The organism is Rhodoferax sp. (assembly GCF_028688795.1).
Taxonomy (GTDB): Bacteria; Pseudomonadota; Gammaproteobacteria; order Burkholderiales; family Burkholderiaceae_C; genus Rhodoferax.
In genome coordinates, this window is the sequence record NZ_JAQTXM010000010.1 from 1 (window position 1) to 48,029 (window position 48,029).

Consider the following 48,029-nt stretch of genomic DNA (forward strand, 5'->3'; position numbering starts at 1 on the left):
GATACGTGAATTGCCAGCCGCAAAGACGGCCGAAGAAGTTGAAGCGCTTCTTCCATGGAACCTGCGCTTACCAGAAATATCGCCGATTCCCTTACCTTGACTACCTGAGGTTAATGGCGCGCTTACAGTTGACCAGCTACATCAATAGCTGAGCCACTCTGTTGTGTCTTGCCAGGGGCGACCACATCGGCTGCGCCTTCAAGCCTGTCTACTCAACAGTGGTGCTGTCTCATACACGCTGCCAATCAGAACTGAAAGCATGTTGCTTTTTTGCCGCTGGCGGTGCTTGTTGATAAACGGCACCGGTGATGTTGGCAACTTGAATGCCTGATGACCAATAGTCAACGGTTGTGATGGGGCCTTATTCCCAGGTTGCATCTATCACGCTCTTGGGCTATGTAAAACCGCACAAGTACTAATGCAGTATGTTTTAAAATCAAAGAAAATTTGAGGATTGAGAATGTCGTTAAGGTTAATCTCAGCGGTCAACCATCTGGCGCAGGCTGATGAACAGCTATCCAATGGTCGAATTTCTGCCGAACAACACGCAGCATTGCGGGAGGCCGCACTCATCAGGGCACTTAAGGAACTGGCAGCGCAATGTGGCATTGAGTTGGTTATGCCACTTCAAATCGACAGTATTGGGGAAATCAGTATCGTTGCAAAACCTGAAGTTGGGCAATCAGCACACCGCCTAGGCTTCTTTGGGCAGGCTTTTGTGGACCACCTCAATCAATTTTCACCACGGACAAATCTGAAACCTGGCACAAAGCTGCTGCCTAGCAATGGCAGATGTCACATGAGTCACATTGACGTACAAAAGATGGTCATGGCGTATTTCAAGACGCTGTCGTCAACTCGTACATAGACACGTCCGAGAAAGTGGGCAAGTACTTCACCTATCGGTGCATCAATATTCAGACCAATTGGGATTGATGATGAAAGTGCCTTTTGTACTAGCTTCGTCTGACAATTCGTCCCGAACACCCAGTTCCCGGGACGTGAGGTAACCTTTTCCAGTCAAACACGACAACTTGGCTAAATTTTCCGGCGTGACTGTTGCACTGCCCCATCCGAAGGCATCCAGCAAATCCGATAAGTTGACGGGAGAGAATGATTTCATGACTGATATTGATGTGGATATCACTTCTTTGAGCGCTTGATTTTCGGTTGACTCGCAACCAAAGCGGCCTCCAAGGCCAGGCGTGCCCATGGTGCAATTTCATTGGCAGACTCCATTGCCTCGTCCGGGGCGCTGTAGTAGCCCATGCTTTTCGGTTCACCTTTGGCAAGGTAAGTAAACCGTTCGCATCCTGCTGATTCAAACAGGGCTGTCGTCTCAGAGGAGGCTTTGAGCCACAATTTTTCACCCTGCCCCAAATCCGCCAGAATCGCAATCGTCAACCCATCGACGCTGATGCCATAGCCACCGAACATCTGTTTGGCCATGCATGGGCCAACTGTAGAGAGCAATTCACAACAGTATTGGGCAAACTCGCTGGGGCGTTTGGTCATGAGAAAAGTCTAGCACTCTGCACAGAGAAATTGCAAGCCTGCTGAGTTGGTTCCATCACGATCAGTCACAAATGGAAAAAGGGACAAAATGTCCCCTTTTTATCAAGCAAATGATGACTGGTTACTTGTTGATCAAATACTCTTCTTTGGCATGACCCTCAGAAATCAGCGCGGCCATCCATTTTGGAGCCAACCCACGGCCAGACCATGACTCACCATTCGGACCTTTGAACTTGGCTGGAGCAGGATTCGCCGATTTTGTGCCAGCCACTCTGGTTGCTTTTGCCGGTTTGCCTTGGAGGTCTTCAACAGTAATGCCATAGGATGCCATCGTCTCTTTGATCATGATGACTTTTTCATTGAACTCACGTTCTTTGATCTCAGCTTCCTGTGCTTGAAGTTCGGCAATCTGTTTTTGGATATCGATAAGTGATGACATGTGTAACGACCTTTAATTTAGTTATGTGAAGCGCACATTCTATCAATCTGATTAACTATTCTGCGAAAAAAAGGCTTAATTCAATATGAATCCATATTTTTTTACCGACTTTTGAGATTACATGGTCTGATCCAATTGCATGGGTCAAGCCGATTTCCCAGCTTGAAATCTTTTGTGAGAATTGGTGTTGCGCCCCGTCACCCACGACAAGGCGATTGAACAGCAACTCAACGACTTGCCATCGTGTCCATTTTTTGTCTTAGGTCCCGGTGCCACTTGGGGTTGTCAAAAGACATGATGAAAGATCACTTGTCTGCGCTCATGCAAGTAAAAATAGAACCGATGGATTCAGGCAACGTTAAAACACAGGCGTTCAAGTTTGCGTGGACTCAAGGTCAAAAGGTCATGGCTGAGCAATATGTCGCCGTACCGACCAATCAACTGAACGTATCCGCCCGGTAGTGCAACTATTCGAACCCCATATTCGGAAAGTAGATTGGCAATGTGTGCCCGCAGGTGTTCGTTTATCATCATTTTTTTAAATTAGGTTTTTTGATTGTCACGCCATCGTCGGTGTCTTTCATAACATCCGTATGATGCATACGTAGGCGATGTTGACACCATGTGCCTAATTCAAACTTGATAATTCGCAAGGACCACAGACCACAGACGTTACATCGGGTTCGTCCGTACCCCCTCGCCTTTCCTCTTTTCGAGCGAGTCCATCCATGGTGAATTCACCCGGTTTGGGATGCCCTGTTTTCGACGCTCAATATCCTGCCGGTATGGGCGACCTGAACATTGAGAATTCGGTATCAGTGCCGAGACCAAAATAACAGTAACTTCAGGCGATCGCCATAGGAAGGATTTTTCGCAAATGGTCACCAATATGGGAGGAAATCTGTTGACGATGGAAATCGACCCAGATTTTTTATTGCCAAAATAAACCAAAGTGTGCGAGAAAGTTACGATTTCGAATAAAAGTGTGGGAGCAGGAAGGTACTGCCAAAACTGACAAAACCCCGTATTCTTGGGCTTTCGCCAGTTTCGTCAGTGGCACCCACCTGTGTTTTTCAAATGTTGAATTGATTTTTGTGGCTCGGCCGAAAAATCGGGCGCTTTTACCGCTTGCACGCGGTTTTAGTCAAAAAAACTCATTCTTGACGCCGGCTTGTGCCTTTTCGATCAGCTCACTTAAGCTGAGTGACCAGTTGGCTGCACGCTTGGTTCCCGCATCAACCCAATTGAGATTGAGCACCTGCATCGCGGGCTGCCACAACGCTTCGTTGGCATTGTGGGTGCGCAATTGCATGCTTGGGTTGGGCAAGTAATGGCCATTTTTGATACGAAGCCACAGTTTGCGCGCAGGTTGGTACTGGCTGGCAACTTCTGCGCGCGCCAGTACAGCGTTGACATAACTGCGTTTGCGCCGCTTGTCTGGCCACAAATGCTCTGGCAGGCATTCAAGACTGGTTTGCAGGGCTTCAGCAAAAAACCCTGGCTCGTATTTATACGGGTGGTGCAAGCGCGCGACGCAGTGGGTTCTCAAGGTTTTCAGGCCCGCCAGCATCATGCCAAGCAACCAGTATTCGCCCTGATGGCGCTCCAGTCGCACCAGTCGGCCATCGGTTTGCACGTCGATCACGGCAGGGGCAATGCGCTCGAACAAAGCCCCTACCTTTTGTCGAGCAAAGTCGGGGGCGTCGATGGCGCGGTTCAAGGCGGCCATCCAGGCGGTGTGGCCGAACTCGTCGGTGACCTGCAAGTCAGCACCGCGCTGAAGCAAAGCATCAATGAGTGGCAGATTGCCCGCCACAGCGGCAAGCATCAAAGGCGTGCCACCCGTGATCGTGTGGTGGTCAACCCCGTATTGGTCACATTGGCGCAGTATGTCCTTGAAATTGTGCGCCAAGTAAGTTTGCAAATGGCGCTGCCGCAGCGACGTGGCCGCGCGGTAACCGAGTTGCTCAAGGCGCTCATACTCAAGGGAATAGTCATACCGTTGCTCGTCATCGAAGCTGGAAAACTCGGTTCGAGGCTTGAGTTTTCCGTAGGTTTCACCTGGAACGAGGGTTCGCGCAGGTTCAAACTTGGCCAGTACAGCCAACTTCTCAACCCACGCCTGTTGGCCATGCCAAAGCGCATAGTCCATTAAACTCTGGCGCGGCTTGTTGGATGGCTGGATGCGGTCAAGTGCACGTGGCACCAGTTCTTCCATCTGCGCCTGAGACCAGGGCGTCCAGGGGACCTTCTTCACCTGCAAGAAAGTGTCCCGAATAGCGCGCGCCTGTTCTTCCTTGCCTTGCAGTTCCAGCTTACGTGCCTCTTGCGCCCATTCTTCGCGGCTGGAGGTTTGTGCAGAGTCGCCGGGCACCGCTGTTTCGGTCGCTACCTTCAGACCCAAAAGATCAAGCAAGGGGTGTGCGGTGTCGGATTCCACCAGGGTCAGGCTCTCCACCGCCCGGGTCATGGCCACATACAGTGCGTTGACGTAAAACTTGTACAACTCCAGTGACTTGTCGCCTTTGTCGCGCGCACGGTTGTAGTTGAGTTCCTCCACCTGCAGGTCACTCAGGGCCACACCCTCGCAGACCTCGGCATAAGCGGCGCGCTGGTTTGAGATCATCGTGAACAAAATCACATGGGGGTACTCAAGCCCTTTGGCTTCATGCACCGAAAACACCAATGGTGTGTGCAGACGGGCACGTGCAGCAGCTTTGTCTTCGTCGCGCAGCACCACCACCGCATGGTGAACAGATGCACGCGTGCGGCCATCGAGTTCGCGTAGCATCGCATCCTTGGCAGGCAACAGGCGAACTGCGCCTTCGGTCTGTGAAGTGCTTTGCACCAGAAAATTGCTTTCCCGGTCAATTGAGCCAAAGCGGGCCTGCTTGATTTTGAGCAGGGTGTTGGCCAACTCGGTGACGTTGCGGGTGTTGCGGAAGTTGGCTTGCAAGACCGAAAGTGTTTGCCTCTGTGCGGCTTCACCGGCCAGTCCATGCCAGAACATGGTGCGCACCGCCGCCCATGAGAAGAAGTTCGGGTGCACGATCTGGTTGGAGTCGCCACACAGCAGGAACTGTCCGGGTGTCTTCAGGCAGGCCAACACCAGTGCCAGTTGCACATTGGTGAGGTCTTGCACTTCATCGATGACGACAAAGTCGTACACGGGCTGTGTCAGGGCGCGCCACTCAAAGGCCACCAGGTTCAGGTCATACAGCTTGGACTCAGCCAACCACTCTTGATAACGTTGAAACAGCCCATGAGCAGCTTCACGCGCCGGGGCATCGAGCAACGACTGGCGCGCACCGAGCGCCAGGTAGCTTGGCAAATCCAATGGGCCTTGCACACCTGCGGTGATGACCCCGCGAAATTCCTCAAACAGCGCGTGTGCATCCAGGTCAACCAACGCATTACGCGTGTTTTGGCGGTGGCGCTCAAACCAGGCTGAGAATGCAGTGAAAGTGACCTCGCGCCCAGTGGGCACGCGCAAAGTTTCCACAAATTCCCGGTAACTAAGGAATTCGGGCTCCTGGACTGGATTTTGAAAACCGTGCGCGTCATACAGCGTCCGTGCCGATTGCGCCAGGTAGCTCGACAGCGTGACATACAGCACACGCCCGGCAGCTTCACGCAACTTGGTCAGCGTGACAGCCGTCTTGCCAGAGCCTGCCGATCCAACTACCACCACCGGTGCGGGCAAACGCCGCACAGCTTCTTGCGCATCATCAAACATGATGGGCTTGTCCAGCATATCGAACTCATGGCGGCTGGCATGCAGCCAGCGCAGGGGTGCTGTATCGGGCTGACTGTGGGCAGTGGCCACATCCTTAAGTACCAGCTCCTTCTCAATTTTTTCCTCGTCAAACGCGGCGCCACGCAGGAAGCGTGATTTGTCGTACGCGTGGTTTTCGATGACTTCCAGGGCCAGGCAGACGGTTTCACTGCCGTATCGGGCAAACTGAAGCAGCAAGCGGTTGCTGTAATCGAGTTTTGCACGCCAATAAGGGGTGGGGCTCAGCTTTTTGACATCGGCACTGCGAAAGTCATCGGCCTCCAGAAAAGCGCGCACCTTGGTAAATGCAGCTTTGACGCGACGGGTGTTGAGGTCTTTGTAGAGCAGGACACGCATGGGAAAGGTTCATTAATTCCAAAACAGGGGGCCTGTTCAATCTTGCGCTGTGTCGCGGATAGTGGCGAAGATCAGGGCTGTAAGCCTATCAGACCGAAGACCGGTGGGCACTGACCTATCGGCTGCCAGTGTCAGCAATGTCGATGTAGATATGCACAAATGGCGTCTAGTGGGAGGTGAGCTTGGCAACATAAACGCAACCGCGACGTGTTCGACCTGCATGTCTCGAATGTGGTGCTAGAACCACAGACTCCAGTCTTCAGTTCAGATATCGATATCAGGGGTCTGCGAAAACTGTCAATGATGCAAACATCATCCTTTGTTTTACCCAATCGATCAAGCATCACACCGTGGCGTCATATTCTTTGGGTCGAAATAAACGAATTAGGCAGCAAAGCTGCCAGACTGCATTTTCAAAGGACCGACCCTTAGAAATTTTGAGTTTACCCCTTGGTTTACCCCTTGAGCAAACCAAAGAAAAAGGACTTAGCCCATTTCTAAGCTAAGTCCTTGATTTTATTGGTCGGTGTGAAAGGATTCGAACCTTCGACCCCTTGCACCCCATGCAAGTGCGCTACCAGGCTGCGCCACACACCGAAGCCTTAAATTATAACCACAGACACATCAACTTTTTAGCTGACGAGCGCAAGCAACTCACGAATGGCAAAGAGTTCATGACGAACTTGTTGCCATGGATCACCGTCTGCAGCCATCCCGTCAAGAAATTCGGAATTCGAAAAATCTGCCAACATCGAATCACTAACTTCAATGACCTCAACGCCATCCAGCATAACCTCACCGTGACTTTTTTTATCACGCTCGAGTTGCAGCAGCTCTTGCATCTTGTTGCGAGCGCCGCTGATGGTGAAGCCCTGGTCGTACAACAAATCGCGAATCCGGCGAATCATCAAGACTTCATGATGCTGGTAATAGCGCCGGTTACCACGCCGTTTCATGGGCCGTAGTTGCGTGAATTCCTGCTCCCAATATCGGAGCACATGCGGCTTGACGCCACACAAATCACCTACTTCACCGATGGTGAAGTAGCGTTTGGCAGGAATGGAAGGGAGAGGATTCTCCATGTAAATCAACGAAGTAGGCGATGAAGCTGTTGGGTCACGCTAAGAAGCGTCTGCAGTGTAAAGCCGACCGGACTGTTGCGACCAACATATTGCACGAATCAAACTCCGCTGGATTTGAGAAAATTCTGATCCTGAATCTGCTCTTTGAGTTTTTGGCTCGCGTGAAAAGTCACCACCCTGCGCGCTTCAATGGGTATCGCCTCGCCGGTTCTAGGGTTTCGACCAGGCCGCGGTGCTTTAGTGCGGATCTGAAAGTTGCCAAACCCGGTCACCTTGACGTCGTTGCCTTCTACAAGACTGCTGGCAATCAGGTCAAAAAAAGCATCAATCATGTCCTTGGACTCGCGCTTGTTCAAGCCGATTTGCTCGAACAATAACTCTGCCAACTGCGCCTTGGTAAGTGCAGGGGTTTCAAGAGATTCAACAGTGATGTCCATCGGGTGCTCTCTTGTAATTTTGCTGGGGTGAGCGACTTCAAACACGCTGGCTAGCTCCGACTTTTTCCACCAAAGTTGCCACAATGGCAGCCACTGCTGTTTCAATCTGTTGCTCAGACAGAGCCGCCTCATGAGAATTCAGTGTCAGGCGCACCGCCATACTCTTTTCAGGCAAACCCGTTGGCTCATCAGTCCGATCTGTTGTCTTGGGGCGATAGATATCGAACAACACAGCGTCACGCAACACCCCACCACTGGACGCCGCCCATATCGCCTGCATCAATGCATCATGCGTGACAGTCTCTTTGACGAGGACAGCAATGTCACGTTCGACTGCCTGGAAACGCGGCACCTGTTCAAAATGCGGCACCTGGCGACTCAACACTGCGTCCAGATCTAGCTCAAATACCACCGGCGCATGCACCAAGTCATACGATTGGCGCCACTTGGGGTGCAACTCTCCGACAAAGCCAACTGTCGCGCCATCACGCAGCACACGGGCACAACGCCCAGGGTGCATGGCGGGATGTTCGGCCGCCTCAAACGTGAGATGAATGGGCGCGAACAAAGCTTCCAGGTCGCCTTTGACATCATAAAAGTCAACCATTCGCTCTTTGCAGCCCCACTCAGGCGCATCGACCGAACCCGTCGCCAAGCCAGCCACGCGCATCGGTTGATCAAAGCCCTGCACGCTGGTGTCAGTATTGGTTACCGAAGCGTCGCGCAAAAAGACGCGGCCAAGCTCAAAGACCCGCACACGCTGCGCTTTGCGATCTTGATTAAACTTCAACACTTGTAGCAGAGAACCCAATAAGGACGAGCGCATAACACTCATTTGACTCGCAATTGGATTAAGCAGTTTGATGGGGTTTGCATTGCCTGCCAGCTCGTGCTCCCAGCGCTCTTCAACAAAGCTGAAGTTGATGGTTTCTTGGTATCCCAAGGCCGCCAGGGAACGGCGCACGGCAAACGGGCTGCGTTGGCTCTCAGGACGAAGCTTGGCGGTGATGGGGGCTTGTGGAGGCGTCTGCGGCAGATTGTGAAAACCGATCATGCGGGCCACTTCTTCGATCAGGTCTTCTTCAATTTGCAAATCAAAGCGGTAAGACGGGGATGTGACCTCGATCACGCCATCGCCCTCAGTTACAGGCAAACCCAAGCTGGTTAGCGCTTTAACGCATTGCGCCTGATTCAAGGGCATACCCAACACCTTGGCGGCTCGCGCGACGCGCATGGTTACAACGCATGGCTTGGGCATGGCAACCTGTTGATCGTCAATTGGGCCACACACGGTGTCTGGTGTGCCGCAAATCTCCAGAACCAACTGCGTGATGCGCTCGATGTGCTCGACCGTCAACTCGGGGTCGACGCCGCGCTCAAAGCGGTGGCCTGCATCCGTCGAAAAGTTAAAGCGGCGTGAACGTCCAGCGATGGCTTTGGGCCACCAGAATGCGGCTTCAACATAAATGTTGACGGTGTCGTCGGACACGGCCGTCGCATCACCCCCCATGATCCCTGCCAGAGACTCGACTTGCACGGCATCGGCAATCACGCCAACCTGCGTATCGACGGTGACGGTGGTGCCGTTGAGCAGCTTCAGTTGCTCACCTGGCTTACCCCAACGAACGTCAAGTGAACCGTGAATTTTGTCGAGGTCAAAAATATGCGAGGGCCGACCCAGCTCGAACATCACGTAATTGGAAATATCCACCAACGCCGTCACACTACGCTGGCCACAACGTGCCAGTTTGTCAACCATCCAGGCCGGTGTCGCCGCTTTGGCGTTGACCCCGCGAATCACGCGGCCAGAAAAACGACCGCATAAATCAGGGGCGCTGATTTTTACAGGCAAGATTTCGTCTATGGCACAACGGGTTCTCGGAAAAGTTGCTTGCATCAAAGGCGCACCCGTCAGAGCAGATACCTCACGAGCCACACCGAACACACTCAGGCAATGCGCCAGATTAGGCGTGAGTTTCAATGTAAAAAGTGTGTCATCCAGCAGCAAATGCTCCCGGATGTTCTGGCCCACTTTGGCATCTAGCGCCAGTTCGAGCAAACCGCCGTGGTCTTGCGCGAGCTTGAGTTCGTTGGCCGAGCACAGCATGCCGAAACTATCCACGCCACGCAGCTTGCCCACCTTAATCAAGAAGGGTTTGCCATCGTCCCCCGGTGGAAGCTCGGCTCCAACCACGGCGCACGGTACCTTGATACCGACACGGGCATTGGGCGCTCCACAGACAATGGTCAACAACTCGGCCTGCCCCACATCCACTTGGCACACGCGCAGGCGATCCGCATTGGGGTGTTGCAGGGCTTCTTTGATTTCACCCACCACAATGCGGCTGAATGGTGGGGCTACTGGCTTGAGTTCTTCAACTTCCAGACCCGCCATTGTCAAGGTTTCGGCCAGTTCTGTGGTGCTGAGGTGTGGGTTACAAAATTCGCGTAACCAGGATTCAGGAAATTGCATAAGGGATTCTTTTCAGGATTCTTGGAAACGATCAGCCCCAAAACAAGGAGCACGCCGCAAAGGTGGCCAACAACTCAGCGAAATTGCGCCAAAAAACGAATGTCACCATCAAAAAACAGGCGCAAATCGTTTACGCCATAACGCAGCATGGTCAGCCGGTCCGGCCCCATGCCAAAGGCAAACCCGATGTAGCGTTCCGGATCCAGGCCCATGTTGCGAATCACATTAGGATGGACTTGGCCGGAACCGGCGACTTCAAGCCAACGGCCAGCCAGGAGACCGCTTGGAAATTGAATGTCAACCTCGGCACTCGGCTCCGTGAATGGAAAGAAGCTGGGCCTGAAACGCAGCACCAGATCAGGGTTTTCAAAAAAAGTGCGGCAAAAATCTGTGAACACATACTTCAAGTCCTTGAAGCTGACGTTCTCACCAACCCAAAGGCCTTCGCACTGGTGGAACATCGGCGAGTGCGTGGCATCGCTGTCCACCCGATAGGTGCGCCCAGGTGCAATGACACGAATCTCAGGCATGGCGCCCGAAAAAAGAGTGCCCTGACTCGATGTGCCTTCAGGCGAAGTGCCTTCGACTGCAGCGCGGTGCTTCTTCACATGCTGAACCGCATGCCGAATCTGCATCGGACTGGTATGGGTGCGGAGCAAATTGGGGGCTTGTTCGCTACCGCCCTCGACATAAAAAGTGTCGTGCATGGAGCGCGCGGGGTGGTCTTCAGGCGTGTTGAGCGCCGTGAAGTTGAACCAATCAGATTCAATCTCGGGACCTTGAGCAACTTCAAACCCCATTGAGCCAAAGATGCTTTCAATGCGTTCAAGCGTGATCGACACCGGATGTAAACCACCTGTGCCCCGTTGACGGCCTGGCAAGGTGACATCAAGCGCCTCGGCCTGCAGTTGAGCCTGCAATTCCTGGTCTGCCAGTGCCTGACGACGCGCGTTCAGGGCCGACTCAATGCCCTGTTTGGCAAGGTTGATGGAGGCACCACGTGTTTTTTTTTCCTCTACCGGCAAGCTTGCCAGGCCCTTCATCATCTCGGTGATGCGACCAGATTTGCCAAGAAAAAGAGCTTTGCTGTTTTCCAGATCGGCGGGGGTCTGGGCCTGCTCGAACGCCGTGCGGGCGGCGTCAACAACGGTTGTCAAGTCGTTCATAGATACTTTTATAGACTCAAATCCAAGGAAAAAGGGCTAGTGCTTTTTCAAGCTCTAGCCCTTATCAATATTGCGTTAGATGCTACTTTTTAAATAGCATTCAACTCAACTCAAGCAGCCAGTTTGGCCTTGACTTGTTCCACAATACCAGCAAATGCGGCCATGTCATGGATCGCAATATCGCTCAAAACCTTGCGGTCAATCTCGATACAAGCTTTCTTCAGACCGTTGGCAAACTGGCTGTATGTCATGCCACACTGACGAGCAGCGGCATTGATACGGGCAATCCACAACTGACGGAACACACGTTTTTTGGTACGACGGTCACGGTAGGCATATTGCCCTGCTTTCATGACCGCTTCTTTAGCGACCCGAAAAACATTACCGCGGCGACCACGGAAGCCTTTTGCAAGGGCCAGAACTTTTTTGTGGCGGGCGTGAGCCGTTACACCACGTTTGACGCGAGGCATGTGAGTACTCCTTGTTCGTCGTTAATTAAATACCACGGCCTGGAAGCATCTGCGCCATGTGACCCATATTGGTCTCATGAACAGCAGTTGAACCACGCAGTTGGCGTTTATTTTTAGTGGTCTTCTTGGTCAAGATGTGACGTTTGAAGGCTTGGCCGCGTTTAACGGTGCCACCTGGACGGACGCGGAAGCGTTTCTTCGCCGCGCTTTTGGTCTTCATTTTGGGCATTTACTGCTCCTGTTACATTGTGCTCGTGAGGCGTCTGCAATCAATTTGCAGCCTTGATGGCCCCGAGCCACTTTTGGTGACGAGTTAAAAACTCACCACTTTCAGGTGTGATGCCAGTCAAGGCACCCCACCCAAGGAAGCTTGACGACTGGCCTAAACCATGCATCAAACCGCCTTGTTTCAAACCAGCAAAAACCGCTGGCCTAATTATTTATTTTCAAGCTGTTGCCGAGGTGTCAGCTACAACAGGTTTAGCGACAGCGATCTTCTTGCGACCTGGAGCAATCATCATGATCATCTGACGACCTTCGAGCTTGGGGAACTGCTCCACCAGAATCAAATCACCCAACTCGTCACGAATCCGGTTGAGCAAAGCCATACCCAAATCCTGGTGCGTGATTTCGCGACCGCGAAACCGCAGCGTGATCTTGCACTTGTCACCTTCAGCCAAAAAGCGCTTGATGTTGCGCATTTTGATGTTGTAGTCACCGTCATCGGTACCAGGGCGAAACTTGATCTCTTTGATTTCGATCACGGTCTGCTTGGCTTTCGCTTCAGCAGCTTTTTTCTGTTCCTGGTACTTGAATTTACCGTAATCCATCAAACGACAAACAGGTGGATTTGCCGTGGCGGCAATCTCAACCAAATCCACATCCAACTCACCCGCCATGCGCAGCGCTTCAGTCAGACTGACAACACCCAGGGGTTCGTTTTCCACACCAGATAGGCGAACCTCTGGCACCATGATTTCCCGATTTAATCGGTGTTTGCGTTCTTCGCGGTGACGGCGATCACGAAATTCGGTAGCGATGACTTAATCCTTCACAAAATTGCCACATCGAAAGTGGCTTAACCGCGCAGTGAATGCGTTGAACACAGTCAAAAATCAAACATTTGATTTCTGGGCAACGTCAGCTGAAATTTTTTGCAAAAACTCATCAACTGACATCACTCCAAGGTCTTGACCGCCCCGGGCGCGAACTGCAACAGCACCTGATGCCATTTCTTTGTCGCCAATGACGATCAAATAAGGCACTTTTTGCATTGAATGCTCGCGTATTTTATACGTGATTTTCTCATTACGTAGGTCAAGCTCTACCCTAAACCCTTGATTTTGCAGCGTTTTGGCGACACTTCTGGCATATTCGGCCTGCGCGTCGGTGATATTGAGCACCTTGACTTGCACCGGCGCCAACCATGTAGGCAGCGCACCGGCCGTTTCCTCGATCAAAATACCGATGAAACGCTCAAGGCTGCCGACGATGGCGCGGTGCAGCATGACCGGACGATGACGCGCACCATCTTCTCCCACATATTCCGCATCCAGACGCTCAGTCATGAAGAAATCAACTTGAATCGTGCCGCACTGCCATTGCCGGCCAATCGCATCTTTCAAGGTGTATTCAATTTTTGGTCCATAAAACGCACCTTCGCCTGGGGTGATCTCAAATTCACAACCGGAAGCACGCAGACTTTCCATCAAGGCATATTCAGCCTTATCCCAACTCTCATCCGAGCCAATGCGCTTGTCTGGACGAGTGGCGATTTTGTAAATGATATTTTTGAATCCAAAGTCGCTATAGACCTTTTGCAGCAGTGCGGTGTAGTCAACACACTCTTGCAGGATCTGGTCTTCGGTACAGAAAATGTGGCCATCATCTTGCGTAAATCCACGCACACGCATGATGCCGTGCAAGCCACCAGACGGCTCGTTGCGGTGGCACTGGCCGAATTCGCCATAACGCAAAGGCAGGTCACGGTAACTTTTCACGCCCTGTTTGAAGATCAGAATGTGGCCGGGGCAATTCATGGGCTTCAATGCGTATTCACGCTTTTCCGATTCGGTGACAAACATGTTTTCACGGTATTTGTCCCAATGGCCGGTCTTTTCCCAAAGTCCCTTGTCAAGAAGCTGTGGGCCCTTGACTTCTTTGTAGCCATTGTTGCGATAGACCTGGCGCATGTACTGCTCCACGTTTTGCCACAACTCCCAACCTTTCGGATGCCAAAACACCATGCCCGGGGCGTGGTCATCGATATGAAACAGATCAAGCTCACGACCCAGCTTGCGGTGGTCACGCTTTTCAGCTTCTTCGAGCATCGTCAAATGCTGCTGCAGTTCATCTTTGGTGGCCCAGGCCGTGCCGTAAATACGCTGCAGCATTTCGTTTTTATGGTCACCACGCCAATAGGCGCCGGCCAGCTTCATCAGCTTGAAGTGCTTGAGTTTGCCGGTGCTGGGCACGTGCGGACCGCGGCACAAGTCTTCAAACTTGCCTTCACGATAGAGTGACACATCCTGATCAGCTGGAATGCTTTCAATGATTTCTGCTTTGTAATGCTCGCCCATGCCCTTGAAATAGGCAACAGCCTCATCACGCGGCAGGACACGGCGCACCACGGGCTCATCAAGCGCTGCTAATGTCGCCATTTTTTTCTCAATAACCGTCAAGTCTTCAAGCGTGAAGGGGCGCTTGTACGAAAAGTCGTAGAAAAACCCGTTTTCAATCACCGGACCGATGGTGACTTGTGCATCAGGAAACAATTCTTTGACGGCATATGCCAGCAAGTGAGCGGTGGAGTGGCGAATCACCTCCAGGCCATCCGCGTCTTTGGCGGTAATGATGGCCAGTGTGCTGTTCTTGTCGATGACAAAACTGGTGTCTACCACCTTGCCGTCGACTTTGCCCGCCAACGCTGCTTTGGCCAAGCCAGCGCCAATCGAGGCCGCCACCTCTGCCACTGTGACAGAAGATGCGTAGTCGCGTTGAGAACCATCAGGAAGCGTGATTTGGAGCATGGGTGTGAGGGGTAAAGTTAGTAAAAAAAAACGCGGAAAGCTCCGCGTTTGTGTTCAATCTATAGGCATTTGGTGCACCAGGCACGCGGACAACGGCCTCAATGACTCTGTAGGGCTGCTGGTGTCGTTCGCGGTGTCATAACCAAAATGCCTTTCTTGCTCTTGTGAAAACTTGACACGGAATTTTAACCGCACTCATCAAAACCAAAAAAGGCTGGCCACCCTATCAGGGTGTGCCAGCCTTCAACTCCTCAGGCCCAGATTTAGTGGAACTGTTCTTCTTCGGTTGAACCGGTCAACGCAGTCACGCTGGACTTGCCGCCTTGGATCACGGTGGTCACTTCGTCGAAGTAACCGGTGCCGACTTCTTGTTGGTGCGACACGAAGGTGTAGCCACGGTCACGGGCTGCAAATTCAGGTTCTTGCACCTTCTCAACATAGGCCGTCATGCCGCGAGCGACGTAGTCTTGTGCCAAGTCGAACATGTTGTACCACATGGAGTGAATACCAGCCAAGGTGATGAACTGGTACTTGTAACCCATGGCGCCGAGTTCTTTTTGGAACTTGGCGATGGTGGCATCGTCCAAGTTTTTCTTCCAGTTGAACGACGGCGAGCAGTTGTAAGCCAACATCTTGCCTGGGTGCTTGGCGTGAACCGCGTCAGCAAACTTCTTGGCAAATTCGAGGTCAGGCGTACCGGTTTCGCACCACACCAAATCGGCGTAATCAGCGTAAGCGATGGCGCGCGAGATGGCTTGGTCCATGCCCTTGTTGGTCTTGTAGAAGCCTTCAGCGGTGCGTTCACCCGTCAGGAATGGCTTGTCATTTTCGTCGTAGTCGCTGGTCAACAGGTCAGCAGCTTCAGCATCGGTACGGGCAATCACCAGCGTAGGCACGCCGCAAACGTCGGCAGCCATACGGGCAGCGATCAGCTTTTGGCAGGCTTCAGCTGTAGGCACCAACACCTTGCCGCCCATGTGGCCGCATTTCTTGACCGAAGCCAATTGATCTTCCCAATGCACGCCAGCTGCGCCAGCGTTGATCATGGCCTTCATCAGCTCGAACGCGTTCAACACGCCACCGAAACCGGCTTCAGCATCGGCCACGATAGGCGCGAAGTTGTCGATGTAGCCTTTGTCGCCAGCGTCAATGCCACGCGAGTGTTGGATTTCATCAGCACGACGGAACGTGTTGTTGATGCGCTCAACCACGGTTGGCACCGAGTCCACTGGGTACAGCGACTGGTCTGGGTACATGGAAGCGTACGAATTGTTGTCAGCAGCGACTTGCCAGCCCGACAGGTAGATGGCTTTCACACCAGCCTTGACTTGTTGCATGGCTTGGCCGCCGGTCAATGCGCCCAGGCAGTTAACGTAAGGCTCGGTATTGACCAAATTCCACAACTTCTCGGCACCGCGACGGGCCAAGGTGTGCTCAATGGGGAATGAACCACGCAAACGCACGACGTCAGCAGCGGTGTAACCGCGCTTGATGCCCTTCCAACGGGGGTTGGTGGCCCAGTCTTTTTCCAGGGCGGCGATTTGTTCTTCGCGGCTCAACGTTTCTGTTGTGTATTTCGGCATGAGATCACTCCTAAGTTGATGAAAACGGGTTGCAGTGCAAGCGGTCTGCTTGTGCTGTCATGGGACTTATTCTAAGTCTTATAGAAGACTATTTTTTATTCTTATGTCTTATACAAGACTTTTTTTAATTGCAATTAAATCAACAACTTAAGGATCTAATCCCTCAATAAAAGCGAAAATTCTTGAACTTAGAACGACAATTAACAAAAAGCCAGCCGTCAAAATCTCACGATATAAAAAGTAAATTTTATATCGTGAAATCAAAATGCCTGCGCGTAACGATCAAATTCCCATTGACTGACAGACTGGCTGAAATGGCTCCATTCCTGCCGCTTGAGCGCCAGAAATTGCTGGCAGAACTCGGCACCAACGTCGGACATCAACACGGTGTCAGACGCCAAGGCATCAATCGCCGCACCCAAATCGCGTGGCAAACGCGCTGGCATGGCCTGTCCGGATGCGAATCGCTCATATAAATCTTCTACGCAAGGCGGTGCCACAGCCAAACCCTGCTCAATTCCATCCAGTCCTGCGGCAAGTGTGGCCGCAATGGCGGCGTAAACATTGCAGGACGGGTCTGGCAAGCGCCACTCCAGCCTGCCAGCCACACTGCGCACCAGACAGGTTCGGTTGTTGTCGCCATAGGCCTTCCAGACCGGCGCCCAGGTGGTACCCGAAGCGCTGTCGCTGCAGGCCAGCCGCTTGTAGCTGTTGACAGTGGGGGCGCACAGCGCACTTAACGCGTCGGCGTGGTGCAACAAACCGGCGGTAAAACGGTAAGCATCGGTACTGAGCAGAAGCGCGTCTTGCGCGTCGTGAAATACCGCCCGCCCCTGCGCATCGGTCAGGCTCATGTGAAAGTGCAAACCGCTGCCGGGTGCGTTGGCAAACGGCTTGGGCATGCAACTGAACACGCTGCCATGGCGTTGGGCCACGGCATGCGCCGTCATCTTGAACAGCATGTAGCGGTCTGCAGCAGCCAAGGCCTCGTCAAAGCGGTAGTTGATTTCATATTGACCGCAGGCATCTTCGTGGTCCATTTGCTGCAACTCGAACCCCAATTGGGTCAAAGTTTGCCGCATGTCGTCAAGAAACTCGCGGTTGCGGTAGATGGCTTTCAGGTCATAAGAGGGCTTGTCCAGTTGGTCCTGCGCGTCCGCACCACGCCACTGACCAGTGACATCTTGCTTCAGCAAGAAAAATTCGGGCTCAATCCCAACCCACAGCTTCCAGCCGCGCGCGGCCAGTCGATCGACCTGACGCTTGAGCAGTTGGCGCGAGCAGGTTGACAGAGGCTCGCCACCAGCATAGCCGTCACACACGGCATGTGCCACGCCAGACATGAAGGGCAAGGGCCGCAACGACGCGATTTGAACGCGCCCGTAATATTCACTGCGTCCGCCAAATCGCCCCAAACCGGTTCCCCAGATGCTTGGCCCGGCAAAACCAGCGCCCTGCTCCACCCATTCTTGCAAGTTGTCCAGCGGCACCAGTTTGCCTTTGGCCACACCATGCAAGTCACAGAACTGGGTCAGGATGGAGTGAATGCCCTGAGCTTTCAGGTTAGCCACGACCGCTTGATAATTATTCATGATGATTTAGCACGCTAGCCCTTACAAAATATGCGCAAGCAGCTATATAAACAATAGTATTCCAAATACCACAGCGTCGACACATGTCAGATTTAAACCCAGCTTCAAACCGGCGAATCGATCCGAATCCAGGTGGTTTTGGTCTCGGTGTATTTGTCAAACGCGTGCAGCGATTTGTCGCGCCCTACCCCGCTTTGTTTGTAGCCGCCAAAGGGCACGGTGATATCGTCTTCGTCGTATGAATTCACATGAACCGTGCCCGCACGCAGCGCACGCGCCACCCCCAAGGCTTTGTTGATGTCGCGCGTCCACACTGCCGCCTGCAAGCCATAGACACTTTGATTGGCCTGGCGCACCACATCGGTCGCATCGGTGAAGGACAACACGGACAGCACCGGGCCAAAAATCTCTTCGCGGGCGATGGTCATGTCAGGGGTCACTCCCGCAAAAATGGTCGGTTGAACATAACAGCCACCGGTGTCCACCCGCGCCTGCTCGCCACCCGCCAACAGAGCCGCGCCTTCTTTTTTGCCTAAATCGATGTAACGCAACACCGACGCCATTTGCGTCTGATCGACGATGGCACCCATCACCGTGGCCTGATCCAGCGGGTTGCCAGGCGCATACCCGGGCACCAGCGCGATGGCTTTTTCAAGGAACTGGTCCCGGATGCTGGCCTCAACAAACAATCTTGAGGGCGCGTTGCAGCTCTCGCCCTGGTTGAAGAAAATGCTGCCCACGGCAGCTTCCACCGCTTTGTCCAAGTCCGGGCAATCGGCAAACACAATGTTGGGTGACTTGCCGCCCAACTCGGTCCAGGCACGTTTGAGGTTGCTTTGCCCGGCCATGACATGAATCTGCTTGCCCACCCGGGTGGAGCCCGTGAAGGCAATGCAATCCACATCCATGTGCAGCGCCAGAGGTGAGCCGGCCTCTGGCCCAAAACCGGGCACCACGTTGAACACACCTGGCGGAATACCGGCTTCAAGCGCCAACTCGGCCAGACGCAATGCCGTCAGGGGCGATTTTTCGCTGGGCTTGAGCACCACCGAATTGCCCGCCGCCAAGGCTGGCGCTATCTTCCAGGCGGCCATGATCATGGGGTAATTCCACGGCACGATCACGCCAACCACGCCCATGGGCTCGCGCTGGATCAAGGCCAAAGCGGTGCTGGCGGTTGGTGCAATTTCGTCATAAATCTTATCGACTGCTTCGCCGTACCAGCGCAGGCAGTTGGCGGCGCTGTTGACGTCCACCGAGCGGGCGTATTTGATGGGTTTGCCCATGTCGAGCGTTTCCATCAGCGCCAATTCGTCGGCGTGCGCCAGCAATTGGTCAGCAAACTTGATCATGACGCGTTTGCGCGCCGCCGGCGGCATGCCACACCAGCGCCGGTCCTCGAACGCCGCCCGGCCAGCAGCCACAGCGGCATCCACATCGGCCTGGCCGCAGCGTGCCACAGAAGTCAATAGCCGCCCATCTACCGGAGAAATGCAGTCAAATGTTTGCCCATCAAGGGCGGCAACCCGCTGGCCATTGATCAGGGCGCGGCCGTCATAATATGCTTTTTGCATCATGCGTCTTTCAAAATAAATAGCGCCTCACGCAATGAGTACGGGGGCTAGAGGCCTAAAAAGCTTATAAAAGTCAGGGCGCAGCCAAAACGGCAAGTTCGGCCCGGGTAGCGGCCGCGATCTCGCGCTCACGCCGACGAGTCTGGCGCGCCACCCAGACGCTGTAACCGATCACCACCAGCGTCACCGAGACAATCAGCAACGTGGCCGCGGCGTAAATGGTGGGGTTGATACCGCGTCGCGCATAACCAAAAATCACCTGCGGCAAGGTGTTGACGCCCGGACCGGACAAAAACTCGGCAATCACCACATCGTCAAACGACAAGGTGAACGCGAGCAGATACGCGGCAAAAATGGCTGGCAAGATGTTGGGCATGGTGATCAGGAAGAACACTTGGAAAGGCTTGGCACCCAAATCCATCGCGGCTTCTTCGATGGAGCGGTCCATTTCCAGCAAACGCGACTGGATCACCACCATGCCGTAGGCCATGCCCAGCAAGGTGTGCCCCAGCACAATGGTCATCATGCCACGCTGTGGCCAGCCAAAGGCGTTTTGCACCCCCACCATGAGGAGCAAGAGTGACAAACCGATCACCACCTCCGGCATGACCAAAGGCGCATTCACCATGCCGGAAAACAGCGTACGGCCCGGAAAACGCCGATAGCGCACGAGTACAAAAGCGGCAAAGGTGGCGAGCACGGCAGACGCGATCCCGGCCGCCGTGGCGACCTTGATGGACAGCCAGAAGCCGTCAACAATTTTGGTATCACGCGTGAGCGCCTCGTACCAGCGCAGCGAAAAGCCAGTGAACTCGGCGTCTTGTCTGGTGCTGTTGAATGAAAACACCATCATGAAAAACAGCGGCAGGTACAGAAACAGGTAGGTCAGACCCATCCAGACCTTGCCAAAGTATTGATTCAGAAATTTTTTCATGGCCAGGCCCTCATTTCTTGGCGTCCGCAGGGTCACCGGTGTAGTGGTAATAAATGGCCAGCGGCACCACGATCAAGCCAATCATCACCACCGCCAGGGCCGTGGCACGGGGCCAGTTGTTGCTGGTGAACATTTCGTCCCACACGACGCGGCCAATCATGATGTTTTCAGGCCCGCCGAGCAACGACGGAATGACAAACTCACCCACACACGGGATGAACACCAGCATGAAGCCAGCAATGATGCCGGCCTTGGACAGCGGCACCGTCACCAGCCAGAACGCCTTGAAGGGAGAGGCACCCAGGTCATAAGCCGCCTCCAGCAACCTGAAATCCATTTTGACCAGATTAGCGTAGAGCGGTAGCACCATGAACGGCAAATACACGTAGGTCATGCCGACCAGCATCGACACGTCGGTGTAGAGCATTTGAATAGGTTCAGTGATCAGGCCCAAGCCCATCAAGACCTGGTTGACGATGCCTTGGTCCGCCAGAATGCCCTTCCAGGCGTACACACGCAGCAAAAATGAGGTCCAGAACGGTAGCATGACCATCATCAGCAGCGCCGGGCGCACGCTGGGTTTGGAGCGCGCGATGAAATACGAGAACGGGTAACCGATCACCAGGCACAGCACCGCCGTGCACAGGGCGTACCAAAGGGAGCGTAGGTAGGCTTCGATGTAAATCGTCTGAAACAAGGCGCCGCCGTCACCCGTGCGAAAAATCGACCAGTAGTTTTCATATTTGAGGTGAAGCAGACCGGTGCTCGAATCCCAAAGCGGCTTGAAGGGCGAGATGTCGTTGCCCATGTCGACAAAGCTGATGTAGAGCAGGATCAGAAACGGCAGCAGGAAGAACGCGACCAGCCAAACATAGGGCACGCTGATCACAAAGCGTTTGCCGGGCATGGGCAGGGTGAAATTTGCCATGGTGTGCGCCATCAATCCCGCAGCACCACGCCGGCGCCGTCGCTCCACCAGAAATACACCTCGTCTTCCCAGGTGATGTTGCTGAGCTCATGGCGAGAGGTGTTGGCCTCGGTGATCTTGACCCGGGTGCCGTCTGACGCCTTGACAATGAAGGTGTTGTACGACCCAAAGTACGCAATTTCCTTGACCCTGCCTGCAAACAGGTTGTGGTCCACAGAAGGTTTCTCTTTGCTGATCTCGATTTTTTCGGGGCGTACCGCAATCGCCACTGGCATGTTGAGCGCCCCACTGACCCCGTGGCCTACATGAATCTCACCAATGGCGGTCTTGACAGCGCACCGGTCCGGTTGGTCCAGGCTGAGCTTGCCGTCAAACAAATTCACATTGCCAATGAAATCAGCCACAAAACGATTGGCAGGGTGCTCATAAACCTCTTCAGGCGAGCCCACTTGAAGCACCCGCCCCTTGCTCATGACGGCAATGCGCCCGGCCATGGTCATGGCTTCTTCTTGATCATGGGTGACCATGACACAGGTCACACCGACTTTTTCGATGATGTTGACCAGCTCAAACTGGGTTTGCTCGCGCAGCTTTTTGTCCAGCGCGCCCAGCGGCTCATCCAGCAACAGCACCTTGGGTTTTTTGGCCAGACTGCGCGCCAGCGCCACACGCTGCTGTTGCCCGCCAGAGAGTTGGTGTGGTTTGCGCTTGGCGTAGGTGCCAAGTTGCACCAGGTCCAGCATTTCACCAACCCGCTGTGTGACCTCGCTTTTGGGCAAACCTTCGCGCTTGAGGCCAAAAGCAATGTTTTCCCAAATATCCAGATGCGGAAACAGCGCGTACGACTGAAACATCATATTGAAGGGGCGCTCATAAGGGGCTAACTTGGCCACGTCTTGCCCGGCCAGCAGAATGCGCCCCGATGTGGGTGTCTCAAACCCGGCCAGCATGCGCAGCAACGTGGACTTGCCGCAACCCGAGCTGCCCAGCAATGCAAAAATTTCACCTTTGTTGATGGACAAGTTGACCTCATCAACCGCCACGGCTTCGTCAAAGCGCTTGACCAACTTCTCGGTCACAAGATAGTTCTTTTTTGAATCAACATCAGCCATGGATAACCTTTAAAACACTGACACGCCAGAAAAAAGGGCTGTTCAACCACAAAGGTACGAACAGCCCTCAGGCATCAATCACTCGCCTGCTTACTTGCCTTTTTTGAAGCTGTTGTAGGCATTGGCCATGGCTTCGCGGGCTTCGTTGGTGAAGCTACTGGGCGGGATCATTTTGGCGAAATAGTCAGCGTCGACAAAGATCGTCTTGTTGCCGGAAATTTCGGGGCTGATCTTTTCCATGGCGGCATTGTTGGCCGTTGGATAGTTCATCTTGTTGGTCATCAAAGCCGCGTTTTCAGCGCGCAGGTAGAAGTCAATGAAGGCTTGCGCATTGTTGGGGTGCTTGGCATCTTTGGTCAGCGCCATGGTGTCAAAGAAGATGAGCGCACCGGTGCTTGGCAGCAGCGATTCGATCTCGTCCTTGGACTTGTTTTCTTTGGCACGGTTGGCGGCAATGTTGATGTCGCCAGACCAGCCAATGGCCACGCAGGCCTTGCCACCCGCGATGTCGTCAATCATGGTTGAGCTGAAGATACGCACGTCTTTGCGAACCTTGGCCAGCATGTCGGTGGCGGCCTTGTAGTCTGCCGGGTCGTTGGAGTAAGCGTCTTTGCCGATGTAATGCAGGGCTACCGGGATGATTTCGGTCGGCGAATCCAGGTAGGCAATGCCACAGGATTTCAATTTGCTGGTGTATTCAGGCTTGAAAACCAGGTCCCAGGCGTTTTCAGGCATTGGGGTTTTACCCAGGGCCTTGGCCACTTTGGTCTTGTTGATGCCGACCGTGGTAAAGCCCCAGGCCCAAGGCACCAGATATTTATTGTCAGGGTCGGTCTTGGTGGCCAGTGTGGCCATGATGGCCGGGTCAAGGTTGCTCAGATTTTTGATCTTGCTTTTGTCAAGGGGCTGCAACAAGCCGCCTTCAATTTGCGGCTTGGCGAACACACTGCCGGGCACCACGATGTCGTAACCGGTGTTGCCAGCCACCAGTTTGGCGTGCAGGGCCTCGTTGGTCTCGAAAGTATCGTAGTTGACCTTGATGCCGGTCTCGGCTTCAAACGCAGCAATCATGCCCTCGGGCACGTAGTCGGGCCAGTTGTAGATGTTGAGCACCTTTTCTTCGGTGTTCACGGCAACCGGCGCTGCAGCGGGTGCGCTGGCTACTGGTGCCGGCGCTGCCACAGGTGCCGGTGGCTCCTCTTTTTTGCCGCAACCGGCCAAAACCACTGCTGACAGCGTAAACGACCAAAGGTACTTTTTCATCATGAACACACTCCGTTTGAAAGACTAGTTAGAAAGAACGCATTAAAAAACGATTAATCAAGGTTAGCAAAAAATACACCAGACCGGTAGGGGTGAAAACGATCAAATCAGCCCTTTTTGGTGCAATTCTTGCTGAGTCAGGTCAAGTGCCAGGCGAATCAGACGCATCATTTCGTCAATATCGGCATGCGTCATGATCAAGGGCGGTGCAATGATCATGCGGTCACCCACGGCGCGCATGATCAATCCGTTTTGAAAACAATGCTTTCGGCAAAGCATGCCCACTGACAAGTCCTCGGCAAATCGCTCTTTGGTGACCTTGTTTTTGACCAGCACCAAGCCCGCCGTGAAGCCGCAGGTCTCGGCAACGCCCACCAGGGGGTGCTGCGAAATCTCATCAAAACATTTGGCTAGATAAGGGCCAATATCATCTTTGACACGCTTAGGCAGTTGTTCAGCCTCCATGATGTCCAGGTTGGCCAATGCCACGGCACAGGCCACCGGGTGACCGCTGTAGGTGTAGCCGTGGTTAAACTCGCCACCCTGCTCAATCAGCACCTTGGCCACGCGGTTTCCCACCATGACGCCGCCGAGCGGGATGTAGCCGCTGGTGACGGCTTTGGCAAAGGTCACCAGGTCGGGTTTGTAGCCAAATTTCTCGTAAGCAAACCAGTGGCCGAGGCGGCCAAAGGCACAAATCACCTCGTCGCTGATGAGCAAAATACCGTATTTGTCCACAATGCGCTGGATTTCAGGCCAATAGGTGGCTGGCGGGATGATCACGCCGCCCGCACCTTGGATGGGTTCGGCAATGAAGGCTGCCACCCGGTCTGGTCCTACCGCCAAAATCTTGTCTTCCAGCCATCGCGCCGCACGCAGACCGAATTCATCTGAGGTTTCACCGGGTTTGCCGTTCTCAAAGAAATAAGGCTGCTCGATGTGGGTGATGTTGGGAATGGGCAAATCACCTTGTGCGTGCATGCCGCTCATGCCGCCCAGCGAAGCGCCGGCCATGGTGCTGCCGTGGTACGCGTTGTGGCGACTGATGATGACTTTGCGCTGCGGCTGGCCGAGCAAGTCCCAGTAACGGCGCACCATACGCACGTTGGAATCGTTGCTCTCAGAGCCGCTCGATGAGTAAAACACATGTTCAAAACTGCGGTCACCCACCTTGGGTGCCAGCGCAGCCAATCGCGTGGCCAGCTTGACGGCGGGCACATTGGTGGTCTGGAAGAAGCTGTTGTAAAAGGGCAGCGTCAGCATCTGGTCATACGCCGCCTGCGCCAGCTCCTTGCGGCCATAACCCACGTTGACACACCACAGACCACTCATGGCGTCGAGCAATTTTTCGCCCTCAGAGTCCCAGATGTAGATGCCTTCGGACTTGACGATGACGCGCGCACCACGTGTGGCCAAATCACTGTGGTCGGTGAACGGGTGGATGAAGTGAGCGCTGTCAAGCGCCTGTAGTTCTTGCGTGGACAACTGGTTTGGTGCAGCAACGGCATTCATGCGTGACATCCTTTTTATATAAGAAATAGGCCTCTAGCCCTTATTAATAAAGCGTAAGCAGCTATACATGCAATAGCAAATGCTCACGTTCCCAAGGCGAAATCACTTTCATGAATTCATCGAACTCAAGCTCCTTGATTTCGGAGTACACGGTGATGAACTCTTTGCCCAGCACCTCATGCAGATCAGACTCTTTGCGCAACCAATCCAGCGCCTCACCCAAGCTGCGTGGCAGCGCGTAGGGTGACAGGTAAGCATCGCCCCTCATTTCAGCTTTGGGCTTGATCTTGTTCTTCATGCCCAGGTAACCGCAGGCCAGCGTCATGGCGAGTGCCACGTAAGGGTTGGCGTCGGCACCAATCACGCGGTTTTCAACGCGGCGCGCAGCCGGGCTTGAAATCGGTGAACGAATGCCCACGGTGCGGTTGTCGTAGCCCCACTCGATGTTGATCGGTGCCGCGGTGTTGCGGCTCAGGCGACGGTAGCTGTTGACATAAGGCGCTACCAGCACCATGGCTGCGGGGATATAGCGCTGTAAGCCGCCGATGTAATACATGAACGCCTCGGACGGGGTGCCGTCTTCGTTGCTAAAAATGTTCTTACCGGTGGCTTTGTTCAAAATGCTCTGGTGCACATGCATGGCGCTACCGGGCTCGCCGGCAATCGGCTTGGCCATGAAGGTGGCATACATGTCGTGGCGCAAGGCGGATTCCCGCACCGTGCGCTTGAAAAAGAACACTTCGTCAGCCAGCCCCAACGGCTCGGCATGAAAGAAATTGATTTCCATTTGGCCTGCGCCAATTTCGTGAATCAGCGTGTCCACGTTGAGTTCCATCTTGTCTGAATAGTCGTAAATTTCTTCAAACAGTGGGTCAAATTCGTTCACTGCATCAATGCTGTAGGCCTGGCGCGACGTTTCGGCGCGGCCGCTGCGGCCAATCGGCGGGCGAAGCAGCGTGTTGGGGTCGGTGTTGCGGGCGGTCAGGTAAAACTCAAGCTCGGGCGCCACAATGGGCTGCAGCCCTTCGGCGGCAAACAAGTCACACACCTTGCGCAGCACGCTGCGAGGCGCAAAAGGCACCAAGTTGCCCTTGTGGTCAAAACAGTCGTGAATTACCTGCGCCGTGGGGTCGGTGGCCCAGGGCACGATGCGCACCGTGGAGGGGTCGGGGCGCAACTGCATGTCCTTGTCGGTGGGGTCGATCACATCGTAGTAAGGGCCGCTCTCTGGGAACTCGCCGGTGACGCCCATCGCCACCACTGATTGCGGCAGACGCATGCCACGGTCTTCGGTGAACTTGCCGCGCGGCAGAATTTTGCCGCGCGCCACACCGGTCAAGTCAGGCACCAGGCATTCCACTTCGGTCACGCGCCGTTCATTGAGCCACTGCTCAAGATCGTTGAAATTCATTGATTTTTTGTCGTTCATGGTGTTTCTCCGGGATCAAACAAAGCGCTAGCCCAAATGCCTTTCCCTGCTTGTCCACGGCCGATTGTGGTGGGTAAATTGGCCAACAATCTGCGCCGCTCATCACAAAGGCGCGGTATCACTTGGGCACTTGCTCACGCCATGCTATCCGAACTCCTGCACACCGAAACCAAGCGGCCTAATCAAAGCAACAAACTTCGAGTGCATTGGCAGCTTTACGAAGCGCTGCGAGCTTAAGATCACGCCCGTTAGGTACGAGGCGTGAGCTCATTTGTTGCCAAACTAGGGCAACTGTGGAAAAGTTGACGCAACATGTTTTTTTGCTATTTTTTATATAGCTTTATGCGCTTGATTTAAAAGGTCTAGATGGCAAAATGCTTTATAAAATAAACGGGCACTGACTTCGCCATGCCCACTTGGCTTGAATCACAAACCACTTCAGAAGAACCCACCTCATGACAATATTGGTTACCGGCGGCGCGGGCTACATCGGCTCACACACCTGCGTTGAACTGCTCAACGCAGGGCACCAGGTTACGGTGTTTGACAACTTCAGCAACAGCCAGCCAGAGGCCCTAGCGCGGGTGAAGCGCATTACCGGCAAAAAGCTGCAATTCATCCAGGGCGACATCCGTGACCGTGACGCCCTGACTGCCGCCTTGCGCCAAAGCGCAGCCACGGCCGTGATCCACTTTGCCGGGCTGAAAGCTGTGGGCGAATCGGTGACGCAGCCGTTAAGTTATTACGACAACAACGTGGTGGGCACCGTGCGCTTGCTCGAAGCCATGGCGGAATGCGACGTCAAAACGCTGGTGTTCAGCTCGTCTGCCACGGTTTATGGCGACCCGCAATACCTGCCGCTGACCGAAGACCACCCACTCTCAAGCACCAACCCCTACGGGCAGACCAAGCTGGTGATCGAAAACATGCTGCGTGACCTGTACACCAGCGACGACAGCTGGCGCATCGGCATCCTGCGCTATTTCAACCCTGTAGGCGCCCATGCCAGCGGCCTGATTGGCGAAGACCCGCAAGGTTTGCCCAACAACCTGATGCCTTTTGTTGCGCAAGTGGCCGTGGGTCGGCGTGAATTCCTGAACGTGTGGGGCAACGACTACCCCACGCCTGATGGCACTGGCGTGCGGGACTACATCCACGTGGTTGACCTGGCATTGGGCCACTTGGCAGCACTCAAACGCCTGCAAACCCAAACCCAATGTGTGGCGGTGAACCTGGGCACGGGTGTGGGCTACAGCGTGCTGGACATGGTGGGTGCCTTTGAACAAGCCAGCGGTAAACCAGTTGCCTTCAAAATTTCACCCCGACGCCCCGGCGACATTGCCGCCTGTTATGCAGACCCAGCCCATGCCAAGGCCCTGCTGGGCTGGCAAGCCGAGCGCAACCTGCAAACCATGTGCCAGGACGCTTGGCGCTGGCAGAGCAACAACCCCAACGGCTACGGTCACTGATTTGACCCAAAAACCATGACCAAAAAAATTGCACTCATCACCGGCATCACAGGCCAGGACGGCTCTTACCTGGCCGATCTGTTGCTCAAAAAAGGTTACGAAGTACACGGCATCAAACGCCGCGCGAGCAGCTTCAACACCGACCGCATCGACCACCTGTACCAAGACCCCCATGTGTCGGCGCGCAACTTCGTGCTGCACTACGGTGACCTGACCGACAGCAGCAACCTGATCCGCATCATCCAATTGGTGCAGCCCGACGAAATCTACAACCTGGGTGCCATGAGCCACGTGGCCGTGAGCTTTGAGAGCCCCGAATACACCGCCGATGCCGACGGCATGGGCGCGTTGCGCCTGCTGGAAGCCATTCGCATCCTGGGTCTGGAGAAGAAAACCCGCTTTTATCAAGCCAGCACCAGTGAGTTGTATGGCCTGGTGCAAGAAACCCCCCAGCGTGAAACCACCCCGTTTTACCCGCGCAGCCCGTATGCCGTGGCCAAGATGTATGCCTACTGGATCACGGTGAACTACCGCGAGGCCTACGGCATGTATGCCTGCAACGGCATCTTGTTCAACCACGAAAGCCCGCTGCGTGGTGAAACCTTTGTCACCCGCAAGATCACCCGCGCGGTGTCGCGCATTGCTCTTGGCCTGCAAGACTGCCTGTACCTGGGCAACATGAGCGCCCTGCGCGACTGGGGTCATGCGCGTGACTATGTCGAAATGCAATGGCTGATGCTGCAGCAAGACAAGCCTGATGACTTTGTCATTGCCACCGGCGTTCAATACAGCGTGCGCCAGTTTGTCGAGTTTGCCGCTGAAGAACTTGGTATTGCCCTGACCTGGACCGGTGAAGGCGCGCAAGAAATCGGCACCGTGAGCGCCGTGACCGGCAAAGAGGCCAAATGCAAGGTGGGCGATGTGATCGTCAAGGTCGATCCCCGGTACTACCGTCCCACCGAGGTGGAAACTCTGCTGGGTGACCCCACCAAGGCCAAAGAGAAGCTGGGCTGGGTACCTACAACCACCCTGAAAGAACTGGTGGCCGAGATGGTGCAAGCCGACTACGCAACAGCCAAGCGTGATGCCTTGGTCAAGCTGGCCGGGTTTCAGACCTTTGACCACCACGAATAACCGGCATTGCCAGCGCAGCGAGGTCATCCATCTCATCTATGCACATGAACAAAAACGCAAAAATCTACATTGCCGGCCACCGCGGGCTGGTGGGCAGCGCCATTGTGCGCAACCTCACCTCTGCGGGGTTCACCAACCTGCTGGTTCGCACGCATGCCGAGCTAGACCTGACCAGCCAGGCCGCCACCGCGACCTTCTTTGAGGCTGAAAAGCCAGACTACGTCTTTCTGGCCGCCGCCAAGGTCGGTGGCATTCTGGCCAACAACATCTACCCCGCTGAATTCATTCGTGACAACCTGGTGATTCAGGCAAACATCATCCATGCGGCTTTTCTGAACCAGGTTAAACGCCTGATGTTTTTGGGGTCGAGCTGCATTTATCCCAAATTGGCGCCGCAGCCGATGAAGGAAGAGTACCTGTTGACTGGCCCGCTGGAGCCGACCAACCGCCCTTACGCCTTGGCCAAGATTGCTGGCATTGAGATGTGCTGGAGCTACAACCGCCAGTACGGCACCCAGTATTTGGCGGCGATGCCGACCAACCTGTATGGCCCGGGTGACAACTACCACCCTGAGAACAGCCATGTGATTCCGGCGCTGATCCGCAAGTTTCATGAGGCCAAGGTGGCCAACGCACCCACCGTCGCGGTCTGGGGCACCGGCACACCCAAGCGCGAATTCATGTACAGCGAGGACATGGCCGACGCCTGTGTGTACCTGATGAACCTGGCAGACGATCAATACACCAGCTTGCTAGGCAGTGATGAGTCCAAGACCGGACGCTTCGAGCCACCACTGATCAACATTGGCGTGGGCCATGATGTGACGATCAAGACACTGGCAGAAACCGTGCAGCAGGTGGTGGGCTACGCCGGTAGCATTGTGTTTGATCCGACCAAGCCAGATGGCACGCCGCGAAAGTTGATGGATGTAGCGTTGTTAAGCCGTACCGGATGGACAGCCAGAACCGGGTTTGTGGATGGCTTGGGCGTGGCTTATGCAGAATTTTTGGCCAGCGCCGAAAAGGTACAGTGATGCGCAACGCGATTCGTTCCGGCTTGGTCAAGCGGCTGCTGCTGACAGCCACCCTGTCATTGACCTCGTGGTCAGCCATGGCGCTGACGGTAGGCGTATTGCATTGGAAAACCAACCCCGGCCAGCCACCCGTGGCCGAGATTGGCCTCAGCGACAAAAACCCGATTGACCCAGGATCGATTCGCGTCAGCATTGCCACTCCAGCAGCTTACAGCGTAGCAGGCCTGAGCTATTTCGCAGGGCTTGCAGACGCGCTGATCACCGCACAAGCGACGGCCAGCGGCGCAGCGGGGGCCATGGGGGCACCAGGCCATCCGGTGTTGCGTCTGGAGCGCCTGCCACCCAACACCCCGCCTTTCGACCTGCTGATTGTGGTGAGCGACCGTGCCGCCTTGACCTTGACTGAATTTCGCATCGACCGGCCCGATCTCACACACGACGTGCCGCCTTCACGCGTGGGCACGCGTGCGGCCATACTGGCCAAACAAGCCAAACCGCAGCCCACGCTGCCCCCGGGCGTTAAAGCCTCTCAGGAGGTTGAAGGACCGGCCCATGCGGCTCTGCTGGCCTGGTCGCAGGCCTGGAGTCAGCGTGATGTGACGGCCTATCTGGCGGCCTACACCCCCGACTATGCGGGCAACCCTGCCCAGGCCTCACACCAAGTGTGGGCAGATCAGCGGCGCGAGCGCATTGAGGCACGCACCCACATTTCAGTCGAACTGAAAAAAATTGAGCTGGTGCGCCAAGGTAACACCGTCATCGCCAACTTTGTGCAACGCTACACCAGTGACGGCCCGTCCGACCGACTGCATAAACGCGTGGTGCTGGTACATAAAGACGGCCGCTGGCTGATCCAGAACGAACTTGTTGTGAAGTAAAGCACCATGACCACCGCAAACATTACCAACCCTGTTTTTCCCAGCTGGAAACTGGAATACGCCGAAGGCTGGAACAAGCGGCCCATGCACTTGCAGCATACCCTGCATCAGCACCCGCTGTTCAGTCTGGCGGCACTGGCCAGCCTGATCAAAGACTACCCGCGCGAGAACTACGCACTGATCCACACCAGCCGCGGCGGCGATGGGGAGCGCCGTTGGCGTGAAGGTGACATGGCGGGCGCGTCGGGCCAGCAAGTGATGGACACCATTGCCAACGGCAGCATGTGGCTGAACCTGCGTGACATCGGGCGCTACCACTCGCGCTACGGTGACCTTCTCAACGCGGCGTATACCGAACTCACCGGGCATATTCCAGGCTTTGACCCAACCTCGATGAAGATGGGCATTCTGATATCGTCACCCAATGCACAGGTGCACTACCACTGTGATTTACCGGGGCAATTGCTGTGGCAGATCAGCGGACGCAAGCGGGTCTATGTGTATGCGCCGCAGCCTCCCTTTCTGGAAGCACAGGCGCTGGAGGACATTGCGCTGTCGGGGTTTGAATTCAAGCTGAACTACCGCCCGGAGTTTGACGCGCAGGCCCAGATCCTTGAGCTAGAACCTGGCGACATGCTGACCTGGCCACTGAATTCACCGCACCGCATCGACAACCACGACTGCCTGAACATTTCCGTAACCACCGAACATTGGACCGACGCGAACCGGCGCTCACAAAAAATGAACCTGGCCAACGCTGTGCTACGCCAACGCCTGGGCTGGACCCCGCACAGCCGTGCCATCAGTGGGCCTGGCTACCTGGCCAAAAGCGCCTTGCAAGCGGCCTGGCGACGCAGCCCCTGGGCAGCAAGCACGCAGCGCGCCCACCGGCCGATTGAATTCCGTTTGGCATCCAATGAACCCGGCGGCATGGTGGATGTCATGCCACCAGCGAAATGACCCAAACCCATCAATCAATCAACTATGTTGTTGATATCGACACCTCGCTTGAGCCCTTTTTGGAACGGTGGGTGGCTTTAGCGACTGACGATGTCTCTCCTTTTCATGCCCAGCCCTGGCTTCGCGCCTGGTACGCCACACTGGGCAACAGCGCTGGTTTTCAGCCTTTGCTGGTCGGGGTGCGCAGCGCCGATACGGGCGCAGATGTCATGCTGCTGCCTTTGTCCACATGGCATCGTGCCGGTTTGTCGTTTGTCGGGTTTGCAGATGCCAGCGTGGTGGACTACACCTCTCCCCTGGTGTCGGTAGCCTGGGCGGGCGACATTGACCAAACCAACAGCGCTGCGGTGAAACACTGTGCTCAACGCTTGTGGCAAGCGGTTCGCCAGGCACTCCATGGTTATGACGTTTTTCGAATCGACAAAATGCTCGAAAAACCATTGGATGAAAGTCTGGTGCGTGTCAACCCGCTCATGCTGGCATTGGGTTCACGGCTACAGGATTGCGAGATGTTTGGCAACCAGTTTCACACCGGCGACGATTGGGATGTTTGGCGCTTTTCACTTGATAAACGGGTGCGTAAAGAGTTTGAACGCTCGTGGCGCGTGTTCACGCGCAGTGACCAGGCACGTTTTGAATGCATCACAGAACCACAGGCAGCGCTGCAGCTTTTTGAGCAACTGGAACACCAGCAATCCCAGCGCATGGACCAGCTTGACCACGCCTATGTATTGGACCAGCCAGCGTTTCGTGCCTTTTATCACCAAGCGCTAGCGGGTGGCCTAGCCGATGGCAGCGTGGTACTGACCGCCTTGCGTGATGGCGAGGACGTGGTTGCTGCCCAGTTTGGCATCGCCAACCGCCACCGCTACATTGCCTTGCGCTTGAGCACCGGCGGCGACCCATGGAAAGCCTGTTCACCCGGACGGCTGCTGTGCGAACGCACAGCCGAGCACTTGCATGCACAGGCCCTGCGCTGGTTTGATTTTGGTATTGGTGACTATCGACACAAGCAATCGTTTGGGGTTAGTCACATCGCGCTCTTTGATGGCTGTGAAGCACTGTCCTGGCGCGGCTTGCCCGTAGCTTGGGGCTGGCGACTTCGTCGAATGCTAAAACGGCAGCGCTGGATTGTGAAGCTTTGGCGCTATCTGAAAAAAGAATCCCATCGGCAGGCTGACGCATGACAACTTCACGCCTTGAAACCAAGGCCCTGCGTTCACGCGGCTACGAATTGGAACCCCTGCTGCCTGAACGCTGGCCCATCGCGCTGGAGATGTTGCAGCGCAGCTATCCGCTTACCCCCACCGCGTGGTGGAACGCGGGCTATACCCGCCTGATGGCCGTGCCGCCCAATGATGATCACAGCCCCATTGGCGTGCTCATGCATGGACCACGCGGAATCGCTGGCGTGAGCTTGCTGTTTGGCAGCAGACGAGGTCTGGGCAACACAGTACAAAACCATGTCAATGCATCCAGTTGGGCCATCGAGCCCACTGACCGCATGCAGGCCTTGTGGATGGCCAAGCAAACCCTGAGTGACCCTAAGACGGTCTATACCGCACTGACACCCATCCCGCAAGCGCTGCGCATTTTGCAGCGCTTGGGTTTTCGAGCCGTGAGCAGTCAGCGGGTGCTGGTCATTACACCTTTACAGGTGCGCCATAAAGCGCCAATGGTTCGCATACTGGATACCAACGAGACCTTGCAGGCTTTCAAGGATTCACTGTTATTACGCGCCCTGCATGACCACGCCCGCCTGGGTTGCTTGGTATGCGCCATAGCGCTACCTGACCGCCTGGTACCACTGGTAATGCGCACCCGTCGGCAATCCCGGTTGATTCCACTGGCCGAGGTCGTTTATTCGCCTTCGGTGGCCGATATCACGGCTGCGATCGGGCCGCTTTCACGCTTTCTGTTACGTCAAGGCGTGGCCTTACTGCAGTTTGAAGCTCATGAGGATGCTCAGATCGAGGTCTCCTGCACGCGGCTGTTTAGTCGCCGCTTTGCCAGCGGACCCTACCGGCCTGAGGGAATTGACCACCTCTACTCTGAGCTGGTGTACTTACAGAACTGAGGCAGAGCCTCTGACTCAAGTTTGTCGTGAGGCACGAAGCTGGAGCAGCTGGGGCGCAAACAACACCGTTGATGCTAGCGCATAGGCAAACATCCCCACCGCGGTGCCCATCAACAATCCAACCAGGCTAACCTGCACGCCCCACCATGCGATAACCACTGCCATGACCACCGTGGCCAATAGCACTTTGCCTGTTTCCAGCCAAGGCCAGCGAAAACCCTGCCTAGTATGGGCCCAATACATGCTCAGCCCCAGCGTCAAAAACGAGCCCAAAGCCTGCCCAATAACCGCCCCGTGCAAACCATAAAAGAACAAACCAAACAGTGACGCCAGGACACACGCCACAATTTCAACCACATCAATGATGGCCACCATTTTGAGCCGCCGTTCCAGCACCATGAACTGGTCGGTGACGTGCATGTGCAGGTTGCGCAACGTGCCAGCCAATACCGACAACCCAAGCAATTCAATGGTGGTTTGACGGTATTCAGCAGCCACGGCCAACGACACCAAGGCCGGACCAAGCAATTGCAACGCCGCCGTAACGGGCACCAGCACGGCCAGCATCAGCACGGCATTGACCCGCAATTGAGCAACGGCTTCGTCACGTCGGCCTTCGTTGAGCAAGCGTGCCGCCAGCGGAAAAGCGGCAGTGGCCACCAGCATGCTGGCGACAGCCGCACAGCGTCGGCCCAACGACCATCCCACAATCATCAAGCCCAGCGCTGCCGCACCCGACTGCCATTGCACCAAGTAGCGAATGTAGTTCTCAGCCACCCAGCCCAACACCCCCAAGCCCAAGACTGGCCCACCAAAACTGAGTGCCGCTCGCAGCAATTGAGAATCAGGCCTGGCAAACCGCCAATGCATGCCAAGCATCGGCAAAGCCAGCAAAGTGCCAAGGGCCTGAGCAGCGGCATAAGAAGCCAAAAGCACCAACGCCGAAGCCTCCACATATTGAAATGCCAGCCAGCCCAAGCCCAGCCCCCCCAAGGGGCCAGCCACTTGCAACAAGCTGTAGGCAAGAAAAGCCGACTGGGCGCGGGCGCGCTCGCCATAGTGGGTATTGACTGCCCGGGTAGCAAAAAACAGACCAATAACCAGGCTTGAGAGCCACAGCGACCGACCGTCGTGCAGACTCCAGGCGGTGAACACGGCAATCGCCATGGCACCGATCAAACTCACGGCAACCACGGCGTTTTCTGCGCCAAGGTAACGCTGGCGGGCGACCACATCCGAATCAGGCGGCAAGTAGCGCAGTGCGTAGACCGAAAACCACCCCAGGCAGACGGTGAAGGCAATTTCTTGCGTGACACTCACCAAGGTAAACAGACCCATTTCGGACGGTACCAGCCAATGCGTCCACAGGATCATGGACACCAGTTGCGCGGCCGGTGACAGCAGTTGAGCCGGCAGGTATTTGAGGGTGTGACTGATCAGCATGCTGCAGTTCCTGACTGGCGGCGTTTGAACACGTCAATGTAGCGTGCACAAGCGGCCGTCTGGGTATAACCAACTGCTGCCGCGCGCGCCCCAGGTGTTGGCACAGGGTTTGCCAGCACGTCGGCAATGGCAATCGCCATCGCTGCGACATCGCCAACAGGCACCAGCGTTCCCAGTCGACCACCCTCAAGGATTTCACGCGGCCCCACCGGGCAGTCGGTGCTGACCACAGGCGTACCACAAGCCATGGCCTCAACCAGCACATTGCCAAAACCTTCGTATTGCGAAGCCAACACAAACACCGCCGCATGGCGCATCCAGGCCAATGGCGTTGCAGTGCGTCCAGGCAGGCGCACAACGTCACTGAGTTCAAGTTCCGCCACCAATGATTCGAGCCGCTGGCGATCAGGCCCCTCACCAGCCAACAATAACCTTGCTGAAGGGTGATAACGATGAATCTTCGCAAACGCGTGCACCAAAGTCACCAAGCCTTTTTCAGGGCTCAAGCGCCCCACGCTCAACACCACTTGCAGGGATTCATCTCTGAGCCAATGATCGGTAGGCGGCAGCGCCATCTCGGCTTCATAGTTCGCTGACAGCACCGGGTTACTGATGACCTGCGGGGCCACGCTCGGCCCCAACAGGTGCTGCAAATCATCACGCACGCCGCCTGACACCGCAACCACCGCATGCGCCCGCCGATAGGCCCACCTCACCAAGGGCGGAAGTAAGCGGTAGCGCAAAGTGCCCTGCTGTTCAATCTGCAATGACAAAGGTGCATGCTCGGTGACCACACAGGCGCAGTCCTCCCGCGACAAGACCCTGGAGGCAACTGCCGCCACGTTGGTGTGCGGAAATGCACTCAATAAAAAATCAGGCCGGCGTTGGCGCAACAACTTCGCCAATTGCCATACGGCCGCCACAGTGCCTCCACAGCTCAAGTCAAACAGGGTGACGTTTTTGGATACTTCCAACTCGGAACCAGCTAATGAATTTACCACCAGGTCGACCTGCAAGCCCGCGGCGGCAAAGCCTTCAGCCAGGCGCAACATGGAAATTTCACCTCCACCTGTGCGCAGGTTGGGCACATAGACGAGCACATGACATGTCGCAGTCTGATCACCGGCCCCACCAAAGTGAGGTGACATGCCCGTCACTCGCTTGGGTGCCAGGCGATGGCACAGGTTGCGCCACAACGCAATCAGGTTGATGCCGTGACGCTTGCCGTCCACCAGCGTGCGTTCACCCCAGGCGTTCAGCGTGTGCAAGCCATGCGGGCATGGGCCCTGCAGATCTGGCATCAAGGTGCGCACAAAAACCTCACTGAATGTGAGTGGCGTGAGTTCGGTGATCCGGTGGATCACCACGGCCGCCCCATAGGTCTGCAAGCAGTCTTGTGCTGGGCGATAAAGGTTACCGTTGTGCTGAAAGACACCCCCAGCCATGCGGGCACCGGCAATATCGACCTTGACCGGGTTATTGGCATGGGGCAACCATGGACCCTCAAGCTGATCAGCGTAGGCCAAACAAAGGTTGTCAAAATTGCCCATGTCAACATTGGTGTAAGCCAGCCAAAAGCGCCCCTCCCAGACAAACAAGGCCGGGTCTGCGGCAGCCACATCCTGCAAAAGTACGAACAACGGGTGCCAAAGACCAGCAGCGTCCACCTCATACAGCAGACATTCACGAGAAGCGATCGTTTCGGCAACACCCAACCGTCTGCCACTGATCTCGAAAACGTTTGGAAACGAGACGTGCTCACCGCAGTGGACGGGCAGGCGAACGCGCTGACAAACATGGTCCATCGCATCAAGGCGCAACACCTCAAGCGTGCCTACGCCGGTGTGCTCATCAAAAAACTCGCAAACGAAACGGTCAGGCTCACCAGGTAGTCCAAAGGGGTCGGCCCAGTAGCCTTTTGCAGCTTCCTGGGTCAACCAACGCACGGGTGGCATTGGCGAATTGTTAAGCAAGGTATGAATCGGTGCGTTGATCACACCAACGCGCCAATATTCACTAAACAGACGCGCCTTCTGTCGGTTCAAAAATGCACTTGCACGGCCTTTCAGACCGGCCCACAAGGGGTATGGCACGGGCAGAGTCGGCGTCGTACCATCCTTGAGCAGACCCTTAGGGCAAGCTACACGCCGCCCGGACTGTTGCGCCGCCCCAACCGTCAAATCCTGCGCCGCTTGCTGAACCAACCGCAGCACGGCATGCGGCAAGGCTTCCAGTGCACGCCCATAGTCTGCAGTGGTGCCCAGACGCAGACTGCACTGCGAAATACATTGGCCATCCAGCGATGACACTTGGTTAAGCATCAAATGCAAACCCCTGCCACCGCAGATCGCCGCCAGCAAGGGGAATTGCGGACAAAGCGGCAGGCCAAGCCCGTCTGTGAGGGTCCACTGAAGAGCTACCGAATTTTGCGTTTTTGGCGCCCACAGACCGACATCCAGTGCCAGAGTGGCATCACACCCCCCGCTAGCCCGAGCCTGCCAAACCGCCAAGCGTTGGTTTGCAGCACGATCAGGGGTCCAGGGCGCCAGCGCCCGAATGCGGGCTCGCCAAAGTCTGGAAAACCAGGACATGTCAGGCGGGGCTATTTGGGCTGGTAGCCGTGCCACTTGCAGCACCACACCGTCCAAATCGTCCAGATCAAGCAGCAGCTTGCCAATCCATTGCGGTATGTCACCCGGCCGCAAAAGAACACAAAGGCGCAGAACGCCAGACGCAAAAGGAAGCGGCATCAAAGCCAACGGTAGACCCGCTTTGGCAAGTAAAACCGTCGCCGGTTTAGCACGGTGCCGAGCACCGTTGCTTTCACCGCATGCAAACTGGCAATCAAATTTTCTGCCACGGGAGCACGGGTCTTTTCAGCCTCAATCACCACCACCACGCCGTCGCAATGCGGGGCGGTCATCAAACCCAAGCGGGACACCGACGCTGCGGGTAAGTCCAGCACCACTTCATCAAAGCGACTGCGAAGGTCTTGCCAGAGACTGTCAACAGCCAACAACTCCCACAACACATCACCTGCTTTCGGTCCGCCAAGAGAGCCAAAAAAGCCACTGCCGGCCAGTGGCTGCAAACAAGGCTCAAGGGCCTGACCCGCCACCAATGCGGGCAGTACGCCAGGAGTTGAAGGTCCTTGTTCCGAGGCACTTAGCAGCAACACACGCCTGCGCAGGTGTGAAATCACCGTGGTGGCGTAAGCCCGCGCGAGCGTGCTCGTACCCTCCCCGCTGCCACTGGCAATGAAACCAATGATTCGACCGCCTGGTTGATTCAACTGGGCATCGACGCGAGTTACCAAATCTTCAATCTGACGTAGTTCAAGGCTTGTAGTCATGGTCTTTTTGAATATCAGGAGTAGGAATGATCTGCAGGCGACGAGCCACATGGCACAAGGCCTCCCAAGCACTCATCATCAGAAAAATGGAGTTGGAAAACAGGTAGCGACGCCATAGGCGCCGCGGATTTGACATCAGGCGGTGCAGCCACTCCAGACCGTAGTCACTCATCCAGTTCGGAGCCCGAGCAGAAATACCTGCATGAAAATCAAAAGCCGCCCCCACACCCAACATCACGGCGGGTACGCGGCCACGGTGTGTCGCCAGCCAATACTCTTGTTTGGGACAGCCCAGGCCGACAAACAGCAGGCCAACTCCGGCACGGGAGATGTCACCACAAACGGCAACGTCTTCAGCCGCAGTCAAATCCCGAAACGGCGGAGAATGCGCATAGGCAATCTCCAGTTTTGGAAAAGCGGCATGCAGCTTAGTGCTCAGCGTGGCCAGCGTTTGCTCACTGGAGCCGTACAGCCCAATCTTGACGCCATGTGCCTGAGCCTCGCCACACAGTCGCCACATCGTCCCCGGGCCATCTACCCGCTGCTGCGTGGGATTGCTTTTTTTTCGCAGCGTCCAGGCAACCGGTGCACCGTCCGGCGCTGCCAAGTCAGCGCTAAGCAGAGCCATCCGGTGGCGTTCATCAAACCGCGCAGCAACGACCGAGTGCACATTACAAAAACACACGGTTCGCGACTCTTGCGCGCTTGCCCAGGACATCAAACGCGCACTGACCGCGGCCGGGTCAAGCACGTCGATTGGCACACCAACCACCAAACTGCGCTGACGTGCTGGCAAATCAACAGCAGGCCTTGCCTGCACACCCATTCGTACGTGTGCGTATGCCTCGCCCAAGGCACGGTAATTGGCATAGGCTTGAATTAAAACTTTGCCAGGCTGGTAGGCCTCGACTGCTGCTTGGGTTGGCGCGCCGCGCCACTGATTGGCATGATCGAGCACATCGGCAAGGGCAACTGCCAATGCATCTTCGCTGCGTGAATTCGCAATTGCGCCATTCACACCCGGCAGCACAACGCGGCGCACCTCGCCGACATCAGTGACAGCAGCCGGCAGGCCACACCCCAGAGCTTCCAGCAGGGCCATGGGCATGCCTTCATAAGCCGACGAAAGAGCATAGACATCAGCGGCCCTTAGCAAATCAGCGATTTCTGCTGGCGGGCGCAAGCCAACAAAATGCACAAAAGCAGTCAAACCCACTGTGGCAACATCGCGCATCAAATCTGCCCGCAACACGCCGTCGCCCACAACCAACCAAGCGACAGGACGTCCTTGCGCACGAAGCCGGGCAAAGGCGGCCAGCATCAACATCGGGTCTTTTTGGATGTCCAGCCGACCCACCGTAACAATCCATTGCGACTGCTCATCCAACTGGTAAGCCTGTGAGGCGCGCTGCCGAAGCACCTGACGCGCATCGTCATCGACACAATTAAACACATCGGCATCCACCCAGGTCGGGATGAAACGAATGTTTTTGGCCTGCAAAGGAAAGCGTTCGCGAAGGGTTTGCACACCTGATTCACGAACACACCATGCGCTTGCAAAACTCTCAAACGCAAGCCGTTCGATGGTTTTGTAAACAGCTGGCAAGCGTTTCCACAAATTGTCAGAATGGGTCGACTCAATGGTACTCGGATCGTTATGGAAATAAGCGTTTTTGGGCCGCTGGTCGGACATGAACAACAAACTGGGTTCAGGCCGATGAAAGTCAAACACATCAAAACCGCTGTACAACGCAGCACGATGCCACCAGGTGCCTAAGGAAAACCGTACCGACAGAGGGACTCTGCTGCGCCCGCCAGCGTTACCAACCGTCACGACGGGAAAAAATTTGAAATTGCGTTCACCCAAGCGGCACTGGGTCCAGCGTCCCGCTGGGCGGGCTTGCGGGTCAGTGGTCATGCCAACCAGGCTAAATTCAAGGTCAGGCGGTGCCCATTTGATCAGCCCACGCAGGAAGGTGTCTATCCCGCCCGGAACAACCCCCATCGGGTCTGCTGGATAAAAAATACGCACGTGCACCGTGGTCATCGCACACTCCAAATTTGTCTGTTGGAGGTGACTGGGCGAAACGCCACCCCACCCAAAATAACCAGCACCAGTAACATCAATGACACCGTCTTGGAAGCCAAGGTATTGGCAGTGGACGCCACCAGCAAATAAAGCAATACTGCAATGCGCATAGGCGGCGTGGCGGCTCTAAGCAAGACAAGCATCAAACAGGTGAGTCCAATCAGGAAGGGAACAAAGCCAATCACGCCGAATTGCATGAACAGGTAAATCCAGAAGTTCTCGATCGCTTCGTAGTTTGGGTCAAGCCCCATCCGCAGCGAGATGTGGTCAATCTGGGCTGGGGCGACGCCCATCCACAGGTCAATATCAGACAAATAGCCAAAGGCATCCCAGACGCGCATTCGCACGCTGGCACTGGAGTCGATCTTCAAATTGTTGAAAATTCGGCTGCCCAGGCCGGTCGCGGCAACAACCCCGATCATGCTGGTGAGCGCCAGCATCAAAGCTAGGCTTCCGCCCGTAAGTTGCAGGTAACTGACGCGACCACGCACCACACTGACCAAGACACGCCAGGCGGCGTAAGCGCCATACAGCAACACCGCAAGGACAACGCTGGTTCGCCCACCAAAAGCCAGCAGCGAGAGCATCAAAGTGCCGACAAAGACCAGCTTCCAGAATCTTGACCATGGCAGCAAAGTCACCGCAGGCAACAGCGCTGCGGTGATCAAGGCGTTGTGCAAAGGGTGACCGAGAAATGCTGACGCACGAAAGTACTCCTCGGCAACGATGTCACTGCGCCCCACATGCAAGGGGGTAAGCCGCTGGGGCGTCAGCGCCTCGCCAACGGCAAGCAGCGCATTGCAAGCCAGCAACACCAGCACCATCTGAACGATTTGGCGCTGTCGGCGGGCATCCAGCAAATCCAGCGTGAACGCCACGATTGCAGGTGTCCAAAGTGACTCGATGATGAATGCCGCACCCGATGTGCCGTGACGAAAGACCGCCCACACAAACACACCCAACATGCAGGCCAGGTAGGCCGTCAGGAGCGGCTGACGCGAAAATTGATTGCCAAGTACCCGGAGCGGATTCCCATGACTGGACAGTGCCGTGAACCAGGCCAAAAAAAGGCAATAGGTCCCAGGATGCAGTTTTGCAATCGCTGGCCCATAAGGCGCGTCGTAGGGAATACCCAGCCGCAGCAACATCGATGCAGACAAAAGCATGTACGCCGACACCGCTGTCACCAGCAGCACCCAGGCCATCGTTCGAGAGGGGGATTCGGCTCGCACGTTCCTGCCTTCAGCGACCAGCGCTCTTCAAACCAAGTGCACGTGCAGCTTCTGGCTCCAGCGTGCGCATGCCGGTCTTGTTGAGCTGTGTTGACTCTACTGCAATGCCAAAAATATCGGTGTAGTCCCAAAGGGTCCAGCCTATGCCATTGGCTTCGAGGGCACTGCGAACGTCATTGATCCAACGGTAGCGCGATGGCACATCGACATTGGCGCGAATGGCGCCAAACTCGTTACAAAACACCCGAACGCCATGGCTTTTTGCATATTGCCCGGCTGCATCGATGTCAGTAAGGATACGTTGCGGACCCCAATCCTCATTGATGTACTGCGCCATCTCCTTGGCGGCCCTGGGGTGCGGCTGGTTCAGTCGGGCCGGCGCTGCAGCCTGAAACTGCGACGGATACCGCACGCCACGGTACAGGCCAGCGGTGGTGTAGCGGGTGTCGAGCCAATGGGCCCCTTGGTGGGTAAACAGAAAAGGATCGTAGTAATGAAAGACATATCCTACCGCTGGGTCTTGGACCAAAGGCTGGCGAACCAGCCCTTTCAAGCTCCCCCCTTCATTGCCACTGAGGAGCACCAAGTGTCGCGGTGCATGGGCGCGCAGAGCCTGCAACAAACGCCGTCGCAGTCCAGGCCAGCGCGACGCATGCCAACCGTAATATTGCGGCTCGTTGAAGAGCTCAAATGCAACGCGCGCCGCTGGCAGGTCAGCAAACGCGCGCGCCAATTGAGACCAAAGGTTTACCAAAGCTTCTTCAGCTGCCGTGTTGTTTTCGATGTGCTGCTTGGTAGCAGGCTCCAGGTGCAAGTCGACCACGACGTCTAAGCCAGCAACCAGTGCTTGCTCAATGGCCAGCCGCAAAGCGGGCAAGAAGCGCAGCATTGAACCGGGCTCAGCACGCCAACCGCCTACGACGGGGTCGACCGGGATGCGCACATGATCCAGACCCAATTGCTGAAGCATGCGCAGTTCATTCAAAGCAACAGCTTGCCCCTGCTCGTATTCAAACCAGTGCGTAAGGTTGATACCGCGTTGCAACTTCGGCACAGCAGGAGCCGTTTCGGCCAATGTCGCAACCCCCGAAAGTGCACCCACCAGTGCAGTGCTTGCGCCGGCAAGACAACGCAAGGCAGCTCGGCGGTCAACACTTTGTTTGACGCGCCAGAACGGGTGGGTAGAAATCACGGCTTGGCCTCAGGTATGGCAGCCAGCATGGGCAAGCCCAACCGACGCTCTACCTGGGCAGGGGTTAAAAAGGTGTCGCGCAGCAAAGCGCTGAGGAAAGCCGTCAACAGCGCCGCGCACAAACTTAAAAAGAGGCCCACCATCAAAATTACCGGCTGCATCGACTTGCCCTCCAGCGGCACCACCGGCGCCTGAACGATGCTCACGTTTGAGCGACGTTTGCGATCAAGCTCTTCAAGAGCTTGTTCATCCCGTAGGCGCTTGGCCGCCGCATCGTAGTTAACCTCGGCAAAACGGCGCTCGCGCTCAAGCGCAGGGAGCTCAATTTCGGTGGCCGCAAAAGCAGCAAGACGTTTGTCAATGGCGGTTTGTTGGTTGACCAAGGTCGATTTACCTGCGCGCGCCTGCTCGACATCAGCCAAAGTACGCAGCAAGTCAGACTCGACGACATCACGTGCTGGGCTGCGCCCAGTCCGCACCGTTTTGGTTGGTTTTGCCTCCAGATCATGAATGAACGCGTTGGCCTGTGCAATGTCCGCCCGAACGTCTTGCACAGTCAAATTATTGTCTTGAAATTTGTCACTCAAGTCGCGCTCTTTCAACTTCAAATCCAGCAACAATTTGCGCGCGCTCTCCAAGGCATCGCTACGCTGCGTCTCGCTTGTCAGCGTCACATCGCCCAGCAAGCCGGTAAGGCTGTCTCTGAGTGATGACGAACGGGCATTTGCCTGCGCCAGCGCCAGCGCCGTGTCAGCCTGACGCAACTCAAGGGCGTTTCGCTGTGCCAGCAGCAGGCTTTGTTCTTCACCAAACGCCCGAATATTACGTTGACTCTTCAGCGCCGCCAGTTTGGCCTCGGCCGCATTGAGTTGCAGGGTGCGGGTCACAAAATCGGCCTCGGCCGTGCCGTAGGCAGCCGACGCAAAAATGAGGCTGCGCCGCTGCAAATAAGCGTCAATCACCTGGTTCAACACTTTGGCCGCGAGCTCGGGGTTGCCATGGGTGAAGCTGACTTGCATCAGGTTGGAGCCCTTCAGTAACTCGGCGTCTAGCGCGCGCTCAAACGCAAGCAGCGCTGTATTGCGCTGCTTGCCCGGGTCTGTGGCATCAATGCCTGGGTAAACCTGAGCAACCCCCAACTTGTCCAGCACACTCATCTTGATTTCGCGGCTGGTCAGTATCTTGGCCTCGGCCAACAAGGTCTGCTCCCGGTCATAGGCAATGGGCGTGCCCGTGTTGGTGTCGCCAACTTCAGGCGTGTAGACATACTCGCGGCCCAGTCTGAGCAGCAAGGCAGCATCAGAGGTGTATTTTTTTGATGGCACAAAAGACACCACCACTGTTAACGCAAAACACAACAGAAAGGCACTGCCAATACGCCTGCTGTCCTTGAAAAATACCGTTAATACCTCCAACAACGCTGTACCTTGGTGCTCATAGGCTGGTGCATTCACAAAGCCCACTGGATCAAGACGAGTTGTCATTGAATCGCCCCGTTCTTGTTGATCGTGTAACTGAACCCCAGGCTGAACGGCAAGACGCGCTTGATGTATTGGTCGACCCACAGGCCAAGATCGGCAATGCCACTGCGCGGCACGACTACCACGTCGTAGGCTTGCAACAACACATCCTGCGACAAATCGGTCCCATTCATGGCCGCAGCAAGGTCAACCCGCAAGACAACGCGGGCACCAGCTTCCCCGCGGCGCAGCACAATCACATCACGGGGCTGAGCACTGTCCTTCAGGCCTTCTGCCACTGTCACGGCCTGCAACGCTGTGAGTGGCCCGCGCAAAGGCTGGACCCCTGGGCGAATCACCTCGCCGCCAACAAAAACCCGTTGTGCAGAGCCACTTTGAACATTAACGATCACCTGGGGACGGCGCACATGAACCGCCATCAGCCGCTCAACTCGCTCGGTCAACCCAGACATCGTCAGGCCATCGACCTCCAGTTCGCCGACCAGTGGCAATGACACCCGTCCGTCGGCACGCACGGTGACTACGGTATTGAGCTCTGGCAGATAGAAAAACCGAAAGCTCAATTCGTCGTTGATGCTGACACGATAGACCGGCTCCGTGGGCGATGGCAACGCCTCAGAGGCCCACACACTCGACACCACAGCCAATATGAACGCCAGAGGAAACCAAAGAAAATGTCGCAAAAAATACATGCTGGGTGGGTGCTGGAGTATTGAATTTCAGTCGGGCAAATTTATAGAAATTGGCTTAGATGTATCTAAATGTTAACTTATGGGCATGGCGCAATCAAAACCCCAACCTCCAAGAAAATGCCACATCGCGTGATGTAACTAACGAATCATCCAGCTACTTATCTTGATGCGGCAAGCGGCCGTGTCGAAGCGCCGTGTCTGTCAGTTCTTCCGGGACGGGCAACAAGATCAGCGCATTGAAATCGTGCCGGTGTCAAATTAAGTTGTGTGTGCACATATGCCAATAGAAGCAGCCAATATAAATATTATTTAAATAGCATATTACGCTTACTTTATAAGGGCTACAGCCTAATTAGCCATATATTTCCGTGACTAACACCCGGCCTCAAAATGCATCGCGCAGCCGGTGGTACAGCATGCCAAGCACCAAACTTGGCGTGCGCAGCCAAGGTCCACCCGGAAAACTTCGGTGCTGCAATTTGGCAAACAGATCAAATCGTTCTGCCTGACCCGCCACCGCTTGTGCCACGAGTTGCCCGGCCAGGCCGGTGAGCGCCACACCGTGGCCGCTGAAACCCTGCAGGTAATACACATTGCTGCCAAGCCGCCCAAAATCAGGCGCGCGGTTCATGCTGATGTCGACAAAACCGCCCCAGACGTGGTCCACCGGAACATTTTTCAGCTGCGGAAAAATCGCCCCCATGCGTTGTGCCATCACGGCCTTGAGGTTTGGCGGCGTGCGCGTGGAGTAGCTCACTCGTCCACCAAACAACATGCGGTGATCGGCACTAAAGCGGAAGTAATCCAGGATGAAATTGTTGTCACACACAGCCGCGTTGCTAGGGATCAGTTGCCGGCACAACGCCTCAGACAAGGGTGCCGTGCTGATCATGTAAGTACCCACCGGCATGATGCGCGGTGTCAGTTCAGGCGCTACTTTCGGGCCGTATTCCGGCAAGGTGCAGTTGCCCGCCAACACGGCAAACCTGGCGCTGACGCTGCCCTGTGTGGTGCGTGCCCTCACCAGGGTGCCCCGCTCCAGCGCGGTCACGGCAGATTTCTCGTAAATTTTCACCCCCAACGACTGCGCCGCCCGCACCAGCCCCAGACCATATTTAAGTGGATGCAAATGCCCTGAGACGGGCTCGAACGCCGCTGCGCAGTAACGCGGGCTCTGAATATAGCGCTGCACCTCAGCACCATTGACAAAGTCATGGGCGAAGCCATGGTCGCGCTGCATGGCCTCGCAATCTTGTGCCAATGCACGGGCCTTGCGCGGTGAATCAGCCACATACAGGTAACCTTTGACGTGGTCGCAGGCTATGTCAAACTCACGAATGCGCTCAGCAATCAGGTCGATCGACTGCATCGACATGTCCCACGCCAAACGCGCTGCAGCTTTACCCAGTTGTTGCTCAAACGGTGCCTGCCCGCTGGCAAACCCGGCAATCGCCTGGCCACCGTTGCGCCCGGATGCGCCACTGCAGACCCGGTCAGCCTCTAGTACCACCACCTCGTAGCCGCGCCGCGCGAGTTCAATCGCGGCCGACAAACCGGCATAACCTGCGCCAACCACCAGCACATCAGCTTGAACGTCACCCTGCAAAGGGGCTCCGAGTTCCGGGCGCTGCACGCTGGCCTCGTAGTAACTTGTTTGATTAAGTTGGGTGTCTGAGTCAAGAAGCATGGACGGCTCCAGTGGATTCATTTATTCATTGGGCAACGATGCAGGTGCGCACTGGACATAGGCAAATCGTCAGAGCGTCATCGTGGTTCCCAATTTGATTTGTTGCTGCCATGGTAACCCTGTGCCAGTGCGCCAGTTTGACGGCGCAAAGGGTGTCATTGCGCGCTAGCCGTAGGCAAGCTGCAGGCCTGTTTCAGGCATGATGCAAGCCGTGAAAAACTCAAACGCCACACCTTGAACCAAGCCGCTGCGCCCGACACACCTGCCCCGCCACGCTGGCTGGCTTATTTTCTATTGGGCTTAAGCATGGCGCTGGTTGGCAGCTATGTGGCCTTGAGCAAGCCGCTGGTGGCAGCGCTGCCAGTGTTTTTGCTGGCGTGGCTGCGTTTTGGCATGGGGGCTTTAGCCATGCCGCACTGGTTACGCAAACCCATCAGCGAGCCGCCCATGAGCAGTGGCACCAAGCGACTGATCTTTTTGGAGTCTTTTTTAGGCAATTTCTTGTTCACCGTGTGCATGCTGTTTGGCGTGAGCCTGACCACGGCGGTGTCGGCGGGTGTCATCATGGCGGCGATTCCAACCATGGTGGCGCTTTTGAGTTGGGTGTTTTTGCGCGAGCGCATTGGCCTTCGGGTGTGG

Annotated in this window: 40 protein-coding genes and 1 tRNA gene; 10 read left to right on the forward strand and 31 right to left on the reverse strand. The window is 55.6% G+C overall.

Annotated elements, in window-relative coordinates; all coding sequences use genetic code 11:
• The first annotated feature begins 460 nt into the window (after positions 1 to 460).
• The gene (locus PHQ58_RS09090) at positions 461 to 868 is read left to right on the forward strand and encodes a hypothetical protein (RefSeq protein ID WP_300110111.1); all 408 of its coding nucleotides are present in this window, start codon (positions 461 to 463) and stop codon (positions 866 to 868) included.
• Positions 869 to 910: 42 nt separating this feature from the next.
• Here the strand turns inward: PHQ58_RS09090 and PHQ58_RS09095 are convergent, their stop codons facing one another.
• From PHQ58_RS09095 to PHQ58_RS09105, 3 genes are all read right to left on the reverse strand, one after another.
• Positions 911 to 1,123 carry a hypothetical protein gene (locus PHQ58_RS09095; RefSeq protein ID WP_300110113.1) on the reverse strand — a complete coding sequence of 71 codons (213 nt, stop codon included), beginning with the start codon at positions 1,121 to 1,123 and terminating at the stop codon, positions 911 to 913.
• A 20-nt stretch (positions 1,124 to 1,143) separates the two neighbouring features.
• On the reverse strand, positions 1,144 to 1,515 hold the full coding sequence (locus PHQ58_RS09100) for a TfoX/Sxy family protein (protein WP_300110116.1): 372 nt from the start codon (positions 1,513 to 1,515) through the stop codon (positions 1,144 to 1,146).
• Positions 1,516 to 1,636: 121 nt separating this feature from the next.
• Positions 1,637 to 1,954 carry an H-NS histone family protein gene (locus tag PHQ58_RS09105; RefSeq protein WP_300110119.1) on the reverse strand — a complete coding sequence of 106 codons (318 nt, stop codon included), beginning with the start codon at positions 1,952 to 1,954 and terminating at the stop codon, positions 1,637 to 1,639.
• Between the two features lie 297 nt (positions 1,955 to 2,251).
• Between PHQ58_RS09105 and PHQ58_RS09110 the strand changes: the two genes are divergently transcribed.
• On the forward strand, positions 2,252 to 2,416 hold the full coding sequence (locus PHQ58_RS09110) for a hypothetical protein (RefSeq protein WP_300110122.1): 165 nt from the start codon (positions 2,252 to 2,254) through the stop codon (positions 2,414 to 2,416).
• 682 nt (positions 2,417 to 3,098) lie between these two features.
• Here the strand turns inward: PHQ58_RS09110 and PHQ58_RS09115 are convergent.
• The 19 genes from PHQ58_RS09115 to PHQ58_RS09205 form a co-directional block, all read right to left on the reverse strand.
• The gene (locus PHQ58_RS09115; RefSeq protein ID WP_300110125.1) at positions 3,099 to 6,086 is read right to left on the reverse strand and encodes an AAA family ATPase; all 2,988 of its coding nucleotides are present in this window, start codon (positions 6,084 to 6,086) and stop codon (positions 3,099 to 3,101) included.
• Between the two features lie 520 nt (positions 6,087 to 6,606).
• Positions 6,607 to 6,683 (reverse strand) — tRNA-Pro (locus PHQ58_RS09120).
• A gap of 35 nt (positions 6,684 to 6,718) precedes the next feature.
• The gene (locus tag PHQ58_RS09125; RefSeq protein WP_300110137.1) at positions 6,719 to 7,168 is read right to left on the reverse strand and encodes a MerR family transcriptional regulator; all 450 of its coding nucleotides are present in this window, start codon (positions 7,166 to 7,168) and stop codon (positions 6,719 to 6,721) included.
• 98 nt (positions 7,169 to 7,266) lie between these two features.
• A complete protein-coding gene (locus PHQ58_RS09130) occupies positions 7,267 to 7,605 on the reverse strand; it encodes an integration host factor subunit alpha (protein WP_300110140.1) in 339 nt (112 codons plus the stop codon).
• Positions 7,606 to 7,642: 37 nt separating this feature from the next.
• Positions 7,643 to 10,078 carry a phenylalanine--tRNA ligase subunit beta gene (pheT, locus tag PHQ58_RS09135; protein ID WP_300110143.1) on the reverse strand — a complete coding sequence of 812 codons (2,436 nt, stop codon included), beginning with the start codon at positions 10,076 to 10,078 and terminating at the stop codon, positions 7,643 to 7,645.
• Between the two features lie 74 nt (positions 10,079 to 10,152).
• Positions 10,153 to 11,244, reverse strand: coding sequence for a phenylalanine--tRNA ligase subunit alpha (gene pheS / locus PHQ58_RS09140; protein ID WP_300110146.1), 1,092 nt, complete (start codon positions 11,242 to 11,244; stop codon positions 10,153 to 10,155).
• A gap of 110 nt (positions 11,245 to 11,354) precedes the next feature.
• Entirely contained in the window at positions 11,355 to 11,714 is a 360-nt protein-coding gene (rplT, locus tag PHQ58_RS09145; RefSeq protein ID WP_300110149.1) for a 50S ribosomal protein L20, read from the reverse strand.
• Between the two features lie 25 nt (positions 11,715 to 11,739).
• Positions 11,740 to 11,943, reverse strand: coding sequence for a 50S ribosomal protein L35 (gene rpmI, locus PHQ58_RS09150; protein ID WP_300110152.1), 204 nt, complete (start codon positions 11,941 to 11,943; stop codon positions 11,740 to 11,742).
• Positions 11,944 to 12,160: 217 nt separating this feature from the next.
• On the reverse strand, positions 12,161 to 12,754 hold the full coding sequence (infC, locus tag PHQ58_RS09155) for a translation initiation factor IF-3 (RefSeq protein ID WP_300110499.1): 594 nt from the start codon (positions 12,752 to 12,754) through the stop codon (positions 12,161 to 12,163).
• A 75-nt stretch (positions 12,755 to 12,829) separates the two neighbouring features.
• Positions 12,830 to 14,743, reverse strand: coding sequence for a threonine--tRNA ligase (thrS, locus tag PHQ58_RS09160; RefSeq protein WP_300110155.1), 1,914 nt, complete (start codon positions 14,741 to 14,743; stop codon positions 12,830 to 12,832).
• Between the two features lie 263 nt (positions 14,744 to 15,006).
• Complete coding sequence (gene aceA / locus PHQ58_RS09165; RefSeq protein ID WP_300110158.1) at positions 15,007 to 16,326, reverse strand: isocitrate lyase; 1,320 nt, start codon at positions 16,324 to 16,326, stop codon at positions 15,007 to 15,009.
• A gap of 260 nt (positions 16,327 to 16,586) precedes the next feature.
• On the reverse strand, positions 16,587 to 17,918 hold the full coding sequence (glnT, locus tag PHQ58_RS09170; RefSeq protein ID WP_300110160.1) for a type III glutamate--ammonia ligase: 1,332 nt from the start codon (positions 17,916 to 17,918) through the stop codon (positions 16,587 to 16,589).
• A 104-nt stretch (positions 17,919 to 18,022) separates the two neighbouring features.
• Positions 18,023 to 19,492: an aldehyde dehydrogenase gene (locus PHQ58_RS09175; RefSeq protein WP_300110163.1), complete on the reverse strand. Its 1,470-nt coding sequence runs from the start codon at positions 19,490 to 19,492 to the stop codon at positions 18,023 to 18,025.
• A 73-nt stretch (positions 19,493 to 19,565) separates the two neighbouring features.
• Positions 19,566 to 20,426, reverse strand: coding sequence for an ABC transporter permease (locus PHQ58_RS09180; protein WP_300110166.1), 861 nt, complete (start codon positions 20,424 to 20,426; stop codon positions 19,566 to 19,568).
• A gap of 10 nt (positions 20,427 to 20,436) precedes the next feature.
• A complete protein-coding gene (locus PHQ58_RS09185) occupies positions 20,437 to 21,354 on the reverse strand; it encodes an ABC transporter permease (protein WP_300110169.1) in 918 nt (305 codons plus the stop codon).
• 11 nt (positions 21,355 to 21,365) lie between these two features.
• On the reverse strand, positions 21,366 to 22,466 hold the full coding sequence (locus tag PHQ58_RS09190) for a polyamine ABC transporter ATP-binding protein (protein WP_300110172.1): 1,101 nt from the start codon (positions 22,464 to 22,466) through the stop codon (positions 21,366 to 21,368).
• A 90-nt stretch (positions 22,467 to 22,556) separates the two neighbouring features.
• Positions 22,557 to 23,732, reverse strand: coding sequence for an extracellular solute-binding protein (locus PHQ58_RS09195; RefSeq protein ID WP_300110175.1), 1,176 nt, complete (start codon positions 23,730 to 23,732; stop codon positions 22,557 to 22,559).
• A 99-nt stretch (positions 23,733 to 23,831) separates the two neighbouring features.
• Entirely contained in the window at positions 23,832 to 25,241 is a 1,410-nt protein-coding gene (locus tag PHQ58_RS09200) for an aspartate aminotransferase family protein (protein WP_300110178.1), read from the reverse strand.
• A 61-nt stretch (positions 25,242 to 25,302) separates the two neighbouring features.
• Entirely contained in the window at positions 25,303 to 26,670 is a 1,368-nt protein-coding gene (locus tag PHQ58_RS09205; RefSeq protein WP_300110181.1) for a glutamine synthetase family protein, read from the reverse strand.
• 455 nt (positions 26,671 to 27,125) lie between these two features.
• On the opposite strand from PHQ58_RS09205, the gene galE reads away from it, so the two are divergent.
• From galE to PHQ58_RS09240, 7 genes are all read left to right on the forward strand, one after another.
• On the forward strand, positions 27,126 to 28,139 hold the full coding sequence (gene galE / locus PHQ58_RS09210) for a UDP-glucose 4-epimerase GalE (protein ID WP_300110184.1): 1,014 nt from the start codon (positions 27,126 to 27,128) through the stop codon (positions 28,137 to 28,139).
• Positions 28,140 to 28,154: 15 nt separating this feature from the next.
• Positions 28,155 to 29,273, forward strand: coding sequence for a GDP-mannose 4,6-dehydratase (gmd, locus tag PHQ58_RS09215; RefSeq protein ID WP_300110186.1), 1,119 nt, complete (start codon positions 28,155 to 28,157; stop codon positions 29,271 to 29,273).
• Between the two features lie 44 nt (positions 29,274 to 29,317).
• Positions 29,318 to 30,307, forward strand: coding sequence for a GDP-L-fucose synthase (locus PHQ58_RS09220; RefSeq protein ID WP_300110189.1), 990 nt, complete (start codon positions 29,318 to 29,320; stop codon positions 30,305 to 30,307).
• Positions 30,307 to 31,185 (forward strand): hypothetical protein, encoded by an 879-nt coding sequence (locus PHQ58_RS09225; RefSeq protein WP_300110192.1) that lies wholly within the window; start codon positions 30,307 to 30,309, stop codon positions 31,183 to 31,185. Before PHQ58_RS09220 ends, PHQ58_RS09225 begins: the two co-directional genes overlap by 1 nt.
• A gap of 6 nt (positions 31,186 to 31,191) precedes the next feature.
• The gene (locus tag PHQ58_RS09230) at positions 31,192 to 32,145 is read left to right on the forward strand and encodes a cupin domain-containing protein (protein WP_300110195.1); all 954 of its coding nucleotides are present in this window, start codon (positions 31,192 to 31,194) and stop codon (positions 32,143 to 32,145) included.
• A 71-nt stretch (positions 32,146 to 32,216) separates the two neighbouring features.
• The gene (locus PHQ58_RS09235; RefSeq protein ID WP_300110198.1) at positions 32,217 to 33,332 is read left to right on the forward strand and encodes a GNAT family N-acetyltransferase; all 1,116 of its coding nucleotides are present in this window, start codon (positions 32,217 to 32,219) and stop codon (positions 33,330 to 33,332) included.
• On the forward strand, positions 33,329 to 34,222 hold the full coding sequence (locus tag PHQ58_RS09240; protein WP_300110201.1) for a hypothetical protein: 894 nt from the start codon (positions 33,329 to 33,331) through the stop codon (positions 34,220 to 34,222). Before PHQ58_RS09235 ends, PHQ58_RS09240 begins: the two co-directional genes overlap by 4 nt.
• 15 nt (positions 34,223 to 34,237) lie before the next feature.
• Here PHQ58_RS09240 and PHQ58_RS09245 read toward each other — a convergent pair whose 3' ends face one another.
• The 9 genes from PHQ58_RS09245 to PHQ58_RS09285 form a co-directional block, all read right to left on the reverse strand.
• Complete coding sequence (locus PHQ58_RS09245; protein WP_300110204.1) at positions 34,238 to 35,665, reverse strand: lipopolysaccharide biosynthesis protein; 1,428 nt, start codon at positions 35,663 to 35,665, stop codon at positions 34,238 to 34,240.
• The gene (locus tag PHQ58_RS09250) at positions 35,659 to 38,415 is read right to left on the reverse strand and encodes a glycosyltransferase (protein ID WP_300110207.1); all 2,757 of its coding nucleotides are present in this window, start codon (positions 38,413 to 38,415) and stop codon (positions 35,659 to 35,661) included. Before PHQ58_RS09250 ends, PHQ58_RS09245 begins: the two co-directional genes overlap by 7 nt.
• On the reverse strand, positions 38,415 to 39,017 hold the full coding sequence (locus PHQ58_RS09255) for a hypothetical protein (protein WP_300110210.1): 603 nt from the start codon (positions 39,015 to 39,017) through the stop codon (positions 38,415 to 38,417). The genes PHQ58_RS09250 and PHQ58_RS09255 overlap by 1 nt, the downstream gene beginning before the upstream one ends.
• On the reverse strand, positions 39,001 to 41,064 hold the full coding sequence (locus PHQ58_RS09260; RefSeq protein ID WP_300110213.1) for a WecB/TagA/CpsF family glycosyltransferase: 2,064 nt from the start codon (positions 41,062 to 41,064) through the stop codon (positions 39,001 to 39,003). Before PHQ58_RS09260 ends, PHQ58_RS09255 begins: the two co-directional genes overlap by 17 nt.
• Positions 41,061 to 42,338 carry a VpsF family polysaccharide biosynthesis protein gene (locus tag PHQ58_RS09265; RefSeq protein WP_300110216.1) on the reverse strand — a complete coding sequence of 426 codons (1,278 nt, stop codon included), beginning with the start codon at positions 42,336 to 42,338 and terminating at the stop codon, positions 41,061 to 41,063. The genes PHQ58_RS09260 and PHQ58_RS09265 overlap by 4 nt, the downstream gene beginning before the upstream one ends.
• A gap of 10 nt (positions 42,339 to 42,348) precedes the next feature.
• The gene (locus PHQ58_RS09270; protein ID WP_300110219.1) at positions 42,349 to 43,530 is read right to left on the reverse strand and encodes a cellulase family glycosylhydrolase; all 1,182 of its coding nucleotides are present in this window, start codon (positions 43,528 to 43,530) and stop codon (positions 42,349 to 42,351) included.
• Positions 43,527 to 45,014, reverse strand: a complete 1,488-nt coding sequence (locus PHQ58_RS09275; protein ID WP_300110222.1) for a hypothetical protein — start codon at positions 45,012 to 45,014, stop codon at positions 43,527 to 43,529. Before PHQ58_RS09275 ends, PHQ58_RS09270 begins: the two co-directional genes overlap by 4 nt.
• Positions 45,011 to 45,703, reverse strand: coding sequence for a polysaccharide biosynthesis/export family protein (locus tag PHQ58_RS09280; RefSeq protein WP_300110225.1), 693 nt, complete (start codon positions 45,701 to 45,703; stop codon positions 45,011 to 45,013). Before PHQ58_RS09280 ends, PHQ58_RS09275 begins: the two co-directional genes overlap by 4 nt.
• 385 nt (positions 45,704 to 46,088) lie before the next feature.
• Positions 46,089 to 47,390 carry an FAD-binding oxidoreductase gene (locus PHQ58_RS09285; RefSeq protein WP_300110227.1) on the reverse strand — a complete coding sequence of 434 codons (1,302 nt, stop codon included), beginning with the start codon at positions 47,388 to 47,390 and terminating at the stop codon, positions 46,089 to 46,091.
• A 306-nt stretch (positions 47,391 to 47,696) separates the two neighbouring features.
• Between PHQ58_RS09285 and PHQ58_RS09290 the strand changes: the two genes are divergently transcribed.
• The coding region (locus PHQ58_RS09290) for a DMT family transporter (RefSeq protein WP_300110501.1) at positions 47,697 to 48,029 on the forward strand (333 nt) is incomplete at its 3' end.

Bases quoted from the DNA above. Each gene is read 5' to 3' on its own strand.
- PHQ58_RS09225 (WP_300110192.1), top strand. From the start codon at position 30,307: ATGCGCAACGCGATTCGTTCCGGCTTGGTCAAGCGGCTGCTGCTGACA.
- PHQ58_RS09090 (WP_300110111.1), top strand. From the start codon at position 461: ATGTCGTTAAGGTTAATCTCAGCGGTCAACCATCTGGCGCAGGCTGAT.
- pheS (WP_300110146.1), bottom strand. From the start codon at position 11,244: ATGAACGACTTGACAACCGTTGTTGACGCCGCCCGCACGGCGTTCGAG.
- PHQ58_RS09200 (WP_300110178.1), bottom strand. From the start codon at position 25,241: ATGAATGCCGTTGCTGCACCAAACCAGTTGTCCACGCAAGAACTACAG.
- PHQ58_RS09220 (WP_300110189.1), top strand. From the start codon at position 29,318: ATGAACAAAAACGCAAAAATCTACATTGCCGGCCACCGCGGGCTGGTG.
- PHQ58_RS09190 (WP_300110172.1), bottom strand. From the start codon at position 22,466: ATGGCTGATGTTGATTCAAAAAAGAACTATCTTGTGACCGAGAAGTTG.
- PHQ58_RS09255 (WP_300110210.1), bottom strand. From the start codon at position 39,017: ATGACTACAAGCCTTGAACTACGTCAGATTGAAGATTTGGTAACTCGC.
- aceA (WP_300110158.1), bottom strand. From the start codon at position 16,326: ATGCCGAAATACACAACAGAAACGTTGAGCCGCGAAGAACAAATCGCC.
- PHQ58_RS09105 (WP_300110119.1), bottom strand. From the start codon at position 1,954: ATGTCATCACTTATCGATATCCAAAAACAGATTGCCGAACTTCAAGCA.
- PHQ58_RS09250 (WP_300110207.1), bottom strand. From the start codon at position 38,415: ATGCCGCTTCCTTTTGCGTCTGGCGTTCTGCGCCTTTGTGTTCTTTTG.
- PHQ58_RS09245 (WP_300110204.1), bottom strand. From the start codon at position 35,665: ATGCTGATCAGTCACACCCTCAAATACCTGCCGGCTCAACTGCTGTCA.
- PHQ58_RS09185 (WP_300110169.1), bottom strand. From the start codon at position 21,354: ATGGCAAATTTCACCCTGCCCATGCCCGGCAAACGCTTTGTGATCAGC.
- PHQ58_RS09110 (WP_300110122.1), top strand. From the start codon at position 2,252: ATGAAAGATCACTTGTCTGCGCTCATGCAAGTAAAAATAGAACCGATG.
- PHQ58_RS09195 (WP_300110175.1), bottom strand. From the start codon at position 23,732: ATGATGAAAAAGTACCTTTGGTCGTTTACGCTGTCAGCAGTGGTTTTG.
- PHQ58_RS09115 (WP_300110125.1), bottom strand. From the start codon at position 6,086: ATGCGTGTCCTGCTCTACAAAGACCTCAACACCCGTCGCGTCAAAGCT.
- PHQ58_RS09260 (WP_300110213.1), bottom strand. From the start codon at position 41,064: ATGACCACGGTGCACGTGCGTATTTTTTATCCAGCAGACCCGATGGGG.
- PHQ58_RS09130 (WP_300110140.1), bottom strand. From the start codon at position 7,605: ATGGACATCACTGTTGAATCTCTTGAAACCCCTGCACTTACCAAGGCG.
- PHQ58_RS09280 (WP_300110225.1), bottom strand. From the start codon at position 45,703: ATGTATTTTTTGCGACATTTTCTTTGGTTTCCTCTGGCGTTCATATTG.
- PHQ58_RS09175 (WP_300110163.1), bottom strand. From the start codon at position 19,492: ATGCAAAAAGCATATTATGACGGCCGCGCCCTGATCAATGGCCAGCGG.
- glnT (WP_300110160.1), bottom strand. From the start codon at position 17,918: ATGAATAATTATCAAGCGGTCGTGGCTAACCTGAAAGCTCAGGGCATT.
- galE (WP_300110184.1), top strand. From the start codon at position 27,126: ATGACAATATTGGTTACCGGCGGCGCGGGCTACATCGGCTCACACACC.
- PHQ58_RS09205 (WP_300110181.1), bottom strand. From the start codon at position 26,670: ATGAACGACAAAAAATCAATGAATTTCAACGATCTTGAGCAGTGGCTC.
- gmd (WP_300110186.1), top strand. From the start codon at position 28,155: ATGACCAAAAAAATTGCACTCATCACCGGCATCACAGGCCAGGACGGC.
- rpmI (WP_300110152.1), bottom strand. From the start codon at position 11,943: ATGCCCAAAATGAAGACCAAAAGCGCGGCGAAGAAACGCTTCCGCGTC.
- pheT (WP_300110143.1), bottom strand. From the start codon at position 10,078: ATGCAATTTCCTGAATCCTGGTTACGCGAATTTTGTAACCCACACCTC.
- PHQ58_RS09100 (WP_300110116.1), bottom strand. From the start codon at position 1,515: ATGACCAAACGCCCCAGCGAGTTTGCCCAATACTGTTGTGAATTGCTC.
- PHQ58_RS09240 (WP_300110201.1), top strand. From the start codon at position 33,329: ATGACAACTTCACGCCTTGAAACCAAGGCCCTGCGTTCACGCGGCTAC.
- PHQ58_RS09275 (WP_300110222.1), bottom strand. From the start codon at position 45,014: ATGACAACTCGTCTTGATCCAGTGGGCTTTGTGAATGCACCAGCCTAT.
- thrS (WP_300110155.1), bottom strand. From the start codon at position 14,743: ATGCTCCAAATCACGCTTCCTGATGGTTCTCAACGCGACTACGCATCT.
- PHQ58_RS09230 (WP_300110195.1), top strand. From the start codon at position 31,192: ATGACCACCGCAAACATTACCAACCCTGTTTTTCCCAGCTGGAAACTG.
- PHQ58_RS09095 (WP_300110113.1), bottom strand. From the start codon at position 1,123: ATGAAATCATTCTCTCCCGTCAACTTATCGGATTTGCTGGATGCCTTC.
- PHQ58_RS09180 (WP_300110166.1), bottom strand. From the start codon at position 20,426: ATGAAAAAATTTCTGAATCAATACTTTGGCAAGGTCTGGATGGGTCTG.
- PHQ58_RS09285 (WP_300110227.1), bottom strand. From the start codon at position 47,390: ATGCTTCTTGACTCAGACACCCAACTTAATCAAACAAGTTACTACGAG.
- PHQ58_RS09125 (WP_300110137.1), bottom strand. From the start codon at position 7,168: ATGGAGAATCCTCTCCCTTCCATTCCTGCCAAACGCTACTTCACCATC.
- rplT (WP_300110149.1), bottom strand. From the start codon at position 11,714: ATGCCTCGCGTCAAACGTGGTGTAACGGCTCACGCCCGCCACAAAAAA.